This window comes from Hoylesella timonensis 4401737 = DSM 22865 = JCM 15640, from assembly GCF_000455445.1.
GTDB classification, from domain to species: domain Bacteria; phylum Bacteroidota; class Bacteroidia; order Bacteroidales; family Bacteroidaceae; genus Prevotella; species Prevotella timonensis.
The window spans coordinates 12,598-70,268 of sequence record NZ_HG417096.1 but is presented as its reverse complement, the minus strand read 5'-3'; the positions used below and the strand labels follow the sequence as shown (position 1 = coordinate 70,268).

The window sequence follows — 57,671 nt, the reverse complement described above, 5'->3', positions numbered from 1 at the left end:
ACCTCCTTGTTTGAGAAACGAGCTCCTGGCCTGTATCACAACACGGCTGTAGTGATTGAGAAAGACGGAACTATCGCTGGTAAATACCGCAAGATGCACATACCTGACGACCCCGCTTACTATGAAAAGTTTTATTTCACACCTGGAGATTTAGGTTTCCACCCTATTGACACCTCCGTAGGACGCTTAGGTGTATTGGTATGTTGGGATCAATGGTATCCAGAGGCAGCCCGACTCATGGCATTACAAGGAGCGCAACTCCTCATCTATCCCACAGCCATTGGTTACGAAAGTAGCGATGACGAAGATGAGCAACAGCGACAACGTAACGCATGGATGACCGTTCAGCGAGGGCATGCAGTAGCCAATGGACTGCCAGTGATCACTGTAAATCGAGTTGGACACGAAGACGACCCTTCTGGACAAACCAATGGCATTGACTTTTGGGGCAGTTCTTTCGTGGCTGGTCCACAAGGAGAATTGTATTATCAGGCGTGCGATGACGATGAAGAAAGCGTGGTGATAGACATCGATCTCGACCATAGCGAACAAGTACGGCGCTGGTGGCCATTCTTACGAGACCGACGGATTGAGAACTATCAGGACATCTTGAAAAGATATATCGACAAGTAGTACCCAAAATAATGGCTACCACAAGCATCAACAGGTCAAATAGACAACTGTGCAAAACAGGAACTGTCATCATAGCACTCTTGTTGACTCTTTCTACTACCCACATCCATGCACAATCATCATTTGATGAAAGGGAGGGATGTCTCAATGTTGTCAACACAACTGTCACCAAAGGAACAGGCAAGTATGGAGACGACACCTTCAGCATGAACTACCAGCACGAAAGGTTCATCAACGAACAATGGAGTATCGGAGCTGGCATTGGCTACAATTATCACAGCCAATACAGATTGGCGATTGTGCCAGTGTTTGTCAGCAGTACATTCTTTTTCACCAATACACAATGGGCACCCTTCGTCAACGTCCAATTGGGTTCTTTTGGTATCATTAGGAAGGGCAATATAGATACAAACACGAAATATTCTACAACCCTCAAAAATACAGATTTCAATCTATTGATGTCGCCGAGCATCGGCATAAAACTCCACTTGTCATCCCACATCGGACTCATGACTTCTATCACGATTGAGAATATCCTTCTTAAAATCTATAATGACAAACAAAAAACATACACTAACAAGATTATCAGTAGCATAGGCATAAACATCGGCATATTCTTTCAAATCAAGGGATGGTAATGGCTAACTTCAAATATGCAGCCGATAACAGATTTATATTGAATATTGCCGATAACCTGCATTATAACAAAAAGAATTCTTTTACAAGCAATAAAGTCATACAATTTCAAAACAATGCAAAGAGAGTTATTAGGATTAAACTTGCAATAAGAAAAAAAATGCAAGTTCCTAATCGTCAACATTGTCATTTGTACTGGACAATGCAATGACGAGATCAAGAAAAAAGGGGCTACGCCAAGCAGCGCACCCCTTGATACGGTTTAAGTCAAGCTTCCTTTTTATTCCTTTCGTTCATACCAATTATTGAGAGCGCATCTCAGTCTTAATACAGGTATATGAATTAAAAAGAGGAAGAAGTATCTAACAATAGCGATGTGACGAGAATGTTATATTTCCCAACCAATAGCACTCGCACCGAGTACTGCTGCTGAAGAACCGTCTAAGCCACTGATTAAGAATTTTGCCTTATCCTTATAAATCTTCAACACATTTTTATCATAGCTTTCTTTGAGCGGCTTCATGAGCAAATCGCCTGCCTTGGTAAGTCCACCAAAGAAGATGAATGCCTCTGGAGAACTGAATGCGGCAAAATTAGCACAAGCCTCGCCTAACATCTCTCCAGTAGTCTGATAAACATGCTGTGCGAGCTTGTCTCCTTTTTCTGCTGCGATGCTCACATCTAAAGAAGTAATATCTTCCAATATCATCTCGCGCAACAAAGAAGGTTCTTCGGTGGTTTCTAACAATTCACGAGCTGTTCGAGCAACGCCTGTTGCCGAGCAATACGCCTCAAGACAACCGTTACGTCCACAGCCACAAGAACGTCCTTCCTCACGACGTACCACTACGTGTCCTAACTCTCCTGCAAAGCCATCGCTTCCATAAACAAGCTGCCCATTGACAACAATTCCAGAACCTACTCCTGTACCCAAAGTAATCACGATAAAATTCTTCATACCACGAGCCACACCATAGGTCATTTCGCCAATGGCAGCAGCATTGGCATCGTTGGTCAAAGCTACAGGAATGCCTAATTTCTCGGAAAACATCTTCGCCAAAGGTACTACCCCATTATGTCCCCAGCTCAAATTAGGCGCAAACTCAATAGTACCATTATAATAGTTACCATTGGGAGCACCAATACCCATAGCCTTGATAGTATCAATACCGCCCACTTGGTCGATGATGAGCTGCAAAGCCTCTACGGAAGCTGCTACATAATCATTTACATCGTCATAACCTTGTGTCTTAATTGAAGTCGTAGCCTTAATGTCTCCACGACTATCTACTATACCAAAAACGGAGTTTGTTCCGCCTAAGTCCAAACCGATAACATACGGCTTTAATTTAGATAATGATTTCATTTTAGATATTGTTTTAATTTAGAAGTTAACGTATTAATGGATTCTTTCGTCCACAAGCAGAAGCGTCAATAATACTCCTTAAAAGTCTCCAGTTTGATAACATTCAAATAGAAATAATTTACTAAATACACATCAACGCTTCATGAATTGAACAAATCGATTACGCAAAGTTATTAAAAATATAACTTCAACCAAAGTTTTAATCTATAAATTTGTCCATATCGCATAATTTTTGCAATTTTGCATACCGTATGCCGTTTGAATTTCATATTGATATCATTGACCAGATATGGAAAGGAGTAATCATTGGAGTGATTGCATCTGGACTAATGGGACCCGTGGGTGTTCTGTGCATCCAACGAACCCTGAATAAAGGACGATGGTACGGATTTGTTACAGGTGTAGGGGCGGCTTGTTCCGATATTATCTATGCACTTTTAACGGGGCTTGGAATGAGTTTCGTCTTAGACTTGATTACCAATCCGAAGAATATGTTTATCTTACAAATATCAGGAAGTCTGTTATTACTGCTATTTGGGATTTATAGTTTTAGGAATAACCCAACGAACCACATGCACGTTAGTGGCACGAAAAAAGGCACATATACCTACAATGGCATTACGGCATTTTGGCTTACATTTCTGAATCCACTCATCATTTTATTGCTTATCGCCATGTTTGCGCAATTTAACTTCGTGGTGCCTAACCACCCTATTGAGATGTGTAGTGGGTATCTTGGAATCTTTGGTGGTGCCGTATTATGGTGGTATGGGCTGACTTGGCTAATAGATAAAATACGAGGGAGGTTCGATACGAACGGCATCATCATCATCAATAAAATCATTGGAACCATTGTTATCCTGTGTTCATTGGTGATTCTCATCGGTACTGTTTTCAATTTGTATACGGTACATTATTAGCAACACTTGCGATTCAAAACATTCCTGTTAAAGGAGTGTACATCTACGTAAGACAGGGGCGACGAATTGGAATACTAAAAAACTTCATACAACGTGTATATATCTCAACAATTACGCAAAAAGAACATTGCCGAATATCTTTTGTATATGTGGCAAATAGAGGATCTCATAAGAGCCTACGACTGCTCATTGGCTCGAATCCGAAGAGAATATATCTCTCAATTTGACTATTCTGACGAACAGAAAGATGAAATGACTGATTGGTATGGCAATTTGATTAGAATGATGAACGAAGAGGGGAAACGAGAAAAAGGTCATCTCCAAATTAACGAAATCATTCTACAAGATTTGATTGACTTACACAGTCAGCTACTTCAAAGCACGAACTTTCCTTTTTACAACTCAGAATATTATAAGGTACTGCCGTTCATTGTCGAATTACGACAAAAAGGAGCAAAGGACCAGCATGAAATATTAGTGTGCCTAAATGCGCTATACGGTGTCATGCTTCTACGTTTACAACACAAAGAGATAACACCAGAAACAGTCCATGCCATTGAAGAAATAACCACCTTCATCGGGATGCTGTCCGATTATTATATCAAAGACAAGAATCAAGGAATTCAATTTGAGGAGGAGTAATTTATGAATATACTTATCACAGGTTGCAACGGACAATTGGGACGCGAGATGCAACGGCTTGAAAAGCAAATAAAAGAACACCAATGGTGGAATACAGACGTAGAGGAGTTGGATATCACCGACCAAAAAGCCATTGAAGAGTTTGTGACTACTCACGAAATAGACGGAATCGTGAACTGTGCAGCCTATACCGCAGTCGACAAAGCGGAGGAAAATAAACAATTAGCTACTGCACTAAACGCTGAAGCTCCCGCTTATTTGGCAGCAGCCATAGCCAAAAGAAAAGGGTGGATAATACAAATCAGTACAGATTATGTATTTGACGGAACGCAACATACTCCCTATACAGAAACCGATACCCCATGCCCCAACAGTGTGTATGGCGCAACAAAATTAGCAGGCGAAGTAGCTGTTAGGCAGATTTGTCCTAAGCATGTCATCATTCGAACAGCATGGCTCTACTCCGTTCATGGCCATAACTTTGTAAAAACCATGATTAAGTTAGGCAAGGAAAAATCGGAGCTGGGCGTTATCTTCGATCAAATTGGAACACCGACCTATGCAGGAGATTTGGCTCAAGCTATCATGACAATCATCAAGAAGGGCATTGTTCCTGGTACTTACCACTATTCCAACGAAGGTGTCATTAGTTGGTATGATTTCACAAAAGCCATTCATCGGTTGGCAGACATTACCACGTGTCACGTAAAGCCATTACACACAGCAGACTATCCAACAGCTGCCAAACGTCCACATTACAGTGTGTTGGACAAAACGGAAATAAAAACAACTTACGATATTGAAATACCTTATTGGGAAGAGAGTTTAGCAAAGATGATAGAGGAAAGCGAAATCATATAAGGTGGATTCTACAACCTACCACCTCGCAATTCATCCTTTCTCAATTAACAATAAAAACAAACACATCAACGGAATACAACATGAATGAAATACAACGTCGTCGAACCTTTGCCATCATTTCACATCCAGACGCAGGAAAAACGACACTTACTGAAAAGTTCCTGCTTTTTGGAGGTCAAATACAAGTTGCTGGAGCCGTCAAGAGTCATAAAATAAAGAAGACAGCTACCAGTGACTGGATGGACATTGAAAAGCAACGTGGAATATCTGTGTCTACGTCGGTCATGGAGTTCGACTACCAAGGCTATAAGATTAACATTTTGGACACTCCTGGACACCAAGACTTTGCAGAAGACACATATCGCACACTTACGGCTGTAGATTCTGCCATTATTGTGGTCGACTCTGCAAAAGGAGTGGAAGCCCAAACACGCAAGCTGATGGAAGTTTGTAGGATGCGCCAAACGCCAGTGATTATCTTTATTAACAAAATGGACCGTGAAGGTCGTGACCCTTTCGATGTACTTGACGAACTGGAACAAGAATTACAAATTAAAGTGCGCCCTTTGAGTTGGCCTATCGGTCAAGGTGTTCGTTTCAAAGGGGTGTACAACATCTATGAACAACAATTAAATTTGTTCACTCCGAACAAACAACGTGTCACCGAGAAGGTTGAGGTAGACGTTGAGAGTGAAGAGTTAGAGAAAAAGGTTGGAGAAAAAGAAGCTCATCGTTTACGTGAAGACCTTGAACTGGTGAATGGCGTTTATCCAACTTTTAATCAAGAATCCTACCGTGCAGCAGAAGTGGCGCCCGTATTCTTTGGGTCGGCACTAAACAATTTTGGCGTCCAAGAACTGTTGAATTGCTTTGTAGAAATCGCACCAAGTCCTCGCCCCACCTTAGCTGAAGAGAGATTGGTACATCCAGAGGAGCCTAAGTTTACTGGCTTTATCTTTAAGATTACTGCCAACATAGACCCTAACCATCGCTCTTGCATTGCCTTCTGCAAAGTATGCTCTGGAAAGTTTGTTCGCAACCAGCCATATCTTCATGTACGCAATGGGAAAACGGTCAGGTTTAGTTCACCTACTCAATTCATGGCGCAACGTAAGAGTACCATTGAAGAAGCCTATCCCGGTGACATCGTGGGCTTGCCAGATAATAACATCTTCAAAATTGGAGATACACTCACTGAAGGTGAAATGATTCATTTTAAGGGACTACCTTCGTTCTCACCAGAAATGTTCAAATACATTGAAAATGATGATCCTATGAAATCTAAACAACTCAACAAGGGTATTGAACAACTGATGGACGAAGGTGTTGCCCAACTGTTCATCAACCAGTTTAACCAACGAAAGGTTATCGGCACCGTAGGACAACTACAATTTGAAGTCATCCAATACCGATTAGAAAATGAATACAATGCGAAATGCAGATGGGAACCTGTTCATCTGTATAAAGCGTGCTGGATAGAATCGGACAATGAAGAAGAACTTGAAAACTTCAAGAGAAGGAAATACCAATATATGGCAAAAGATCGAGAGGGAAGAGATGTCTTCCTTGCCGACTCCCAATATGTTTTATCAATGGCGCAACAAGATTTCGAACATATTAAATTTCACTTTACCAGTGAATTTTAAGACATTCATATCATCAGCTAATCAAGAGATATAAAGAGCTTCCCCCATGTTCTTTGTAATTTCTGAAATAAATCTATAAAATAAATCGACCGTATTTTAAGTAACAAATACGGTCAATTATTTTATAGACGATAAACTCAAATGTAGTTATTTGGCGTATGCTACACTCCTCGTCTCGCGGATAACAGTAATCTTAACTTGTCCGGGATACGTCATTTCATTTTGAATCTTTGTAGCAATCTCATCCGACAACTTTAAGGTCTCCGCATCATCCATCTTGTCTGCTCCCACAATAACACGAAGCTCTCTACCAGCCTGAATAGCATAAGTTTTGGTTACTCCAGGGTAACTCATCGCAATTGCCTCAAGATCATTCAAACGTTTGATATAAGCCTCTACAATTTCTCGACGAGCACCTGGACGAGCTCCAGATATGGCATCACAAACTTGAACAATGGGTGCCAACAACGTTTGCATCTCTACTTCATCATGATGCGCAGCAATCGCATTGACTATCTCTGGTTTTTCCTTGAACTTCTCGGCAATCTTGCCTCCATAAAGAGCATGTGGCAACTCACTTTCCTCGTCAGGCACTTTTCCTATATCGTGCAAAAGTCCCGCACGTTTAGCCTTCTTAGGATTCAAACCTAATTCAGCTGCCATGACCGCACAAAGGTTTGCTGTCTCACGCGCATGCTGTAATAAATTCTGTCCATAGCTTGAACGATACTTCATTTTTCCAACAATTCGCACCAATTCAGGATGAAGTCCATGGATACCCAAGTCTATTACTGTCCGCTTACCTGTTTCGATAATTTCATTATCAAGTTGTTTCTTCACCTTTGCCACCACTTCTTCAATTCGAGCAGGATGTATACGTCCATCCGCTACCAATTGATGAAGTGCCAAACGACAAATCTCACGTCGTACAGGGTCGAATGCGGAAATGACAATAGCCTCAGGTGTATCATCTACAACAATCTCAACCCCTGTAGCAGCTTCTAAAGCACGAATGTTTCGTCCTTCTCTTCCAATAATACGACCTTTCACTTCATCATTATCGATGTGGAAAACACTGACAGAATTTTCGATAGCTGTTTCAGTGGCAACACGTTGAATTGTCTGGATAACTATTTTCTTTGCTTCCTGATTGGCATTCAGTTTCGCTTCGTCCATTATCTCGTTAATATAACTGGCAGCATCTGTTTTCGCCTCATCCTTTAAGCTTTCCACTAATCTTCGCTTTGCTTCTTCAGCAGTAAGACCAGATAGTTCCTCAAGTTTCTCACGTTCTTGTAACTGAAGTTTATCAAGGTCGGCTTGTTTTATTTCTAACAATTTCTTTTCGTTGTCTATTCGCTGTTGTTGTCTATCAACCTCTTGTTTACGACGAGCCAACTCTTCTTGTCTCTGATTTAAGCCAAGCTCTTTCTGTTTGAGTTTATTCTCACTCTGTTGGATTTTCAGATTACGACTTTGAACTTCTTTTTCAAGTTCAGACTTCTTATTCAAGAACTTTTCTTTAACCTCCAGCAGTTTCTTTTCTTTGAGAACCTCTGCTTCTTTATTTGCAGCCGCTATTATCTCATTGTATTTCTTTTTAACAACGTATTGATAAACTGCATAGCCTATTGCTCCAATGACGGCAATGGCTATTATCATTGTGATAATTGTACCCATATTATATAATATAAATTTAATTTCATTTCTAAACTTTAGCGTGGAAATGAAAAATCAGATTGGTAGCAGATTGATTTCCATACAATCAATGCAGGCTCTACTCCAAAAAGGTAAAAGACAAATAGGCTGTTCTCTCAGTTATTCATCAAGCAGTTCATCGATTCAATCAAGGAATTTGCTTCTTGAATGCCTCTTCAATCTCGGTCGTTAACTGTGCCATCATTTCATGAAAAGGCTTCACGTCATTGCGTCCAGACTCTTTCTCGTATCTTAACGCAATATCGATCAGTGCCATATAGAGTATTTCTTTCTCACTCCTTTTGGTCTTAAAAAGAGAGGAATACGTATTTACAGTCTCCGTGATGAGTTTTGCTGCCTGGCGATAATATTCTTCATCATCCCTCAGAACAGTTACGCTCATGTCTGTATCGTAAACATGTAATCTTATTTGTAGCTTATCTCTATTGTCTCCTGCCATCACTCCGACTATTTTCCACTCAGTAGTGTGATACATTTATTGACATCCCTGATGAGCTTGGATAATTTTTTCTTCGCAACATCCATATCCGCATTAGATACTTGAATCATCCTTGCCATCTTGAGACTATTGTAATTCTGTTTTGCCTGTTCCAGCTGTGCTTCGAGTTCTTTTATCTTCGCATTCTGCTCATCCACCATTTCGTACAAGCCATCATTCTCCTGTTTCATTTCTTGATATTGGAGAATCATTTGCCTGACACGTGTGGTGAAAAGCGATAAAGTCTTCTCATTCGCATTCATAGATTTACAATTTGGTTACAAATTTAACTTAATAAATTGATAATCACAAATTATCCATCATATTTTTTACGCTTTACTTTAGCACAGAGCATTGCAAAAGTGAATTTATAAAAGTCAATGATGCTGAAAAACAAATGTTATTTCTGCTCACTATCAGCAGGTTTTGGCTCTTTCTTTGCCAACATCACCAATTGATACACGAAGTCAGTAACCCACTTTTGCGAGAACCCTAAACGATTATTATACTTCCTAATGGTGACAACCGCTTTCATTGCAGCAGCATCTGTATAATCGTTCTTAGTGAAGATATCGTTGACGGTCTTTTCGGTCATAGTATAAATAGCACTCTTAAAGATTGAAGGAACTCGTAACTTAAACTTCATCAGATTACCTATCAGCATCATCAGCTCCTGTGTAAACCCTTGAAATTGCAAAAGGTAGGTCTGAACATCTTCCATTCTGCGACAGTTACGACGGATACTCTGATCAATCTCCTTACAGAAATTGTCGTTTGTCTTGTAGATATCTTTCAGCATTTTCTTACAATGTACTTTTTCGCCAACACCTAATTTGTTATTCACAGTTGGAACTTTTAATGTTGTCTTGAACGTGCGCAAGTCAGGTAACATTTTCAAGTTGTTAATTCCCAATTGCGCTGCCATTGCAGACTGAAAGTAAACCCTAATCAGTGTCATGTAGTCTTCCATGCCACCAGTTTTCTCTTGTTTGCCCTTTTTGTCAAAGATATTTGATAAAAATTTCATCATGATAATGTAACATAATATTTTTCTTCGCATGAGATTATCTCACGGAATACTCCACAAAGTTACGACAAAACAATAAAAATACAAAACAAAATCAACAATTTCAGGTTTCTCACTTTCCCTATTCAATTATTATTTATATCTTTGTGCCATATATGTGCGCAACGGCACGCAAGATTGGAACCTCATGCCCTGATTGAGTCAAGTCGCACAACTCCCAGTTTATGTAAAGTTGCCGTTGATGAAGTTGTACACTACCTTATCCTTAACGTATAGGTAAATAAAAGAACTAAGTTTTACATTCATGAAAGGAATTATTTTAGCAGGCGGTTCAGGGACACGTTTGTATCCCATCACGAAGGGTATCAGCAAACAATTGATACCTATCTTCGATAAACCCATGATATATTATCCCATATCTGTACTAATGTTGGCAGGTATTCGTGAAATTCTGATTATATCAACTCCGTTTGATTTACCTGGTTTTGAGCGACTGTTAGGAGATGGACAAGACTTAGGAGTGAAGTTTACCTATGCGGAACAACCAAGTCCCGATGGCTTAGCGCAAGCATTTATCATTGGTGAAGAATTTATCGGCAATGAATCCGTTTGTCTGGTCTTGGGAGACAACATCTTTTATGGTTCTGGTTTTTCATCCCTCCTTTACACGGCTGTTGCAGACGCAGAAAAAGAAAACAAAGCAACTGTTTTTGGTTATTATGTCAACGACCCAGAGCGATATGGCGTCGTAGAATTCAATCAGGAAGGAAAATGTCTAAGTATTGAAGAAAAACCAAAAGCCCCAAAAAGCAATTACGCTGTAGTAGGACTTTATTTTTATCCTAATTCAGTGATAGATATTGCCAAGCACATTCAACCAAGCGAACGTGGAGAGTTAGAAATTACTACCGTTAATCAAATCTATCTTGAAAGACAACAACTAAAAGTACAGACATTGCAACGAGGCTTCGCATGGTTGGACACGGGTACTCATGACAGTTTGTCTGAAGCCAGCACATTCATAGAAGTTATTGAGAAACGCCAAGGGTTGAAAGTAGCCTGCTTAGAAGAGATTGCTTTCAAAAAAGGTTGGATAGGAAAAGAACAACTCATTAAAATAGCTCAACCGATGAAGAAGAATTCTTATGGACAATATCTACTTGAGCTAACACAAAATAAGAAATAGTTTGAAGCTATATAATAAGTAAGTATTTGGAATAGTAATGAAATAATCACATTTATTCAAATGGAAGATAACAAAAACCAAGAAGTGAAAAAGATTGATGAACAAGAAGAAAGTTCATTTTTTAATTTTGAAACCATTTATACAACTCTTGTTTTTAACTGGAAATGGTTTGTCTTATCCCTCATCATTTGCTTGGGACTTGCAGCAATATATCTAAGGTACACAACGCCTATCTATCAAGCAAATGCTAAAATGCTGATTAAAGAAGAGGATAATTACAGACGTGGCAGAAATAGCGCATTAAACACCACGACTTTAGGAATGATGACCAACTCGGCAGGTATTGAAAATGAGATGGAAATTTTATCTTCCTTATCACTGGCAGAACAAGCTGTTAGAGATTTGAAGTTGTACACCCTTTACACATCAGAAGGCAGGGTGAAAGATAAGCTGATGTATCAAAACCAACCCATTGATGTAGATATTGACCCTGCTCATCTTGACAAGCTATCCACGGCTATCAATTTGTATATACAACGAGAAGGTAATTCTTTTCATGTCACAGGAAATTACAATGCAACAGATGAGCAATCACAGAAGGCATATACAATTGATAAAACCATCAACAAACTTCCAGCAACCTTAGCTACCAAAGCAGGAATCCTAACATTCAATAGTAGAAATGCAGGTTCGTTAAAAGACGGTGAGAGCTTCAAAGTCCGTATTGTTTCTCCTAAAGCGATGGCTGCTAAATTCAGATCATCCTTTAATGTTGCGCAAAGTAACAAAGGCAATAGCATTGCATTACTCACACTGAGAGATGAAATTCCCTATAGAGCAAAAGATTATCTACGACAGATAGTTATTTGTTATAATCGACAGGCGAACATAGATAAAAACGAAATAGCCCGCAATACAGAAGCCTTCATCAATAGCAGGTTAGAGAAGATTAGTGCAGAGCTCGGAGCTACAGAAGGTGCATTAGAAAGCTATAAGAAACGCAACAGAATGGTCAACCAAGAAATGAATGCTGCTCAGGCGATGGACAATGCCAACGCATATGACCAGAAGTTAGCCGAAGCAAACACACAGGTGGCACTGCTTAACAGCGTTCAGGAAAGTATGGGGCGGCCAGGCGGAAAATACGAAACACTCCCTGCCAATGTAGGTATTTCCGACCCTACTGTTAACGGATTAATTAACAAGTATAATGAAATTGCTCTTCAGAGGAATAAACTTTTAAGGAGTGCTTCAGAGTCCTCACCAACAGTTACACCGCTTACTTCTCAGCTGGATGATTTGAATAACAGTATTCATCGAGCTATGAACCAAGCAAAAAAAGGACTACAAATACAACGAAATAGCGTGGCTTCGCAATATGGTAAATACCAAGGACAAGTATCTCAGAGTCCTGAACAGGAGCGCATGCTCACCCAAATAGGACGCCAGCAGGATGTAAAATCAGGACTTTACCTCATGTTGTTACAAAAGCGAGAAGAGAACTCAATCTCATTGGCAGCCACCGCAGACAAGGGTACCTTGATTGATGAACCTGCAACTGGCGGACAAGTAAGTCCAAAACGTACGATGATATTCCTAATTGCGCTGCTCATAGCATTGGGTATTCCTTCTTTAATTCTGTTCTTGATACAATTCTTCCGCTATAAGATAGAGGGTCATGACGATGTCGCCAAACTAACCAAGCTGCCAATTTTAGCAGATGTGGCAGTAGCCAGCGAATCGGCTAAAACCAAAGCTGACATTGTGGTTCATGAGAACCAAAACAATCAGATGGAAGAAATATTCCGTAGCATGCGAACCAATTTGCAATTTATGATGAAAGAGAATGAAAAAGTCATCATGTTTACTTCTACCACATCGGGTGAAGGAAAAACTTTCAACGCCTCCAACCTTGCAGTTAGCTTCGCACTATTAGGTAAGAAAGTCATCTTGGTAGGTTTGGATATTCGTAAGCCACGTTTGGCAGAATTGTTCGAAATAGACGATCATCATCATGGTGTTACGATGCTATTGACCAAAGAGCAGCCTACTTGGGCAGAGATACAAAGTCAGATTTTACCTTCAGGTATTAACAACAACCTTGAATTACTGTTATCGGGTCCTGTGCCTCCAAATCCTGCAGAACTGATAGCTCGACCCTCCTTGCAGCTCATCATCGACCAACTGAAACAGCACTATGATTACATATTAATTGATACTGCTCCTGTTGGATTGGTGACAGACACACTCCAAATTGGACGTGTCGCTGATGCAACGGTCTACATGTGTCGTGCTGACTATACCCCTAAAGAGAGTTTCACTCTCATTAACACTCTTGCAAAAGAGAAGAAGCTTCCACAGATGTCAATTGTAATCAATGGCATTGATATGTCCAAGAAGAAGTATGGCTATTATTATGGCTATGGAAGGTATGGCAAATACGGAAAATATGGGCATTATAGCAAGCGTAGTTATGGTAATTATGGCAATTATGGAAGCTACGGCAACTATGCCAATAGCCATTACGGAGACAAAAACGACACCTCCATAAAACGATAGCGAGTTAAAAAAATACAGCTTTTTGATTAACTTAAAGATTACTTTCATCAATTTTTGATATCGCTTAAAGATTTGCACTATGACTATTGCAGTAGATTTCGATGGAACTATCGTTGAACATCGCTATCCAGAGATTGGCGAAGAGCTTCCTTTTGCAACGGAAACTCTGAAGATGTTGATAAAAGATCACCACCGATTAATCTTATGGAGTGTACGAGAGGGTAAGCTTCTACAAGAGGCTATTGATTGGTGCAAAGAACGAGGAGTTGAGTTTTGGGCTGTCAATCGTGATTACCCCGAGGAAGATGGTACTAAGAATAACAATCACTTCTCGCGAAAACTGAAAGCAGACCTCTTTATTGACGATAGAAACGTTGGTGGATTACTTGATTGGGGACAAATATATCATATGATTCATGACCATAAAACGATAAAAGACTTGATACGAGAAGCTGTGAACCAACAGGTACATGCAGCAGAACCACCAAAACGCAAAAGGCATTGGTGGAGTCGTTAGTCTTTTCCACAAAGACTTCAAGACATAAAGGCAATGCACGAACATACCTAATTCGTGTATTGTCTTTTTTTATCTCCCGTGGGTAATACTAATGAATGATTTGATAATTCCAGCCCACAAAGGGCATACATCCAAGCCTACAAACGTTTATCAATCACAAGAAGCTTAATGCGGAATAATAGTAAAGCACAGTTAAAGTCGGGAAAAATAAAAATCCCGATGTGGTTTAATGACACATCGGGACACCTATAGATTTGCTTTACAGTGCAATTGGTATCAATATCTAATATTGGTTCACTGCAATTAAGCGTCTTCACCGCTTATTCAGCAGCTTTTTATTCTGCGGTTTTAGTATCGTCAGCTTCTTCAACAGATTCCTTCTGCTCAAGTTCTGCTGTCTCTACAGCGTCAACTGTCTTACCAGTCTCTTTCTCTGTATCAACATTGTCTGACTTTACCTCTGCCTTAGGAGCATTTTCTGCTACTACGGTAACAGGAACTTTCACTTCAACCTCTTTATGGAAGTGGATAGTAGCTTCATATTCTCCCACCTTCTTGATATCACGCATCGTGATAATCTTTCGGTCTACAGCAAAGCCTTTCTTCTCTAATTCTTCAGCAACTGTCGCAGCAGTAACCGAACCATAAGTAACACCTGTTGCAGATACCTTTACAGAAATTTCCAATGCTACATTTTCCAACGCAGCAGCTTTCTTCTCTGCCTCTGCTTTCTTAGCTGCCAACTTATGAGCTTGCTGCTTCATATCTTCTGCAAGAACTTTCTTAGCCGATTCGGAAGCAATGACAGCCTTACCTTTTGGTATCAGGTAGTTACGACCATAACCACGTTTAACATCTACAATATCGTTCTTGTAACCAAGACCGATGATATCTTCTTTTAATATAATCTCCATTCTGTTTCCTCCTCTTAATTATTTCATCAAATCAGTTACATAAGGAAGCAGTGCTATCTGGCGGGCACGTTTTACGGCCTGTGCTACACGTCGCTGGTACTTTAATGAAGTTCCAGTAATACGACGAGGAAGAATTTTACCCTGTTCGTTCAAGAACTTTTTCAAGAACTCAGGATCCTTATAATCAATGTACTTAATGCCACTCTTTTTGAAACGGCAATACTTTTTCTTCTTGGTATCCACTGAAGGTGGAGTCAAATAACGAATTTCTGATTTATTCTCTGCCATAATTAAGCCTCCTTCTTGTTAGCATACTTCTGTTTTCTCTTCTCAGCATACTGTGCAGCATACTTGTCCAATTTAACAGTCATAAAACGGATTACTTTCTCGTCGCGGCGGAAGCCAACTTCGAGTGTGTCTACTAATGTTGGCTCACCTTTGAACTCAAACAAACAGTAGAAGCCTGAGTTCTTTTTCTGAATTTGATAAGCCAGTTTCTTAAGTCCCCAAGCCTCTTCATTCAGAATCTCGGCACCATTATCAGTAAGGAGAGTCTTGAATTTAGCGACCGTTTCCTTCATCTGTTCATCAGACAAAACGGGAGTCAAAATGAAAACGGTTTCGTAATGATTCATATTACTTCATTTATTAATAAATATTATTTTTGCAAAATGCGGTGCAAAGTTACCACTTTTTCGTAAGTCTACCAAATCTTTTTTGTACTTTTGCTGTCATGAAGAGGTTTCTTAAGAAAATAAAAATGGCGCCAAGCTTCGGCTTATATTGTGTTTATGCTGGAGTAGTTGTTTTTCTTCTCTCGTACATCACAGGTTGGTCTCGCTACTACTGGGTTTTATTCTTGGGACTATTTTTTGTGGTGTTGGGTATCGTTGCCTATACTTACTTATCAAGGAAACAGAACAGATATTAATTGTTCACTTCTCTTGTCGCCAATAACACAATGACACGCTATTACCGCTCCATAAGAGTATTCGCCATAGAAAAGCGTCAATTCTTTTTTGTTTGAACAAAAGTTTTTTGCGAGCCTTATAAAACTATAATGATGCAGCTAAGGAAAACAGTCTGTTTTGGCAGGTAAAACAAACTGTTTTGGTGTCCAAAATAGTCTATTTTACTTAGTTCCGTCAATCATACATGGACACAAATTGCAAAGCCAAGAACATCAGAGTCTATAGCTTCGTGCTGGAAGAAGAAGCAAAATAGGCATGAAACTTTATTCCATGCCTATTCATATTTGTAGAAGTTGTTGACATAACAACCTTATACGAGCTTATCAATCCTCTTCGGGAGTAATCAATTTGTACCCTTTACCATGAATGTTGATAATCTCTATTTGGTCATCATCTTTCAAGTGTTTGCGCAGCTTTGTGATATAAACATCCATGGAGCGTGCGTTAAAGTAGTTGTCATCAATCCAAATGGTTTTCAAAGCAAAATCGCGTTGCAATATTTCATTGGCATGAGAGCAAAGTAATGATAACAATTCATTTTCTTTGGTTGTCAACTTCGTTTGTTTATCTCCTATGGTCAACAATTGTTTTTGGGTATCGAAAACAAAGCGACCGATTTGATAAACCGTTTTTTCCTTCGTCTTTTTGCCACGAACACGACGCAAGATGGCTTCAATGCGCAATACTAATTCCTCCATGGAGAAGGGTTTGGTAATATAATCGTCTGCTCCAATCTTGAAACCTTCGAGTATATCTTCTTTCAATACCTTAGCAGTAAGGAAGATGATAGGCATTTCCGCATTGGCTTGTCTTATCTCCTGCGCCAAAGTAAAACCGTCTTTTTTAGGCATCATGACATCCAATACACAAATGTCATATCTATCTTTCAAAAACTCTTTATATCCCTCTTCACCGTCTGGACACAAGGTAGCAATATAACCTTTCGCTTGTAAATACTCTCTAAGAAGCATTCCTAAATTCTCATCGTCCTCACACAATAGGATTTTCAATTTCTCTTCCATAATCTTATTTGTTTTAATGAATAATTATTAATCTTTAATCACTGGGAGCTTAATCGTAAACGTGGTCCCATTTTTATATTCGCTGTCTACAGAGATGTCGCCTCCATGTAGATTGACGATTTTCTTCACATACGCCAATCCCAAGCCGAAGCCTTTTACATCATGTACATTACCTGTATGCACGCGATAGAACTTTTCAAATATTTTCCTTAAATTTTCCTTTTTAATACCCAAGCCTGTATCTCGAATGGACAAATACAAATATTCTTTGTCATTCCATGTCTTCAAGAAGATATTGAGTGGCTGGTTGGGTTTCCCATATTTCACCGCATTGTCCATCAAGTTGAAAATAGCATTTTGGAAATGTACTTCGTCCACATAGATAGTAGAATCAACAGCGCCTATATCGGTATATATCTTTCCTCCCGTATGTTCAACACGCAAAGCAAATGAATGCGAAATGTTCTCTATCAATTCGTTCAAGTCCAATTGTTTTTTCTTGAAAACGGCTTTCTTGCGATCGAACATTGACATTTGCAAAACTTTCTCAACCAAGAACCGAAGACGTTTAGTCTCATCTTGTATCACAGAACCGAGATGGTTCAGCATTGCCTCGCTTTTGGTCAAGCTCTTATCATTCAACATCTGCGCTGCCAACGAGATACTGGCTATCGGTGTCTTCAGTTCATGCGTCATATTATTGATAAAGTCGTTCTTTATTTCGGTGTAACGCTTTTGCCTAAACACAATCACAATTGTAAAAATGAAAGTTATCAACAAAATCACAGTGAACACAATGGCGGGCATGATGAACCGAACAGAGGAAAAGATATAGCTGTTCATATCCGGGAAATGCAATCGCACCACGCCTGTCTTTGAAGCAGGGTCATTACGGAACAACACCTGTGAATAGGTGTACTCTTCGCCATCATCAGAATAATCAGAGCATCGATAAACCTCTCTCCCATCTTGGGTGGTCACCCTGAAATGATAAGGTATGTTGATTCCATTGTTCATTAACTCTGATTTTAAGTCCTGATCGAGCAACTTAAAATTGATTCTTTCTTTCAAAGGCTTTTCAGAGGCTGAGTACAATATCGAATACACTACTTCATCTAAGAGTGCACGCTGATATACATAACGATTTTTCACTATCTCCTGCAAAGATTTTGTAGCTTCCGAAAGGGAGTTCTTATCGCTTTGCAAAATCATCCCCTTAGGCATTTGAGACGGTTTTACCGTAATGGTTTTTAGCTCAAACGCCGAATACATCGTCCCATCTTTTCCCGTTACAGAGAATTGATGCGATTGTTGCAACGTTCCATCGGGCTTTCCCGAACGCGTTCCGATAGAGTCTTGAATGAAAGCTCGGCGCTCTGTTTCATTGACATCTTTCTGTAAATATCGGAAAGTTTCGTTATATTCAAGATTACGCGCTGCTTGGTTCAAAGCTCTGTTGACAGACTCGTCAAACTGTTCTTTCTTCATATCTGCCATTTCCTGAAAATATTTCAGCTGTAAAAATAGCAACACAAGGAAAGAAACTCCCATGATGACTGAGATAATCCAAATCGTCCTCTTTTTCATATAGTACAAAGATAACAATTCTCTTAATTCATTAACAATATCATGTTAAATAAAAAGAGCAGTTTATGGTATATTAACTAAAAATAAAAGTATAGTTGTTTTAATGCAATTAAAGAGATGCTTTTGTCATAAAAAAGATAGTTATTGGGAACAACTTACTACCTATTCAAAAAAAGAGATGCACAAATTAAACATTCGTACATCTCCTTTACATTGTAATTTATTTTTAATCTTCGTCCGAAACTTTCTCTGCTTCGTGTTCAGCAATAAGCTGTGACTGCAAATCATTAGGTACAAGCTCGTAACTTGAGAACTTGGTTGTAAATGAAGCACGACCGCCCGTAATCGAACTTAAAGCTATCGAATAGTTGGAAAGCTCCTTTAGAGGTATCTTAGCAACCAGTTTCTGGTAACCAGCCTCACTATCCATGCCCATAATGAGTGCACGTCGACCTTGCAAATCACTCATCACATCACCCATATAATCGCCAGGAACAAACACTTCCAAATCATAAATAGGCTCCAAAATCTTTGGTCCTGCATTTTTGAACGCATCAGCAAAGGCATGTCGTGCCGCCAAAGTAAAGGATAATTCATTGGAATCAACGGGGTGCATCTTACCGTCATAGACGACAACTCGAACGTCTCGGGCATAACTTCCTGTCAAAGGACCTTGCTCCATGCAGTCCATAACTCCTTTTTGGATGGCTGGAATGAAACGCAGGTCAATGGCACCACCCACAACGGAGTTGATGAATACGAGCTTTCCTCCCCATGGTAGGTCAACTTCTTCTTTGCTCTTGATGTTCATCTTGAACTCCTGACCGTTAAACTTGTAGTGAGTAGGATCTGGCATTCCCTCGGCATAAGGCTCAACAATCAAGTGAACTTCACCGAACTGACCAGCTCCTCCCGACTGTTTCTTATGACGATATTCTGCTCGTGCTTGCTTGGTAATCGTCTCGCGATAAGGAATCTTTGGTTCCATGAAGACAATTGGTAGCTTGTCATTATTCTCAAGACGCCACTTCAAAGTACGCAAATGGAACTCTCCTTGTCCATGGACAATAGTTTGCCGCAACTCCTTAGATTGCTCCACTACCCAAGTGGGGTCTTCTTGACGCATCTTTAACAAGGCTGCCATGACCTTCTCCGTGTCGCCAGCATTGACAGCTTTCACCGCTCTACTGTATTTTGAATTGGGATATTTAATGAAGTCAAATCTCCATTCGCAATCTTTCTCATTGAGTGTGTTTCCTGTTTTCACATCTTTTAGCTTCACCGTACAACCAATATCGCCAGCATTTAGTTGGTCTACAGCTATACGATTGGAACCTGCGCAGGCATACAATTGACCGATTCTCTCTCTCGATCCACGATCTGCATTGATGAGATCATCACCCGACTTCACACTACCGCTCATTACTTTGAAATAAGATACTTCGCCAATGTGTGGTTCAAGACCCGTTTTGAAGAAATACAAAGAAGTGGGACCATCAGAATTTGGATCAATTTCCTCACCACGTGTATTATGGATTTTAGGCATCTCATTCACAAAAGGAACAACATTTCCCAAGAATTCCATCAAGCGACGAACTCCCTTGTCCTGCCCTGCACAAACACAGAATACAGGGAAAATACTTCTCGTCACCAAGCCTTTGCGAATACCTTCACGCAATTCATCTTCCGTTAGGCTTTCTGTATCAAAGAATTTCTCCATCAAACTCTCATCATTTTCGGCTGCTGCCTCGACAAGAGCTTTGTGCAATTCAAGGGCTTTCTCTTTCTCTTCCTCGGGTATTTCCTCAATAATTGGCATACCACCTTCTTCTTTCCAGGAATATTTCTTCATCAACAAAACGTCGATAATCTCGTTGAAATTCGAGCCAGTTTGTACAGGATATTGAATCTGAACACACTTGGAACCATAAATATCCTTCATGGTATTGATGACAACATCAAAGTCACACTTGTCAGAATCAAGCTGATTAATCAAAAAGATAACAGGCTTTTTGAGCTTCTCGGTATATCTAAAGTTATTTTGCGTACCAACCTCTGGACCATACTGGCCGTTAATCAAGATAACAGCCTGATCCGTAACGTTTAAAGCAGTAATAGCTCCACCCACAAAGTCATCGGCTCCAGGACAATCTATGATATTTAATTTCTTGTTATTCCATTCCACATGAAAAACTGTTGGAAATACAGAATACCCATATTCCTGCTCTACGGGGAAGTAATCGCTTACAGTATTTTTTGCTTCTACCGTACCACGGCGCTTAATAATGCCGCTTCCATACAACATACTCTCGGCAAGTGTGGTCTTGCCGCTACCCGCACTGCCAAGCAATGCAATGTTTTTGATTTCGTTTGTCTGATATACTCTCATATCGGTTATAGATTTAAAAGGGTTAGTACTAAATGTTCAAAAATTGTTGACGCCTAAATTACGCATTTTTTTAATAAGTTCCAAAAGTATTATCAGAAAATTAGTATTTTTGCAAATGTATTTGTTTAATCATGGCTGGCTTATATCTTCATATCCCTTTTTGTGCAAGTCGTTGCATCTATTGCGGTTTTTACTCAACCACAAATCTTCATTTAAGGCAAAAATATGTAGATGCCCTCTGTCAAGAGTTACGATTGAGACGGGATTACCTTTCTGATATAGAGACTCACCTTTCCGAAGACACCCATTTGATTCGAACAATATATATAGGTGGAGGTACGCCCTCACAACTCACTCCTGCACAACTTCAACAGATTTCTGAGGTAATTGCCAGCATCTATTTTAATGGCAATCTGTCGACCATGTGTAGCCAATGCGAGGTGACTCTCGAATGTAATCCCGATGATATATCACCATCGTTCGTTGATTTTCTCGAACAATCGCCTGTAAACCGAATTAGTATGGGGGTGCAAACGTTCTCCAATGCACAGTTGAACTTTCTTCATAGAAGGCATCGAGCAGAGGATGTGGCGACGGCTGTCAACCGATTAAGAGAAATAGGTGTGGATAATATCAGCATCGACTTGATGTTTGGGTTTCCCAACCAGACATTGGCAGCTTGGGAAAGGGACATTCTGCAAGCACTGGACTTAGGTGTTGAGCACATTTCCGCTTATAGCTTGATGTACGAAGAAGGCACACCACTCAACCAACTATTAAAAAGCAATAAGATTCATGAAATCGATGACGAACTTTCGCGACAGATGTATCAAGCATTGGTTCATCATCTCAAAGCAGCTGGTTACGAACATTACGAGATTAGCAATTTTGCAAAACCAGGAAAACAAAGTCGCCACAATAGTAGCTACTGGCATGCCATTCCTTATTTGGGCATTGGAGCAGCGGCACATTCATATAACACCGAGTCAAGACAATGGAATGTTTCTGACTTAAAGACCTACATTACAGCCATTCAACAAGGCAAGATTCCAGCAGAAAAGGAATGGTTGGATGCCGATACTCGCTACAATGACCTCGTGACTACTGCCCTGAGAACCTCTCAAGGTATTCGCCTCTCATCCCTTACTCCTCACTATCGGAACTTCTTACTCCAACAGGCAAAAAGGTTTATTGACCGACATCTCATGGAAATTGAGAACGATTATATTCGTTTAACGACAGAAGGAATTTATATCAGTGATGCCATTATGACCGATTTAATCTATGCCTAAATTCTTCGTAGGCTTGCTTTTTGACATCTTCCTCTACTTCTGACAGAGACCGATGCCCAGAAAGTGTGGCCTTGATCCAAACACATAGCAAAAAAGTGACGATGACAACAGCGGCCGATATCAACCAATTCAATATTTCGTTCGCTCCAGCAACCAACTTGAAAGCGAAGATTCCGCAGACCAAAGGCACAGCCCATAACAGCCAATCAAAGCCTGTTCTCATCTTGTAGCTTTCTTCTATCTCTCTATATTCCTTGTTTTTAGACAAGAGTTCACGCCTATGTGACTGCCAATAAAGTTCAAATGCATCATCCTTCACGCATCTCCTCCTCTTTGTCTTTAGGTAAAACCAAATTGAGTACTACACCCACGATGGCACTCAATCCTATACCACTCATCTTCGTAAGTTCACCTTCACCACCTGGTAGATAGAAAAAGACCACCAAACTTGCCAAGATGCCACCGATGATACAGCAAAGAGCCTTCCAACGGCTCGATTTGAGCGAGTTTGCGTACATGAGACAAATCACCATCAAGACGCCTATCAAGATACCACGGAGGGTGAAATCGAGTATGGCACCACCGATTCCCAATGTCAATGTAACAGAAACAATGATGACATTTCTTTGATGATTCATGTCAACCTTATGTTGGATAAGATTTTGTACTCCTACACTCGCAATCGTACCAAAAAGCAATAACATGATTCCCCCCAATACTGCTTGTGGTATGCTCTGCAAAAGAGCACTCAATTTGCCAATCACCGAAAAGACAATGGCAGTGAGGGCTGAGATGCGTATCACTTGTGGATGGGTCACTTTTGTAATCTGCATCGCACCTGTCACCTCCGAATAGGTGGTTACTGGAGGTCCTCCAAAGAAGCAAGCCGCCAAACATGCCAAGCCATCACCTAACATTGTGCGGTGCAAACCTGGCTCTTCAACAAAGTCTTTTCCTGCTACTGCTCCCACAACATACACATCGCCAATATGCTCAATGACAGGCGCAATGGCTACGGGTATCATATAGATAAAAGGTTTCCATGCAAATTCGGGCCAATGAAAGTTTGACAATGAACCAGGAAGTGCAAACCATGCTGCCGATTGTACTTTTGAAAAATCAACTTCACCCAGTAGGGCTGCCACAATGAAACCGACGATGATTCCACACACGATAGGCACTAATTTGAGCAAACCCTTACCCATCATCAAGACAGTAATGGCGGTGACCAGAGCAACAAATGCTAATAACCAGTTTTCTTTCGCCATATTTACTGCCGAACCCGACAGCGACAGACCTATCAAAATAATCACAGGACCTATCACTACGGGTGGGAAAAGGCGATTCAACAACTTCCTTCCTTGCCATTTCACTAAGGCACTCATCAGAAAATAGACCAACGACACACCTGCAATGCCTGCCAATGTCCCTGGCATACCCCACATCTTGGAAGCTTCGATAATAGGAGCGATGAAAGCAAAACTTGAACCTAAGAAAATAGGCACTTTTCCTTTCGTTACCAAATGAAAGATAAAAGTACCTATACCTGCTGTAAACAAAGCCGTAGCAGGGTCAAGTCCTACCAATAAAGGAACCAAGACCGTTGCACCAAATGCCACGAAAAGGAATTGCACTCCCACAACACCTTTTCTAAAAGGAGTTAATTGTATGTTATTCATTCTGAGATACAAAAATACAAATAATTCCTTGATAATGCATAAATTTGATTTATTTATTGCCATTGTTTGAAAAAATGAATATCTTTGAACCGTTTTAACAAATTGTGTCACCATGTACACCTTATTATATATATATTAGTACGGTGTGGCTTATCAATAACAATATACTCTATGAAACTAAGAAACATTTTTCTCATCATTCTCACTTTTTGTATGGGATTACCACTTGATGCACAAAACAACATTAAGCTCGTTGTCGGTTCTTATGCCAATGGAACAGGCAAAGGTATTTATTCGTTTGACTTCAACCAATCTACGGGCAAAGCTACCCCTTTGGATACGTTAGAAGTCAGCAATCCTTCCTTCCTCACTCTCTCTTCAGATGGCGCAATGATCTATGCGGTGAGCGAAAATTCAGAGGACGCTGCGTCAGTCCATGCCATTACCTTTGACCAAGCAACAGGGCGTATGAAGTTACGCCAGAGTATGCCAACAAATGGTGCAGATCCTTGTTATGTGGAAACCAATGGCAATCTTCTCCTCACCGCCAACTATTCGGGTGGGTCTATGAGTGTGTTTCCCTTAAACATTGACGGGTCATTGGAACCCATGTCTCAACAATTCAAGGGGCATGCCAATGGACCTGATGCACAACGCCAAAATATGCCACATATCCATTGTACCCGATTTCTACCCGATGGCAATGGCGTCTTAGCTACTGATTTTAGCGCAGACCAGTTGTTAAGATTTGAGCTTACAGACATGAAAGCATTAGGAGATCAGAAGGTGACAGCACAACTCACCAAAGGCTCTGGACCTCGTCATATTGCTTTTAGCACTGACAGCAGATTTGTTTATGTCATGAGTGAACTGTCTGGAGTCGTTACCGTTTATCTGTATAACTTCGGAAAGATGAAGAAAATTCAAGAGATATTGTCTGACGAAGTAGGTGCGCGAGGAGGTGCAGACATTCATGTTTCGCCCGATGGACGTTTTCTTTACACCAGCAATCGACTGAAAAATGATGGCATCACTATATTTAAGATTGCCAACCGCACAGGGCTGTTGACCAAGGTGGGCTATCAGCACACAGGCATACATCCACGCCATTTCAATATCACCCCCAACGGTCGATTCTTGTTGTGTGCATGTCGAGACAGCAATGTCATACAAGTATTTCGCATCAACAGTGCCACAGGATTGCTCACAGATACGCATCAAGACATTTCGGTGGACAAGGCTTCGTGCGTACAGTTCTACCCTATCGTGATGCAACCCGACCTCAATGGCGATGGTGTATTTAGAGTGATAGAAGTTACCAAATAAGACATCTGCCCTTTTTCGTGTGACAGATGAGTAAGTGTACAGCGAAAAAAACACCAATACAACAGCGTTTATTAAATTGGTAGTATGCGCTATGGATTGATAATAAATGCTGAATTTTCTTTACAAAGTGTCTCTCATAACTCGCGTGAAAACAACCAACATCAAAGTTGGTCGCAAATACGCGAATTATGAGCGATGTTTGCAACTGTTTGATATTGAACACATTATACTTAGCACACTGCTTTTCTTTCCCATTTTTACCACTTTTTGGCGATTGAAGCATTGAGATAAGCGTGGAATTTGCATGCTTTAATGCCGTTGAAGCATGTGAATAACACCTCTAATGTATGTTTCCAAGAGCGTTAAATCTATGTTTCAACTTAAAAAGGCATTTATTTTGATAAAATCAGCCCATTTTTGTACACTGTTTGCCTATTGATTTTTTCTATTTTGAAGATTTTAGATAGCCGTTTTTTGGTAAAATTATAAGACAAAAGCTGTGAATATCTTTACTATGGATGATAATGCTGTAAATGATGTAGCACTTTCATTAAAGGGATATTTTTTCTACAACCAATGCAACGAATCAGGTAAGGCATGAACACAAACCATGCAATTCGCTTCAGCCGTAAGATTGGCTGTTGAAACCAAAGAAATAAGTCTTGTTTTTCACAATTAACCCTCTTTTTTCAATGAAAGAACCGAGTTGCAGTGCGAAGATTCTTCAGTGAGCTGCAAAATCTCCTGATATTTGTGATGAGTAGTTCGTCATTTTTTTATTATATTTGCCGCGTTTAGAAATATGTTTCATTATCCTATCTGTTGAGTCATGCAAGTGTTTTTACGATCTTCTCTCCTTTCATTATATTTACTGGTTTGTGTTCTTAGTGCTTCGGCTCAATCGTTAAAGCCTCAAGGCACTTTTGAAAAGCAACAGAATGTGATTACAGGCGGTTATTCTTTTTGGCTTTATAAGCCTGCGGACTATATAGACGACGATCATGATTTTCCTTTGATTATTTTTCTGCATGGTGCCAGTTTATGTGGTCGTAATTTGAACAAGGTTCGTAGATATGGAGTGTTGGATGCGATTGATCATGGAAAAATAATTCCTACATTGGTAGTGGCACCTCAAAATCCTGGTGGAGCATGGAGTCCCAATAAGTTGAATGACCTTTTAGAATGGATGAAGAGTCACTATCGGGTGGATAGTACCCGAGTTTATGTTTTGGGCATGAGCTTAGGAGGATATGGAACCATGGATTTTGTAGGAACCTATCCCGACAAAATCGCTGCCGCAATGGCGTTTTGTGGTGGTTGCTCGCTGAAGAATCAGGACGGATTAGGACGTGTGCCACTATGGATTATGCATGGAACAGCGGATAGGGCGGTGAGTATTAATGAATCAAAAAAGGTGGTTGACTACTTGCAACAAAAGGGCATGGACCACCTTTTGCGGTACGACTGGATGCAAGGAGGAGGACATGGAGCACCTGCACGGTTGTTTTATCTTCAGAAAACTTATGATTGGCTCTTTTATCATTCCCTGAAAGATTCACCACGTGAGGTAGATCGCTCATTTGATATCACCCCCGAAGATATCAAGACCACTTATCAAGAATTAAGAGCTTTGCCTCACATGTATGATAAAGATTAAAGTAGTACAAGATTTTGCGTTTCTTGTGTTTGATGTTTTTGGGGATTAGGGTCTGTTATTCTTGGCACAACTCATCAATTCTCAGAGGTGTGGTGTCGCTTCTAAAAAGCCTTGACTCATCATCGTTCCGAGGAAACATTATTCACCGATTCGTGAAAGCCATAAAAAAAAGAGCACTCGAAGTGCTCTCATTTTTATTTCTTACTCAAGGATTTAAGCCAGCGTAATGGCTTTTTAATGATTGAAGTGAATCCTGATTCAGTCTTTTGTTGTTTCTTTGGTGCTTCAAATTTTCTTGTACCTTGATACGTTACCTCTTGCTTTTGTCGTTTGTTTTGCTTTTTGTTGGTACGCTGTTTCTTAGCCTGGCGTTCGTTATTGGGCTGGGTAGCTTTCTTATTGCGTCCCTCTACCTTTGGCTGTTTGTTGTCTTGTTGCGAGCGTGGCTTATTATTCCTATTTTCATTCCTGTTTTGCGTGCGTCGTTTGTTTTGGTTTTTTGGCTGCTGCTCAGTACTCTTTTCGTCCGTGCGTTCATTCTCTGATTTCTGTTTTGTAGCCTGATTGTTGCGCTGTGCCTGTACATTCTTTCTGCGACCTTTACGACTTGTTTGTTTTTCACGCTGTTCAGAATCCTTCGACACATTATTGTTCTTTGATGCATCTACCGTCTGTGAAGTCTCATTTTGTTGGTCGTTTTGACGGCGAGGCTTATGTTTATGTGCGGTCTGATTTCTATCTTTGCGTCTGATAGATTTAGCCTTTGTTCCACGCCGCTGTGGTCTTTTTCCCGAACTATAGTCGGGTGCTTCGCCAATACCTTCTGGAAGTTGAATCTTTTCCACCTCTTTTCCTAAGAACTTTTCAATCTGTTCAAAGAAATAAGTGTCGTCTTGTGCAACCAAGGTAATGGCTTGTCCGTCTCTATCGGCACGTGCGGTACGTCCTATGCGGTGAACATAGTCTTCTGCATCGTTGGGTACATCATAATTGATAACCATAGATATATCATCAATGTCAATCCCCCTTGCCACAATGTCAGTTGCTACGAGTACATCAAGTTGCCCACTCTTAAAGTTAAGCATCACTTCATCACGTTGTGCTTGTTCCAAATCAGAATGCATCTCACTGCAATTTACATTCATGCGATGTAGGGCTGCCGCTACCTGTTTCACTTTTAGTTTGGAACCACAGAAGACAATAACACGTTTCAAATCACCTTTCTTAAAGATGTCTTCAATGATTTTCAGCTTCTGCGCTTCGTAACAAATGTATGCACACTGCTTAATTTTCTCTGCAGGTTTGCTGACTGCCAACTTAATCTCAATTGGATTTTTCAATAAGGTTCTTGCCAAATCGTTAATCTTGTCAGGCATTGTTGCAGAAAACATAATGGTTTGGCAAGTTTTGGGTAATCCTTTTGCAATGCTCATGATGTCATCGGCAAAGCCCATGTCGAGCATACGGTCGGCTTCATCCAACACGAAAAAGCTGATTTTGCTCATATCTATGTTACCCATGTTGATATGACTAATCAGCCGTCCGGGTGTAGCAATCACCACATCCGCTCCCAATCGTAGGCTTTTAACTTCTTGGTCATATCGGTTTCCGTCATTTCCACCGTACACAGCCACGCTACTCACGCCTTGAAGATAATAACCAAAGCCTTGCATGGCTTGGTCTATTTGCTGCGCCAGCTCACGGGTGGGCGACATAATGAGACAGTTAATGGCATTGTCTGGATAGTTATTACTGTCTATTTTACTCAATATGGGTAATAAATAGGCGGCTGTCTTTCCCGTTCCTGTCTGTGCTACGCCTAAGACGTCTCTTCCTTTTAAGATTTCTGGAATACACTTTTCTTGCACTGGTGTGCAGGTGTCAAAGCGCATATCGTACAAAGCGTCTAATACATTATTATTTAATGGTAATTCTTCAAATTTCATATTTTCAATTTACTATTCATCTTTCGTATCTCTCAATCTATTGAGTGCTGACGAAATATGGATTATTTTTCTATTTTTCTTTTATTTTCTTCGCATGCCAAAAAAGTAATGACGGCAATCATTGGTGGCATTAATTCGGCGCCTTTCTATAACAGAAGTAAGCCACAATACTAAAGATAATGTTGGGTACCCAAGCTGCCAACATTGGCGGAGCATCTGCATTTATGGCAAAGGTAGCCGAGATGGTTTGTAGCAGGATATACAAGAAGCTCAATGCAAGTCCCAGTCCCAAATACAATCCCATGCCTCCTTTTCGCTTGCGAGCTGACAATGACAAACCAATAATCGTCAGAATGAAAGAGGCAAAGGAGGAGGCAATACGCTTATGATATTCTACTTGGTATTGCACCACATTGCCTGAGCCACGATTTAGCTGTTTGCTAATGTACTCGCGAAGTTCTGGACTGGTAAACGTCTCTTGCTGCCCTTTAGAATATACCAAATCCATAGGCTCCATCATGATAACAGTGTCGCGTTCTGCTCCGCTGGTAATATGCTCTCGTAGTCCCTTCAGTTCTCTTATCTTCCAACCTGTCACGGTCCAATGATACTTAGCATCGGCAATCGTGTCGTATTGAATTTCCATGGCGGTGAGATGACTTACCAACTTTTTGTCCTTAAATTTATCTAACGAGAAGCCGTATCCCCGTTTCGTTTTATTGTCATAATGCTGAATATAAGCTATCGTTCCTTTGTCAACTTGCAGTTGTACATTATCCGCAGCCGACCGTTTTTTGTTATTCTTGTATAGATTATCAAAATTTTGTCGCACTACTGTACCATGTGGAATGACATACGCACTGAGGAAAAAGGACACTGTTGAGATAAGTATGCATGATATCATGTAGGGTCGCATCAGACGCTTAAAGGAGATACCTGTTGCCAGCATGGCTATAATCTCCGAATTGCCAGCCAATTTGGAAGTGAAAAAGATAACGGCAATAAATACAAATAGTGGGCTAAACAGGTTTGAGAAGTATGGAATAAAGTTGGCATAATAGTCAAAGATAATTGCTCTCACGGGGGCTTTGTATTCGGTGAACTTGGACAAGTTCTCATTAAAGTCAAAGACTATCGCAATAGCGATAATCAAAGCGATAGAGAAAATGTAAGTACCAATGAACTTCTTTATGATATACCAGTCTATCCGCTTGATATATTTCTTTGGATTCAGAATCTTTAAGAAACGGAGTTCGTGAGCAAGCCATTGAAACAATGACCCTATGGGAGCAGTAAGTCGATGCATTTTTCTACCGACTTTTAATAATCTGCGGTGTTTTCTTCTTGATTTGAAACTTTTCATCCGTTTATATTCTTCGTCCCAATTGTTCGATGATACTTCGTTTCCAACTGACAAAGTCGCCCTGCTCGATGTGCTGACGTGCATCGGTTACCAGTCTGAGGTAAAAAGCCAAATTGTGTATCGAGGCTATTTGTAGTGCCAAATACTCTTTAGCTTTAAACAAATGGTGCAGGTATGCTTTCGTACATACCATGTCAATGTCGCATCCTGAAGAATCAATGGGAGTGAAATCATTTTCCCATTTCTTGTTCTTCATGTTCATTGTACCCTCATAAGTAAAGAGCATTGCGTTACGACCATTGCGCGTTGGCATCACACAGTCGAACATATCCACACCTCGTTCGATACCCTCTAAAATGTTTTGTGGTGTTCCCACGCCCATAAGATAGCGTGGCTTGTCTTTGGGAAGAATGTCGTTCACCACTTCAATCATTTCGTACATCACCTCTGTGGGTTCGCCTACGGCTAATCCACCAATGGCATTTCCGTCTGCACCTTTATCTGCAATATATTTTGCTGACTCTTGACGAAGGTCTTTATAGGCAGCCCCTTGCACGATAGGAAATAGGCATTGGTCATATCCATATAAGGGTTCGGTCTCCTTAAAGTGTTTGATACAACGATCCAGCCAGCGATGCGTCATACCCAAACTTTGCTTTGCATACTGGTAGTCGCAATCCCCGGGAGGACATTCATCGAGAGCCATCATGATGTCTGCGCCAATAATACGCTCGGTATCCATGACATTCTCGGGGGTGAAAAAATGTTTTGAGCCATCAATATGTGACCTAAACTCGCATCCCTCTTCGGTTAATTTGCGAATACCCGTGAGAGAAAATACTTGAAACCCACCAGAGTCTGTCAAAATAGGACGATCCCAACCATTGAATTGATGTAGTCCACCAGCCGCTTTTAGAATCTCTAAACCTGGTCGAAGGTACAGATGATACGTATTTCCCAAGATAATCTGCGCCTTGACTTGTTGCTTTAGTTCACTGAAATGCACAGCTTTCACCGTTCCCACCGTACCCACAGGCATGAAAATCGGTGTCTTGATTTGTCCGTGAGCCGTAGTAATCAGTCCTGTGCGAGCAGACGAATTAGGGTCTGTATGTTGGAGTTCAAATGTCATGTTGATACGCTTTATGCAAGTACCTCTTCTATTTGCTTGCTCGGTCGTTTCGACTCGTCTTCGACTGTCAAATCTATAGGATGGTCAACCCGTTCGTCTGTCAGTGCAAAGTCCCACACTTGTTGCACGTTTTCCACATAATGAAAATCAACACCTTTCAAGTATTTTTCGGGAATTTCGTCAATATCCTTTTTGTTTTCCTTGCACATCACAATGTCTGTGATGCCAGCTCGCTTTGCTGCGAGTATCTTTTCTTTGATTCCTCCTACAGGGAGAACCTTGCCACGGAGGGTAATTTCGCCTGTCATGGCTGTATTCTTGCGCACCTTGCGTTGAGTGAGAGCCGAAGCAATAGACGTAGCAATCGTGATTCCTGCCGATGGACCGTCTTTTGGAGTTGCGCCTTCAGGCACATGGATATGAATGTTCCACTGATCAAAAACACGGTAGTCAATGCCTAAGGCGTCTACATGAGCTTTGACGTATTCGAGAGCTATCACTGCTGATTCTTTCATCACGTCGCCTAAATTACCAGTAAGCGTTAGCTTGCCAGACTTTCCCTTGCTCATAGAGGTTTCTATAAAGAGAATCTCACCACCCACACTGGTCCACGCCAATCCGGTTACTACTCCCGCATAGTCGTTGCCTTGGTAGATGTCACGGTAGAAAGGAGGCTTGCCCAAAAGTCCCTCTATCTTTTCGGCTGTGATGTCCGTGTAGTCTAAATTCCCCTCCATCGCTTTGTTGTAAGCCATTTTACGAAGTGCTTTGTTAATTTGCTTCTCTAACTGGCGCACACCACTTTCGCGAGTATATTGCTCAATTATTTTTTCTAAGGAAGCTTTATTGAACTTCACTTTTGGGCTATGTGTGTCTAATCCCGTATTTTTCAATTCACGAGGAATGAGGTGTCGCTTGGCTATTTCTATCTTTTCTTCTGTGATATAACCACTGACTTGAATAATCTCCATACGGTCGAGCAAGGGGCGTGGAATGGTATTCAGGTCGTTGGCTGTGGCAATAAACATCACGTGGGATAAATCATAGTCCACATCCAAATAGTTGTCGTGGAAAGCATTGTTCTGTTCTGGATCCAATACCTCAAGGAGTGCCGATGATGGGTCACCGTTAATGGTGTTTTGCGTCACTTTATCAATCTCGTCAAGGATAAAGACAGGATTGGAAGAGCCTGCTTTCTGTAAGCTCTTGATGATTCGTCCAGGCATGGCACCAATATAGGTTCGGCGGTGTCCGCGTATCTCTGATTCGTCGTGTACACCTCCTAATGAAATGCGCACATATTTGCGTTTCATGGCAGAAGCAATGCTCTTGCCCAAGCTTGTCTTACCCACACCGGGAGGTCCGTATAGACAAAGGATGGGTGATTTTAGATTGCCACGCAACTGTAATACCGCCATATATTCTAAAATGCGCTCTTTCACTTTCTCCATGCCATAGTGATCACGGTCTAAGGTGCGAGCAGCACGGCGCAAATCAAGGTTGTCTTTGGTAAACTCTCCCCAAGGTAAGCTAACCAAAGTCTGAAGATAAGAAAGCTGTACGCTATATTCTGGACTTTGTGGATTGAGCAAGTCGAGCTTATCAAGCTCTTTTTCAAACGTCGCCTCAATATCCTCATTCCAATGTTTCTTCTTGGCTTTTTCTTCTAATTCACGTCGTTCTGGAGAGCCGTCTGCATTGCCTAACTCCTCTCGGATATTCTTAATTTGCTGTTGTAGGAAGTATTCGCGTTGTTGTTCGTCAAGGTCTTCACGTGTTTTGGTGCGAATGTCTTTCTGCAACTCAAGCAGTTGCATTTCTTTGTTCAAAACTTTCAGCGACACCAAGATACGCTCAATCATAGAGTTGACCATCAGCATCTTCATCTTGTCTTCAATAGAGAAGGGCATGTTGGTGCAGATGTAATTAATAGTCAGCACGTCATTTTGCAGATTACTTAATGCAAATTGCGCTTCATCTGCAATGTCGTCATTCTCTTTGATATATTCAATGGTTTGTTTTCGCAAATCTTCTGCGGCTGCATGATACTCTGAGTCGCCTTCCTTAGGCAGTATTTCTGGCTCCAAATGGGTAAGTCCCTGAAGGTAAGGTGCCTTCTTAGTTATCTTGTCGAGTTTGCAACGACCCAACGATTGAACAATGGCTGTCACATTTTGCCCATGTCCGGGTATTTCCAACACGCGTACCAAGCGAGCATATACGCCATAATCATATAAGTCTTCTTGTTGTGGCTCCTCTGTCTCTGAGTTTTTTTGACAGAAGATAGCAAATGTAGTATTGGGACTTTTCTTTACTGTTTCTATTAGCTTCAAGCTATTGTCGCGTCCAATGAGTATGGGGCAAAGCACCCCAGGAAACATCACCATGTTGCGTGTTGCCAATACGGGTACTTCTCCTTCAACATTCACGTTGAATAAGTTAGAGATGTCACCTTCGTAATCAGCAATCATTTGGATAGATGCGTTATTTTTCTTGCTCATATATTCTCTTTTCGTTATCAGTTTGCAAAGTTACTACTTTTTCTTGAGATAAGGACTTTGCACTTCTACTATTTATAATATGTGTGGTTGAGTACCAGTTAAATAATGGTGCAAAATGTGTGCCACGTTTAGTTGCCGATAGCTCTTTTTTGCTTTAATCCTTATCTTTCTGGTTAAAAACATCCGCCGTTTTTGTCCTATCATTTTACCAAAAAACGACCATCTAAAATCTTCAAAATAGAAAAAATCAATAGGCAAACTGTATACAAAAATGGGCTGATTTTAACAAAATAAACGTCTTTTCATGCCGGAACATTGACTTTACGGTCTTAGAAACATGTATTAGAGGCATTATCTACATACTATAGCAGCATTAAAGCATGCAAATTGCGAGCTTATCTCAATGCTTCAATCGCCAAAAAATGATGAAAATAGGGATGAAACGAAATGGATTGAGCGTAACATCTTAAACAACAAGAGGTTATGAAACTTTCTCATAATTCGCATATTTGCGACCAACTTTGTCGTTGGATGTTTTCACGCGAGTTATGAGAGGCACTTTGTAAAGAAAATTCAGCATTTATAAGTCTTCCTTGCAGCATGTCACTATTTTTATAATTGCTGTTGGTTTGGTGCTTTGCTTTGCAAAAATATGAATCAAAATACAAAGAACTGTGTTTTTCCGAGAGGCAGAATGGTTTATTTTTATTCGCTCTCTGATGTACGAGTATGTAGAAGTGTCAAAGCATCATGCTGAAGATCGTTTTTCTCATGATATTTCTTTAACGTTTCAAAAAAATATTCTATTTTTGTTATAGTAAAACTTAATTGACGTTTGAAAGTATTGAGCAAGATGAAAAAGTTTTTCAAAGAATTAGAAGAGGACTATGGGTATGACAAATCTCTCATTACCTTAGTTATTGTGAATGTGTTTTTCATGTTTCGTGGATTATATCAATATTCAGAGCCATGGATTTTTTTATGCCTCGTATATTACTGGCCTACCGTTCGAAAAATGGCAAAACGAGAGCAATTGAGAGATTTGACAGATGTGTATTTAGGGATTACTTATTTCTTCTTCTCTATTAGGTTTATTGGTAATATTATCATACCAATGTATTTCCATTAACCGAGTGAAATAGTCTCATTAATGGAGTGTGAACCCAAGGTGTATGCCTTGGCATGCTTGGAGCCATGAATTAAGAAGCGTAAGTGTACTCTGTTAAAATCAAAGATTTTATACTTGTCGCTACTGGCGGTTTCCAACTGTCGGATGCGCCGTTAGTAGTAAAATAAGAATTGGTGATTTTTTGCTACTTTTAAGCACCCGATGGAACGTTTTTCCCAAAAATATGACTAAGTTTGCAGCATGAGTAACGATTGGTTTCAACTGAAAGAATTTAAGGTGCGACAAGACAGATGTGCCATGAAAGTGGGTACTGACGGTGTGTTGTTGGGTGCGTGGGCGCAAGGCGGACAGCGCATTTTGGATGTCGGAACAGGCACTGGACTCATTGCTTTGATGATGGCACAACGCTATCCACAGGCTCGTATCGTCGCCATAGATATTGATTGCGAGGCGTGTAAGCAGGCTGAGGAAAACGTAGCTACATCACCTTTTGCTGATAGAATAGCAGTAGAAAATGTGCCCTTGCAACAGTTGAACGCCACAGAGGAGTTTGATGCCATTGTGACTAATCCACCTTATTTTATAGATAGCTTGCGCAATCCGGATGAACAAAAGGCATTGGCGAGGCACGCCTGTAGCTTGCCGTATAAGGATTTGTGCAAGGGTGTTCAGTTGTTGCTTTCGAGTAGGGGAATTTTTAGTGTGGTGTTGCCCACGGATAATATGGAAAAGTTTGTGGCAGAGGCAGCATTTGCAGGACTTTACCTGTACAAACAATATAAAATTAAAACCCATTTGCGAAAAGAACCCAAACGCTGTCTCATGGCTTTTACAAAATTTCGTCCCGACTGTTTGGAAATAAAAGAGTGTACATTGTTGGACGAACGAGGGCAAAGGAGTGAGTGGTACAAGGCGTTAACCCATGCGTTTTATTTGCATTGATGCGCAAATTTAAGAACGACTTGTAGGGTTGAACGGTAAAAGTAGTGATTGTTTTCTGCGCTGTTCATGCCTTCATGCGCTCCTCACTCCAACGAGATTATATGTTCAGTTTCTTTTGTAGCACTCGACTCAACGCCTGAATATGGCGCGTCTGCTTTGAAATATCCTCTCGAACGACGTTAATTTCGTTAAATAGTTCTGCTGCCGCACTTTGGAACGCATTGGGTTGGCGCTGTCGTCTATCGGCATCAGGGTTGATAATGATTTTGATACCTTTCTCTTGTAACTCAATATCAATATCTTTGCCCGTCATCACAGGATCACCGTCGTAATGGATAACCCCAGGTTTGCTTCGTTTAATATGTAACTTTTTTGTTCTAAAAGTCTTAATCTTAGAATTCTTATCCAAGGTTTTGTTAAACATGTCAATGCTGATTTGCGAAGCCTCGATAAGGTCGAATGGTTCCATAATGATAACATCCATATAACCGTCGCTCATGGACGCTTGTGGGGCAATCACCGCATTGTTGCCATATTGTGACGCATTGGCGCAGGAAATGAGAAAAGCTTTGTATTTGTTAACGCCATGGTCGTCAATAATTTCGTATGTTTCGGGTTGATATTTCAATCCTTCCTCTAACACTTTCTGTACATAAGTTATCGGACCGCGTTTGCCACATTCGGCAAATTTCTGACTTACAAACGCATCGAACCCCATGCCACAGGTGCAGAAAAACGGCATGTCGTTGATAATACCATAATCAAATTGGTGGATAACACATTTGTTAATCACCTGAATGGCTTTTTTAAGGTTCATCGGCAGGAGCATATGGCGTGCTAAACCATTGCCAGACCCACAGGGTAAGATTCCCAAGGCGGTATGAGAGTGTACAATGGCACGCGCCACTTCGTTGACAGTGCCATCACCTCCTACAGCAACAACAATATCTACGCCCTTTTCTTTGGCTTCGGTAGCCAATTCAGAGGCATGTCCCGGGTGGTTAGTTTCTAAAATCTCATACTCAAACTGCGTCTTATCTAACGTATTATCAATTAGTTTGGGTATGCCACCTTTATTCGTTGTTCCCGAAATGGGATTCATGATGAACCATATTTTCTTCATCTTCAGTCCATTCAATACTTATAGAAATCGTACAATCGTTGAATAAAATCACCGACAATGGTTGCAAATGTACTACTTTCCGTTCAATAAACGATATGCTGAAGGATAAAAAACATAAAAACAAACATATATGGTTGTAAAAAGGACAAAATCAGTTAATTATTTATATCTTTGCATTCTGATTATTAAAATAAGGAAAAAGAATTGAAGAAAATGGGACAATTACAAGAACGTTACCAACACTATCGTGAACCGCAAAAATATATTGAGGCTGGAGTGTATCCCTATTTTAGAGAGATAACCAGCAAACAAGGAACCGAAGTAGAAATGGGCGGACATCGAGTTTTGATGTTTGGTTCGAATGCCTATACTGGTTTAACAGGCGACGACCGCGTCATTGCGGCTGCTAAGGCTGCGTTGGAGAAATACGGATCGGGCTGTGCAGGTAGTCGATTCCTCAATGGAACATTAGATTTGCATGTGCAATTAGAAAAAGAGTTGGCTACGTTTGTGGGTAAGGAAGATGCGCTTTGCTTCCCTACTGGTTTTTCTGTCAACCAAGGAGTATTGGCTGTGGTAGTGGGAAGAAACGACTATATGATTTGTGATGACCGAGACCATGCCAGTATTGTAGATGGACGTCGTCTGTCTTTCGCTACACCATTGCGCTACAAGCATAACGATATGCAAGATTTGGAACGCATCCTCCAGAAACTTCCACACGAGGCGGTGAAGTTGATCGTGGTAGATGGAGTGTTCTCTATGGAGGGAGATTTGGCTAATTTGCCCGAAATCATTCGCTTAAAGAAAAAGTATAACTGTTCTGTCATGGTGGATGAGGCGCATGGTGTGGGCGTGTTTGGCAAACAAGGTAGAGGCGTTTGCGACCATTTTGGATTGACCGATGATGTCGATTTAATCATGGGAACATTCTCAAAAAGTCTTGCTTCTATTGGTGGTTTTATCGCAGGAGACAAAGATACAATTAACTTTTTGCGGCATACCTGCCGAACTTACATCTTTAGTGCTTCTGACACACCTGCCGCAACAGCTGCCGCTCAAAAGGCATTGCATATCTTGCAAGCCGAACCTGAGCGTATAGAGAAGCTATGGGAGGTAACTCGCTATGCGTTACGTCGATTTAAGGAAGAGGGTTTTGAGATAGGTGATACAGAAAGTCCTATCATTCCATTATATGTACACGATATCGACAAAACGTTTATGGTGACAAAGTTGGCTTTCGATCATGGTGTGTTCATCAACCCAGTGATTCCTCCTGCTTGTGCTCCACAAGATACTTTAGTGCGCTTTGCGCTCATGGCGACACACACCATTGAACAGGTTGAACGTGGTGTGCAAATTCTTAAAAAAGTTTTCCAACAACAGGGCATTTTAGCGTAGCTATCGCTAAGTCTCATCGTTCGTGCGTTGTAATTCAAATAGTGATTGAATGACGCACAACACAGTTGATATCAGAAAGTCCTCATCTGCATCAAGAATGATTGGATGAGGACTTTTTGTTTTTGTCCATGCCTTGTATGTATGGTTTCTCAAGGTCGTTGGTTAATAAGGTAGTGCATTATGATGCCAGTGATATTGGTGCAAAAAATTGAAAAATAAACATCAAAATGTTTTGGTAATCAGAAATAATCTATTACCTTTGCACTCGCAATTCAGAAATGAAAGGCAAGCGGGGTGTAGCGCAGCCCGGTAGCGCTCCTGTTTTGGGAACAGGCGGTCGCAGGTTCGAATCCTGTCGCCCCGACAATGAGAGTCCATTGTATGATACATACAGTGGGCTTTTTGTTTTTGGACGTGACATCTCACAGTCTCGCCAACCCATACTCCGACAATCTTTGTGATGACGTGATGAAGCGGTCAGTAGCTTTTTGCGCTTCCTGTAGCAATTGTGTATCAAGATAACAGCTCATGTTCACACCTTTTTCAAATCCTAAAAGTGGTGTGCCATGAGCTGTTAGTTGTATGTGCCAAATGTTGTGTTTTTATCTTTTGGCTGCTGCCCAAGAGGTGGCTTACTTCTTCACTCGCGTAGCCATGATAAAGTAGCTAATCAAGAGCAAGTAGGCAGCAAGTGATAGTAGTTGCGATAATGGGTTCGCCAACCAGTCGGGATTGATAGGATTGTATCCTGTAAATCGGAGCAATGCACTGACCACTCCCATCAATGCTCCACCTGCAATGAAGCCACTGGCAAGCAGGGTTCCTTTCTCGCCTCGTGCCTTATTTGTTTGTTTGTCTTTGCTGCGAGAGATGACAAACCAGTGAATGATACCACCAATGAGTAGAGGTATGTTGAGTTCCAATGGTATAAACATGCCCAAAGCAAAAGGTAATGCGGGAATCTTTACGAGAGTTAGCACAACAGCAATCAATGCACCTATGCCATAAAGCAACCATGGTGCACCAGCACCGTTCATCATGGGCTCTATTACAGCAGCCATAGCGTTGGCTTGTGGAGCAACTAAATGACCTTGTTGTTCAGGGTCAAAGCCGTAAGTTTGGTTTAACAGCATCATTACTCCGCCCACGGTGGCAGCACTTACCAATGTTCCAAGGAATTTCCATGTTTCTTGTTTGGCAGGCGTCGTACCCAACCAATATCCAATCTTTAAGTCGGTAACAAAGGCGCCAGCCATGGATAGTGCAGTACATACAACGCCTCCCATGATGAGGGCTGCCAACATACCTTCAGGACCATTAAGTCCTACTGCAACCATGACAACACTGGCAAGGATTAAAGTCATCAAAGTCATGCCCGACACGGGGTTACTTCCAACAATAGCTATGGCGTTTGCAGCTACCGTAGTGAACAAAAAGGCAATACCAGCAACCAAGAGAATGGCAACGAGTGCATGGGTAAAGTTGTTCATCACACCGAAGAGGAAGAACAAGAAGGTAATGACAATGGTAGCGATAGACCCGATGGCGATGACTTTGAACGAGATGTCACGTCTGGTACGTATTTCTTCTTTCTTACTATTGTCCTTGCCTTTCATCTCTTGAGCAGCCAATCCAACGGCACTTTTAATGATTCCCCAACTCTTGATAATGCCAATAATACCAGCCATGGCAATGCCACCGATACCGATACTCTTGCCATAAGTGGCAAATATGGTTTCTGGTGACATCTCTCCTACAGGCATCGAAACAACCGTTCCACCAATGTTGAGGATGGTATCGCCAAAGAATAAGGAGAGTCCTGGCACGATAAGCCACCATATGGCAAATGATCCAAGACAGATAATAAAGGTATATTTGAGTCCAATGATGTAGCCTAATCCCATGACAGCGGCACCAGTATTGACCTTGAATACAAGCTTTGCCTGGTCTGCCACTTGTTCTCCCCAGCCCATGACACGTGAGGTGAAGTTTTCATTCCACCATCCAAACGTAGCAACAATGAAGTCGTACACGCCACCAACCAATCCTGCAACGAGCAAAGGTTTAGCTTGTGCGCCTCCTTTCGCACCACTGACGAGCACTTGTGTTGTAGCCGTAGCTTCAGGAAAGGGATACTTTCCATGCATATCACTAACAAAATACTTACGGAAAGGGATGAGGAATAAGATGCCAATGATGCCACCCAATGCCGAACTCATAAATATTTTGAGGAACGAAGCACTCATCTCAGGATATTTTGCCTGTAAGATGTAAATGGCTGGCAGTGTAAAGATAGCTCCCGCTACCACCGCTCCAGAGCAAGCACCGATACTCTGTATGATGACATTCTCACCCAGTGCTTTGTTTCGTTTGGTTGCGGTAGACACGCCCACAGCAATGATTGCAATAGGAATGGCCGCTTCAAAAACTTGCCCTACCTTTAACCCAAGATACGCAGCTGCTGCTGAAAACAGCATTGCCATTACGATACCCCATGTCACTGACCAAGCATTTACTTCGGGATATACTTGTTTTGGGTTCATCACAGGTTGATACTCTTCTCCTTCTTTCAGTTCTCTGAAAGCGTTGTCAGGTAATTCTACCGACTCTTTTAGTTTGTTTTCCATAAGAAATAGTTGTGTTTGTGATTGCAAAGATACGTTAAATCAATGAAGATTCAAAACGATAATGCAGCTTTTCTGTTCATTTTTATTCATGCAATGGTTCATTTTATTTATCTTTGTGACAAGAAAGGCTGTAGTTGAATGACGTCAATACGAATTTTACCAACTTTGTCTTTTACAGTGAAGTCCATTCAATAAGTTTTTTACTATTTTGAAATACGATGAAGCGAGCTTTTGTTTTTCTCCTCATTCTCTGTATGACGCTTTGTGTAAATGCTATTCCTGCAAAGCGAAAGGGATATACGACGATTCGTTTAACGGATGGACGTGAGGTTTTGGCGACGCTTGTTGGCGACGAATATCTTCACTATATGCAGGCAGAAGACGGACAGCAATACATTTATAATTCTGTTTTGGGTGGCTTTGAAGCATTAGATTTAGCGAATCTAAAGCGTACCGCTGCTGTCACTCGAAGTCAAATCAATCAGGTTAGACGTCATAGAAGATTGGTTACTGCTAAGATATTACAGGAAAACAAACTACAAATAAAAAAGGCGTTGCTGCTTTTAGTGCAATTTCCAGACAAGCAATTTCTTCCTGAACATACGCCTTTTCTTTATGAAAACATTTGTAATACGCCCAATTTTCAGCATGAACTTGGTTTTAAGGGCAGTGTAAAAGATTATTTCAAGGCTCAAAGTAATGGACTTTTTGATTTGACTTTTGACGTAAAGGGACCTATCAACCTGTCCCATTCTTATGCCTATTACGGTGCAAATAATAAAGCTGGAGAGGATATTCGTCCTGAGGAAATGGTGAAAGAAGCATGCAGAGCCGTTGATGCGCAAGTTGATTTTGCTGATTATGATTGGAATCATGACAGCGAGGTTGATGCTCTTTACATCTTATATGCTGGTCAGGGCGAAAATACAACGTACAAAACAGACCCTCAAACCATTTGGCCACACCAATCCGAACTTTCCTCAACCAACGATGTCCTAACTTTGGACGGTGTTACTATTCGTCCTTATGCTTGTAGCGCCGAGTTGATAGGTGCTCACCAAATAGATGGTATCGGTACTATCTGTCATGAGTTCTCTCATTTATTGGGTCTTCCCGACATGTACGACACTATAAATCAAGAAAATTATGGCATGTGTACTTGGGATATTATGGACCAAGGAGCATACAACGGTAATACATTTGTACCCGCAGGTTATACAAGTTATGAGCGAATGTTTTGTGGTTGGATGACACCCCACAAGCTCACAAAGGACACGCTGGTACAGAATGTCAAGCCACTGAGCGAAGGAGGAGAGAGTTATATCTTATATAATGATGGGCACCTCAATGAATATTATCTGTTGGAAAACAGGGCAAAAACCAAATGGGATGCGTATTTGGATGGTGAGGGACTACTTGTTCTTCATGTTGACTATGACGCTCAGGCATGGAGCAATAACGAAGTAAACACAGATAACAGCCACCAACGATGTACTATCTTTCATGCCGACGGCTCTGATCGATATCTTACCAGCTTGGGAATGTTTCATACAGCAGAGGTGGCAGGCGACCCTTATCCTTACAAAAGTAACAACTGTCTCACTTCAACTTCGCAACCAGCTGCCAATCTCTTTCATGCCAATGCGCAAGGTAGCATGCTGATGGATAAAAACCTCACGAACATTCAGCGCCATACCAATGGGACAGTTTCCTTTCAGTTGAGTGTTGGAATCCATACTACGGATGATACTGCCACTCCATTGCCAGATGGTGTTCTATTTCACGAGACCTTTAATCAATGTCATGGCACAGGAGGGAACTCAGGAGGTTTTCGTGGACGAGTAGCCACTCAAAGTTCTCAGTATTTACCAGATGTACAAGGGTGGACAGTACCCTCTGGTGCGGCTTATGGTGGCGATAGATGTGCAAGATTTGGTTTAGCAAAAAACGGAGTAGGAATTGTTTTTTCTCCCTCTTTTATGGCTATTGGAACCGATACTTTGATTTTCGTAGCAGCTCCTTTTGGTAATGACGGAAATTCTGTGGATGTGTATATCAACGAAAAGTTGCTTGATAGTTTCCCACTTCAAACGGATGCATGGACTACCATCTCCGCTCCTTTTGAGGGAAAGGGTGCAACGGTGATTAAGTTTGTCCCCGATCGTAGGCTTTTTCTTGATGATGTAAAAGTAGTGGGTCCACGCTCCACAACGAGTAGCATTCAATCTTTTTCTACAATTTATCCGTCCCCATGCACCCATCGTATTTATAATCTGCATGGACAATATGTGGGAGATGATTTGTCAACATTGCCACAAGGAATATACGTCATCAATGGAAGAAAAATACTCAAGTGAACTTTCAGCAGGTCTGCCCATAGAGATAAAACGCAAAAAAGAGCGGTTTGTAGTCCGCTCTTTTTTACATATAGTTTTACCATGACCCCTCTATACCGAGGAGTTTAGGTGCTTGTTCTTCGTAGTCGCTTATGCATTGCTAAACGTTAGTCCATCAGGTGTTCCATCAATCTTAATAGGACGATTGTTCATTACCTTACCAGCTAATAGCTTTTTAGACAAGTCGTTGAGTACATATCGTTGGATGGCACGTTTTACAGGACGCGCTCCAAACTCTGGATTGTAGCCTTTGTCACAGAGATAATCAATAGCTCCTTGTGTCCATTCAAGACTAAAGCCTTGAGTTTGCAACATATGTTTTACGGCATTCATTTGTAACTCTACCACGTCCGCAATCTCATGCTTGGTCAATGGCAAGAACATAATAGTTTCGTCAATTCTGTTCAAGAACTCTGGACGAATTGTCTTTTTAAGCATATTCATCACCTCGAGCTTTGTATGCTCAAGTTTCTCTTCTCGATTGAGGGGTGTTATGTCCTGCATTTGTTGTTGGATATACTGGCTCCCCAAGTTAGAAGTCATGATGATAATGGTGTTCTTGAAGTTCACTGTACGTCCTTTGTTATCCGTTAGTCTACCATCGTCCAATACTTGTAATAAGATATTAAAGACGTCTGGATGCGCTTTCTCTATCTCGTCAAATAGCACAACGCTATAGGGTTTGCGTCTCACGGCTTCTGTGAGCTGGCCACCTTCGTCATAGCCTACATATCCAGGAGGCGCACCGATAAGTCTTGACACACTAAACTTTTCTTGATATTCACTCATATCAATACGTGTCATCATGCTCTCGTCGTTGAATAGATATTCTGCCAACGCCTTTGCCAACTCGGTCTTACCCACACCTGTTGTACCTAAGAAGATGAACGATGCTATCGGACGTTTAGGATCTTGCAATCCAGCCCTGCTCCTTCTTACCGCATCACTAACAGCTACAATGGCTTCATCTTGTCCTATCACCCGTCGATGCAACTCATTCTCTAAGTGCAACAGCTTGTCTTTCTCGCTTTGCAGCATCCTTGTAACGGGTATTCCAGTCCATCGGCTTACTACTTCGGCAATATCATCGGCTGTCACCTCTTCTCTCACCATGCCTTCACCACCTTGAGTTGCCTTGAGTTGTTTCTTGATATTCTCAATATCGGCTTGCAAACTTTGTAGTTTTCCATACCTAATCTCGGCTACTCGTTCGTAGTTTCCCTCGCGTTCGGCACGATCGGCTTCAAACTTCAAGTGTTCTATCTCTTGTTTGTCTTGCTGAATCTTGTTGACCAAGTTCTTTTCGCTTTCCCATTTTGCACGGAACGATTGTTCTTGTTCTTTAAGTTCGGCAATCTCCTTGTCCAGCTGTTTAATCTTCACCTCGTCGTTTTCGCGTTTGATAGCTTCACGTTCAATCTCCAACTGCTTCAACTTACGAGTCATCTCATCCAGCTCTTCGGGCAATGAGTCGCGCTCCATGCGCAGCTTAGCTGCCGCTTCGTCCATCAAATCAATAGCTTTGTCGGGCAAGAAACGGTCGCTGATGTATCGTTCAGACAACTGAACTGCCGCAATACAAGCATCGTCTTGAATTCTTACTTTGTGGTGATTCTCATAACGTTCTTTCAGGCCACGTAAGATAGAGATAGAGCTTAACTCATCAGGCTCTTCTACCAATACAGTTTGGAAACGACGTTCCAAAGCCTTGTCTTTTTCGAAATACTTCTGATATTCGTTCAGTGTCGTGGCTCCTATGGCACGTAGCTCACCTCGAGCTAAGGCTGGCTTTAAGATGTTAGCTGCATCCATTGCACCTTCTCCACCCCCTGCTCCTACCAAGGTATGAATCTCGTCTATGAAAAGAATGATGTCACCATTGGCATGGGTAACTTCTTTAATGACGCTCTTCAGTCGTTCTTCAAACTCACCTTTGTACTTGGCACCTGCAACCAATGCACCCATGTCCAAAGAGTACAGTTGTTTGTTCTTTAAGTTCTCGGGTACATCGCCTCGAACAATGCGGGCAGCCAAACCTTCTACTATGGCTGTCTTACCAGTACCTGGCTCTCCTATCAATATAGGGTTGTTCTTGGTACGCCGACTTAGAATCTGTAACACTCGTCTAATCTCTTCATCACGACCTATTACTGGATCCAACTTTCCTGCCCGTGCGTCGTTCACCAAGTTTTTGGCATACTTCTCCAAGGCTTGGTAGTTCTCGTCTCCACTTTGCGTTTGAATCTTTTCACCCTTTCTGAGTTCCTCGATGGCTTTACGCATCTCTTTTTCTGTACATCCTGCATCTTTCAAAATCCTGCTGGCTGTTGTAGTTACCGTGAGCAATGCTAACAATAATGGTTCTAACCCAACAAACTGGTCACCCATACTTTGTGAGAGGTCTACTGTTGTTTGTAGCACTTTATCGGTATCATTGCTAAAGTAAGGTTGTCCGCCACTCACTTTGGGTAAGTGGGCTATTTCACTTTGCACAAGCTGCTGTATCTGTGAGGGATTGACACCTAACTTCTGAAAAATAAAGTTGGTTACCTCTTTCCCCTTGGTTAGCAACCCTTGCAACAAGTGTACAGGCTCTATGCTTTGCTGTCCTGCTTGTTCTGCAATGCGCAAAGCCTCTTGAACTGTCTCTTGTGCTTTAATTGTAAATTTGTCAAATGTCATATCTTGTGTTCCTTTCTTTTTGCCATTTCGTTTTTCCTTAGATTGGATTCAAAAGTCATGCCTTTTAATTATAAACGACATAATGACAGTTCTATATGACTATTTGTCTTCTTTGCTCCGCTATTAGAAAGAAACTTCAATATTTAGCTTTCCACCTAACCCGCGTTCTACCACATCAAAAAGTGTTTTTAATGTTATATTTTCACCATTACTTTCCACCTTAGATATAAAGGAGCGTTTCTTATTAATCCGATTGGCTAATTGCTCTTGCGTCATATTAAGGTGCTCACGAGCTTCCCTTATTTTCAATCCTATACGCAAAGATTCTAATTCGCGCTCTAACTCATCACGCTTAGGCGTGCCAACAGCACCATAATATTGATCCTTTATATTGTCAAGTGATTTTAGATTATTCATCATTTCGTTACCTCCTTTTTATCGTTATAATAGTCGTTCATTATTTTTACAGCACGTTTTATTTCGTACTTTGGCGTCTTTTGTGTTTTCTTTTGAAAGCCACTTAGCAAGACTACAAGTTGGTTTCCATCAAAAATACAAAAGATGCGAAAGATGTTATTGCCCAGCTGTATGCGTATTTCAAACAAGCCATTCGTACCCTCGATATATTTAAGATAGTTTTGTGGAATACGCTCTATTTGCTCCACAATATCAAGAACCTTAATGATTTTCTTCTGAACTTTCTCATTTTGGTCCTTAAAAAATTCATCAAAGTATGTTTTATATGCAACAACTTGTCTGTATTTCATATCACAAAGGTAACTTATAAATTACATATATGCAAATTTTAAGGACATTTTCAAGTTAATGGTTGCTTTCCGTCCTCACAATTCTTTCATTGAAGGATAGAATTTTGCACCGAAAAACGCCCCTCAAAAACTGCATTTGTAAGATTGATATTATGCAGAATGAAAAGATAATAAATGCTGAATTATCTTTACAAAGTGCCTCTCATAACTCGCGTATAAACAACCAACGACAAAGTTGGTCGCAAATACGCAAGTTATGAGCGAAGTTTGTAATCGGTTGTCATTGAAAACGTTATACTTTTGTCTTGTCTTTTTCTTCTCTTTTTTACCTTTTTTTGGCGGCTGAAGCATTGAGTTAAGCTAACAATTTGCATGCTTTAAGGCTGCTGAAGCATGTGAACAACACCTCTATTGTATGTTTCCAAGACCGTAAAGTCATCGTTTTAGCTTGAAAAGACCGCTTTTTTGTTAAAATCAGCCCATTTTTGTATACCGTTTGCCTATTGATTTTTTCTATTTTGAAGATTTTAGATGGTCGATTTTTGGTAAAATAATAGGACAAAATACAACCGTTGATTTTATCCAAACAAATAATGATTAAGAGAAGCAGCTTTTGCGTTAAAAGGATTTTGTTGCAACAACTAATTCGTCATTCACCACCTTCCTTCAACCAAAGAGCCGTGTCGCTCGCAAAATAAAAAAGTATTTTCTTTATCCCACAGACTTATAAATCACAAATTTTATGTACATTTGCATATAGTAGAGAGTAGTCTTCTTTTGAGATAGAAAAGAAGAATTGGTGGATTCACCAGCTCGATGTACATCTATAAAATATCAGGTTATGAATAGATTGATTACCTTATGGGTTATGGTATTGGTACTAATATCCTCTCCTATGAAAGCAGATAATTTCGCTGTTCTTTGGAAAAAGTACGAGCAGGCAGAACAGAAAGACCTTCCCAAAACTTCACTCCATGTGCTGGAGCAGATTATCAAGAAGGCAGAAACGGAACAAAAATACGGTCACCTCTTGAAGGCATCGTTTTTACACGGATTGATGGCTACACAAATTTCGCCCGATTCGGCAACTGTTGAGTTGACTAAACTCAAGGAGCGACTACGCCAAGCAGAGCGCAATGACCGTGTTTTGGCGGCTGTGTATCAGTCGGCGTTGGGAAGGCTATACGCAGAGAATCTAACCTTGGGCGACAACAGTGTCACGTTGAGTGAGCAATACTTCAAACAGTCGTTGGCAGAGCCTGCGTTGTTGGCTTCCTATAAGTCGGCAACATACGAACCTTTTACGGTTTCGGGTGTAGACAGTAAGATTTTTAATCATGACTTATTGCATGTATTGGGCTTTGAAGCACAACGCTATGACCTCCTTCATCAGTATTATCTATCGCATGACAATCGACCAGCCGCCTGTATAACGGCGTTGTATGACTTGAGAGAAAAATATCGTTCGGACGTTTTGCAAGCTAAAAAGTCGAAATATATTCAGAAATTAGACTCGTTAATTGCTGTGTATAAAGACCTGACAGAGGCTGGCGAAGTGGCAATTGAACGTTATCAATGTATAGAAGAGGCAGAGGATATCAGCGCAGAACAAAAGATACAATATATCAATTATGCGTTGATGAAATGGGGTGCTTGGCCAAGAATCAACATTCTTCGCAATGCTAAGACACGACTTACCTTGCCCACTTTCCATGTGTCACTCGGCGATGCGGTGGCAATTCCTCATCAGGAACGACAGGTAGTTGTCTTGCAACTTTGCAATATCCAACAATTGAACATGGCGGTGTGGCGAGTGAATGTAAATGGAGACACCCGGTTAGACCCCAATGACGCCCGTGATTATGCACGTTTGCGACCGCATATCGATGCCAAGACGCCAGTCTACACAACCAGTAAGCAATATGTTGGGATGCCCGATTATCAGATGGTGCGTGACACCATGACTATCAAAGGGCTGCCTGTTGGCGTTTATTTGGTTGAATTGACGACCGATAATAAGACGATAAAGCCACAACGAGCATTGCTCCGTGTCAGTGATGTGTACCTCTTGTCTCAGTCTTTGCCTCATCATCAATTGCGAATGGTTGCGGTGAGTGCTACTACTGGGCAGCCATTGCCAGGTGCCAAGATACAACTGAGAAAAGATGTGCAAAGCGGAAGAGCGTATAAGCAGCAGGTCTACACTTGCAATCAGGAAGGCGAAGTGACAGTGACAATAAAAGAGAACAGAATGTACTATGCTTATCCTTATACCCAAAGCGACAAGGCATGTGCGACGACTTACCTCAATGGTTATGGATTTTTCCCTAAAGAGAAGAAATCAGACGCTCTATATGTACACCTATTTACTGATCGTAGCATCTATAGACCAGGTCAAACGGTGCACGCTTCGGCTGTTGCTTATCGTTTAATCAATGGAAAGGAGACAACCGTTGCAACGCATCAAACGCTCACTTTGACCCTGAGAGATGCTAATTATAAAGAGGTGGGCGTGCAAAAAGTGACGACCGATGAGTACGGTACGGCTGTGGCAGACTTTGTGTTATCTTCAACGGGACTCACTGGCACGTATTCTTTGCGCTCTAATCAGGGAAGAGATGCCTATGCATCGTTGTCGGTAGAGGAATATAAGCGTCCCACTTTTTATGTTGAATTTGATACTATTTCAACAAAATATCAAGAGGGCGATACAATGAGGTTGGCAGGACATGTGAAAAGTTTTGCTGGTGTTCCTGTTGTAGGAGCGCAAGTGAAATACACAATTACACGCTCGCCAATGCTTTGGAGATATTTCGAAATGAGGGACAGAACACAAAACGTTACGATAGACATTGATACCTTGGCAACCGACAACAGTGGCAAATTTGTCATCAATGTCCCCATGATGATGCCCGAAAAGAGCAACCAAGCAACTCAACATTATTCGTTCTTGACCAAAGTAGATGTAACCGATGGAGCAGGAGAAACTCATCATGCCGAAAACGCCTTGATGTTGAGCGACAAGCCTACGACGTTTTTGTGTGATTTGACAAAGCTAAGTCGCACGGATAGCATCAAACCGATGACTTTTAGCTATCTTAACAGCATGGGAGTAGCCATTGATGGAGACGTTCGTTACACGATTGACGGTAAATCGTATCATGTAAAAGCTAATCAACCTACGCTCCATGGATTGGAAAAGCTATCCTCTGGTGAACATCATTTAATAGCTGTTTGCGGACAGGATACATTGAGCCATACCTTCTATACATTCTCGTTGGACGATAAGAAGCCAGCCTTTAAGACTTCTGACTTCTTCTATATCACAGATACAACATTCCCTAATGATGGTAAACCTGTGCAACTGATGTTGGGATCTTCGGATACCAATGTGCATGTGGTTTATTCTTTCATTGCTGGCGATCGTGTGATTGAGAGTGGAAGTTTGGCTATGAGCAACCAAATTATCAAGAAAAAGTTGAAGTACCAGTCACAATATGCCGACGGACTACTATTGAATTACGCTTGGGTGAAGAATGGAAAATGCTACACGCATAGACAACTCATTGCGAAGCCTCAACCAGATAAACGGCTGATGTTGACGTGGAAGACCTTCCGCAACCGACTCACACCGGGACAAAAAGAAACATGGACCTTACAAATAAAGACTCCTAATGGCAAGCCTGCCAAAGCACAACTCATGGCAGTACTGTTCGATAAGACACTTCAAGAAATCAAGGAACACGCATGGAGATACTACATTCCGTATCAACCAGCATGGGCTACTACCTTTTGGGAAAAGCCTAACATTGGAAGTGCAATGCTTTATGGCGATGCACCGTTTACACCATTGCGCGAAAGGCCTATCAACTTTACTTATTTTGACGATGTGTTTGCTGGTTTTGGACAGAGTGATGAAGTTGTTACAATTGGCTATGGAGGCGGTGTCAGGACTCGGGCACTTAGTAAACTAAATGCCATGTCCAAGGCAGAAGCGTTCAGCGATGAGATAATGAGTGTGGATGAGGCTCATGATGACAAGTCATTACAACAAAAACAGAAAGAGGCAATGCCAGCATCGCAAGTAGCTTCTTCGACAAAGTCGAATGCTCAGCCCACTATTCGTGAGAACTTTAATGAAACGGCTTTCTTCTTTCCTGCCTTGATTGCAGATGACAAGGGACAAGTAAGTTTGAAGTTTACGTTGCCAGAGAGTGTGACAACTTGGCAATTCATGGGGTTAGCCCACGATGAGGAGATGCGCCATGGTTTGTTAATGGACGAAACAGTTGCGCAAAAGACCGTCATGATTCAGCCTAATATGCCTCGTTTCGTACGCAAGGGTGACCAGCTTACCCTTTCGGCACGTGTGATGAGTACTTCTCATAGCATTGAAACAGGAACTGCACGTATTGAACTTGTTGACCCAACCACCGAGAAAGTGGTGTTTACCCAACAAAAGTCGTATGAGTTGCAGCCCGAGGCAACTGATGTAGTTACCTTCGCAATCGATATGGTTCAACTGTTGAAAGCGCATCCGAAGTTGTCTCTACTCGTTGTACGCTTTACGGCTAAGGGTAAGAACTACAGTGACGGAGAGCAACATTATTTGCCTATTCTGACCGATGAAGAATGGGTTACTACCACCGTACCTTTTACCTTGCATGACAAAGGGGTGAAGACCATTGATTTGCAAAAACTCTTTCCTGCGCACGATGACCGCAACTTACTGACCGTAGAATATACCCAACAGCCAGCATGGTTAATGGTTCAGGCACTTCCCAACATGGGAAATATAGACGATGACAATGCCATGAGTTTAGTGGCAGCTTACTATGCCAACAGCATTGGGCAACATTTGTTTAACGAAGTGCCACAACTACAATCTGTTGTTAAATTATGGAAGCAGGAAAAGGATAAGGAAACGTCGTTGACCAGTGCTTTAGAAAAGAACAAAGAACTCAAGACGGTACTCCTGAACGAAACTCCTTGGGTGATGAATGCACAGAATGAGACCTACCAACAACAGCAACTGGTTGAGTTCTTCGATAGCAATATGATGTCTTATCGTTTAACTTCATTGCTTCAAAAACTATCCAAATTGCAAAATACGGATGGCTCTTTCAGTTGGTGGAAAGGCATGTCGGGCAGTCGTTACATGACAGTTGCTGTTGTAATGACGCTCGCTCGGTTGAATACACTCATCGGTCATCAGACCTCAACACAGTCCATGATAGCATCATCGTTACGCTTTTTGGATAGAAAATTGAGCGAAGAGGTCGCTGAATTGAAAGCAAGACAGGCGAAAGGAGAGAAAGATTTATTCCCTTCAGAGTTTGCTTGTAACTGTCTCTACACATATGCGTTGTTGGATAAACGTAGCAATGGAAATATAAACTATATGGTGAACTTGCTCTCCCAGCAGCCCACAGTCTTGTCTATCTATGGTAAAGCCAGAACGGCAGTGATACTTTCGCTTTACGGAAAACAAGCAAAAGCCAATGAATATTTGCAGAGTATACAGGAATATTCGGTGTACACTGAGGAGATGGGACGACATTTTGATGCGCCACGTGCCAACTATTCTTGGTTCAGCTATCGCATTCCTACGCAAGTAGCCGCTATCGAAGCGATGAAACTCTTAAAGCCTAACGACCCCAGCATTGAGGAGATGCAACGCTGGTTACTACAGTCCAAGCGTACGCAAGCATGGGATACGCCGATAAACAGTGTCAATGCTGTTTATGCTTTCTTGCATGGACAGACACAAAAACTAACAACTGGCTCGCAATCCGATCGCTTTCAACTCAATGGGCTACCGCTTGAAATGCCCAATGCCACAGCAGGATTGGGCTATGTGAAGACAGCTAAGACAGGAAAAGATATGCGACAACTAACGATAGACAAAACATCAGTTGGTACATCTTGGGGAGCTGTCTATGCTCAGTTTATGCAAAAGTCGACTGAAGTGGTTGACCAATCCTCTGGACTCAAGGTGACACGCACGCTGTTGCGTGATGGTAAACCCGTACAGACGTTCAAAGTTGGCGATAGAGTGACTGTGAGACTGGTTGTGGAAGCCAATCGTGATTACGATTTTGTACAACTACAAGATAAGCGTGCTGCCTGCCTTGAACCTCTACATCAAAGAAGTGGGTATGCTTGGGGGTATTACTATGCGCCCAAAGATAATATGACCTCGTATTATTTTGATCAGCTTAGCAAAGGGAAGCATGTGATAGAAACAGAATATTTTATAGATAGAGTCGGCACATACCAAACAGGAATTTGTACCATTCAATGTGCGTACAGTCCTGATTTTAATGGAAGAGCTGCAGGTCAGACATTGAAAATAAGCGAAAAATGAATAGAATAATTATTGCATTGACATTTCTTGCGCTGCCTGTCTTTGCTCATGGACAGCAGATAAGGGCAGTTAATGAAGTCATAGATTGTGGACAAATCATCTTTAAGCATCCAGTTACTGCTGAATATGAGATTAAGAATACTGGGCATCAGGATTTGTTGATTAACAAAGTGATGACCGATTGTGGATGTACTACTGTGGACTTTCCACGCAAGCCGATAGCTCCGCAGACGTCAGCCACTATTAAAGTGGTGTATGATAGCAAGTTGTTGGGAACTTTCCAAAAGCAAATAGCACTCCTTAGCAATGCCTCCACCCAACCCTACCTCTTGAGATTGAGGGGCAAGGTTGTGGAAGAAATTGTTGATTTTGCAGGAGATTATCCTTTTCATCTCGGTGAACTCCAAACCGATGTTAATAACATTGAGTTTGATGATGTGAACCGTGGTGACCGTCCTCAAATCAAAATTCATATTAAAAACACCACAAACGAGATGGCAGAACCTGTACTGATGCACCTTCCTTCTTATCTACAGGCAGAAATGTCACCGTCGCGATTGGCTCCAGGACATGCTGGTGTCGCCACCGTTACACTCGATTCGAGGAAGATACGTGATTATGGACTTACACAGACAGGCATTTATTTGGGCTTTGTTCCTGGTGATAAAGTGGCTCCTACCAAAGAGCTGACGGTCTCTGCTGTACTCTTGCCCGACTTCAAGGACGCTGGCGAACAGGCTCGAATAGCTATGCCAAAAATGCAACTTTCGGCAACAACCCTTCATTTGGGGAACTTTGGTAATAAGAGAAAGCAGTCTGGAAGAATCTTGATTCAAAATATGGGGCGAGCAACCTTAGAGATTGAGCGACTTCAGATGTTCACTGGCGGTATAAAAGTTGCTATGAATAAATCACGAATAGAGCCGGGTAAGGTGGCTAAACTCAAGGTAACAGTAGTAGAAGAGGAGTTGAAAAAGGTGCGTAGCAAACCTCGTATCCTTATGATTACGAATGACCCCGACCAGCCAAAGGTGATTATTGACATTGAAGTGGAGAAGTAGTGTGATGATTCAGATAGAGATAGACAATGGGAGTGGCTTCTGCTTTGGGGTGACAACAGCAATACAGAAAGCACAGGAAGAATTGGAAAAAGGCGAAACCTTATATTGTCTGGGCGATATAGTGCACAATGGCATGGAGGTGAAACGGCTGCATGAGCAGGGCTTAGAGACCATTACGCATCAAGAGTTGCAAAATCTTCACAATGCAAAAGTGTTGTTGCGCGCCCACGGAGAGCCGCCAGAGACGTACGCATTGGCGAAGAAAAACAACATAGAGATTATTGATGCGACCTGTCCTGTGGTGTTAGCGTTGCAGCGTCGCATCAAGAAACAGTTTGATACGCATCAGGATGCACAGATTGTTATCTTTGGGAAAAATGGGCATGCGGAAGTGTTGGGACTCGTAGGTCAAACGCAGAACAAGGCTATCATCATTGAAAATTTTGAAGATGTCAAGCAGTTGGACTTTTCACGGGATATTTATCTGTATTCGCAAACAACAAAAAGTCTCGATGAGTTTCATAGAATAATTAGTTATATCCAAAATCATATAGCGGCTACTGCTTCTTTCCGAAGCTTTGACACCATTTGCCGACAGGTAGCCAATCGAATGCCCAACATTGCAAACTTTGCATCAAAGCACGATTTAATTCTGTTTGTGAGTGGACGCAAGAGCTCCAATGGACGAGTGTTGTACATGGAGTGTAAGCGTGTAAATCCCAATAGTTATCAAATAGAGGATGTAGATGAGATAGATTTCAACTGGCTTCAGGGTGTGCAGACCATTGGGATATGTGGTGCCACCAGTACGCCAAAGTGGCTCATGGAGAAATGTCGAGACCACATCCTTGCTCATTTACAGGATTGCTAATCAGAGATTGCGCTCTTCATTCGTATCAAATCCTTTACCACTTCGCCTCCTAAAATCAGTCCTGCCGTTGCAGGTACAAAGGCATTACTGGCTGGTATCGTTCGTTTTTGGTTGGTGGTAGGTGCTTTTACCGTTTCTTCGAGAGGTGAGGTAGATGTTGCTGTCGACTCTACTTCAAAGGGCTTGCGAGGTGGCTCCTCGCTGTAAACCACTTTAAGGTGTGTAATTCCCATTTTTCGGAGTTTCTTTCTTAGTACCTTTGCCAATGGGTCCATTGCCGTTTTGCTGATGTCTGCCACCTTGAACTGGATGGGGTCTATCTTATTGGCAGCTCCCATACTGGCTATGATGGGAAGCTGTAGTTGATGACACTGCTTCGCCAATTCTATCTTAGCCGCCATGGTGTCAATGCAATCTACGACATAATCACAGGCGGACAGGTCTACTTGTTCTGCCGTCTCTGGCAGATAAAACAGGCTATGGGTATGCACTTTGCAGCTGGGATTGATGTCTAAAATGCGTTGACGAGCCACCTCTACCTTCTTCTTTCCTAAGGTGGAGTGCAATGCCACCAACTGTCTGTTGAGATTTGAGATGCTTACTTCATCGTTGTCTACTAATGTCAGTTCGCCCACACCGCTCCTTGCCAGTACTTCAACAACATAACTACCCACTCCTCCTACGCCAAAGACAGCAACGTGCGAGTGCTTCAGCGTTTCTATGGCAGAGCTTCCAAACAGCATTTCCGTACGGGTAAATTCATTTTCCATCACGTGTTTTTTTGCAATCAGTGCGCAAAGTTAATGAAAATATCGCACTTTTTGGCTAACTTTGCATCAATAGCACCGTGTATAGTTGCTATAATATGAGTAGAAACTCCTTACCTTTCCTACTTGAATCATGAGGATGAGCCATACAAGTAACAAGTTTGTCTTTGCAATGTTGGGTGTTGCCATGCTCCTATTGGTAATGTTCAACCTTTTGCTGGGGTCGGTTTACATTCCAGCATCAGACGTGTTTTCCATATTGTGTGGACAGGATGTGAGTAATGACAGTTGGACTTACATCATTTTAGAATCTCGTTTACCACAAACAGTTGCTGCTTTATTTTGTGGTGCAGCACTCGCTGTGAGTGGCTTGCTGCTACAAACTGCGTTTCAAAATCCTTTAGCTGGACCTTCAATCTTTGGTATCAACAGCGGGGCGGGATTAGGAGTAGCACTGGTGATGTTAGCCATGGGGGGAAGCATGTCTACGGCTTTGTTCAGTGTGGGCGGTGCTATGGCAATTTTGCTGGCTGCCTTTGTGGGTGCAATGGTGGTTACAAGCATTATTTTAGTCTTTTCACAATGGGTTAAAAACAATGTCATGTTGCTCATCATTGGTATCATGATAGGTTATTTATCCTCGTCTGTCATTGCCTTGCTTAACTTCTTTGCCACGCAAGAGGGCGTTAAATCGTATATGATATGGGGCATGGGCAATTTTAGCAATGTCTCTCTGCCCCAACTACCTATTTTTACCATTGCTATCATTGTAGGTTTGATAGGCGCCATGCTACTGATGAAGCCGCTGAATGCCTTGTTGTTGGGCGAACGGTATGCACAAAATTTGGGCGTCAATGTGCGTGCCGTACGCAATTGGCTATTGGTGGTAACGGGAGTATTGACGGCAGTTACTACGGCTTATTGCGGTCCTGTGGCATTTGTTGGACTTGCTGTGCCACACATGGCTCGCTTACTGGTTGGCACGGAGAACCACCGCACCCTGCTTCCCCTCACCATGCTCATGGGGGCAGTGATTGCTTTGTTGTGCCAATGTATATGCACCTTGCCGGGTTCTCAGGGCGTCTTGCCCCTCAATGCAGTTACACCATTGATAGGAGCACCTGTTGTTATCTACATTGTTTGGAAGCATTGAGTTCGCAAGAAGGAGAATGAAAGTGAGTTGAGAACTTGGTGCAACAGTGAGAAGTCATGGGGTTCAAAATCTAAAAAATAGTATCAAAATACTTGACAAACACCCTCGTATAATTTGAATATCTGAAAAAGTTTTGCCTTCGGTCGAAAATACGCGAGTTTTGAGCGAGTTTTGTAAGTGATTGTTAATCACTGTATTGCGAAAATAAGCGTGCGACAAGTCGCATTTTTACCTCCATTCATGCCTTAAAAACAAGCAAAAAACCGTGTTGAAACAATGCTTTAGCACTGCAATAGTGGCTCAATAGAGGTGTTATTTGCATGTAGTTGTTGCCTTAACTCAATGCTTCAATGCAAAAACGATATACATTTCAACCCGAAAAGTGCCATAGATCCCGTCTTTTCTTCTTATTTTTT

The 57,671-nt window shown here is 41.4% G+C and carries 43 protein-coding genes and 1 tRNA gene (1 of these 44 running past the window's edge); 22 read left to right on the top strand and 22 right to left on the bottom strand.

What is annotated here, in order from left to right; translation table 11 throughout:
• Together BN35_RS07860 and BN35_RS07855 are read left to right on the top strand one after the other, a co-directional pair.
• Positions 1–633, top strand: partial view of a carbon-nitrogen hydrolase gene (locus BN35_RS07860; protein ID WP_025071614.1) — the 3' portion only. Its footprint begins 255 nt before the window's first position; only the last 633 of its 888 coding nucleotides appear in the window; its start codon lies off the left edge, out of view; its stop codon occupies positions 631–633.
• Positions 634–644: 11 nt separating this feature from the next.
• A complete protein-coding gene (locus BN35_RS07855; RefSeq protein ID WP_025071613.1) occupies positions 645–1,271 on the top strand; it encodes a hypothetical protein in 627 nt (208 codons plus the stop codon).
• A gap of 386 nt (positions 1,272–1,657) precedes the next feature.
• Here the strand turns inward: BN35_RS07855 and BN35_RS07845 are convergent, their stop codons facing one another.
• Complete coding sequence (locus BN35_RS07845) at positions 1,658–2,635, bottom strand: ROK family protein (RefSeq protein ID WP_028900787.1); 978 nt, start codon at positions 2,633–2,635, stop codon at positions 1,658–1,660.
• A 251-nt stretch (positions 2,636–2,886) separates the two neighbouring features.
• Between BN35_RS07845 and BN35_RS07840 the strand changes: the two genes are divergently transcribed.
• The 4 genes from BN35_RS07840 to BN35_RS07825 all read left to right on the top strand — a co-directional run bounded on the left by BN35_RS07840 (position 2,887) and on the right by BN35_RS07825 (position 6,704).
• Entirely contained in the window at positions 2,887–3,555 is a 669-nt protein-coding gene (locus BN35_RS07840; RefSeq protein WP_025071611.1) for a LysE family translocator, read from the top strand.
• Between the two features lie 93 nt (positions 3,556–3,648).
• Positions 3,649–4,197, top strand: a complete 549-nt coding sequence (locus BN35_RS07835) for a DUF4924 family protein (protein WP_008123298.1) — start codon at positions 3,649–3,651, stop codon at positions 4,195–4,197.
• Between the two features lie 3 nt (positions 4,198–4,200).
• Positions 4,201–5,058: a dTDP-4-dehydrorhamnose reductase gene (rfbD, locus tag BN35_RS07830; RefSeq protein WP_025071610.1), complete on the top strand. Its 858-nt coding sequence runs from the start codon at positions 4,201–4,203 to the stop codon at positions 5,056–5,058.
• Positions 5,059–5,138: 80 nt separating this feature from the next.
• Positions 5,139–6,704, top strand: coding sequence for a peptide chain release factor 3 (locus BN35_RS07825; RefSeq protein ID WP_025071609.1), 1,566 nt, complete (start codon positions 5,139–5,141; stop codon positions 6,702–6,704).
• Positions 6,705–6,851: 147 nt separating this feature from the next.
• Here the strand turns inward: BN35_RS07825 and rny are convergent, their stop codons facing one another.
• From rny to BN35_RS07805, 4 genes are all read right to left on the bottom strand, one after another.
• A complete protein-coding gene (gene rny, locus BN35_RS07820; protein WP_025071608.1) occupies positions 6,852–8,384 on the bottom strand; it encodes a ribonuclease Y in 1,533 nt (510 codons plus the stop codon).
• A 166-nt stretch (positions 8,385–8,550) separates the two neighbouring features.
• On the bottom strand, positions 8,551–8,862 hold the full coding sequence (locus BN35_RS07815; protein WP_025071607.1) for a cell division protein ZapA: 312 nt from the start codon (positions 8,860–8,862) through the stop codon (positions 8,551–8,553).
• Positions 8,863–8,870: 8 nt separating this feature from the next.
• On the bottom strand, positions 8,871–9,164 hold the full coding sequence (locus BN35_RS07810; RefSeq protein WP_025071606.1) for a hypothetical protein: 294 nt from the start codon (positions 9,162–9,164) through the stop codon (positions 8,871–8,873).
• A gap of 137 nt (positions 9,165–9,301) precedes the next feature.
• Positions 9,302–9,928 (bottom strand): hypothetical protein, encoded by a 627-nt coding sequence (locus tag BN35_RS07805; RefSeq protein WP_025071605.1) that lies wholly within the window; start codon positions 9,926–9,928, stop codon positions 9,302–9,304.
• 304 nt (positions 9,929–10,232) lie between these two features.
• Here BN35_RS07805 and rfbA point away from each other — a divergent pair, with 304 nt between their 5' ends.
• The 3 genes from rfbA (at position 10,233) to BN35_RS07790 (ending at position 14,190) form a co-directional block, all read left to right on the top strand.
• Positions 10,233–11,114 (top strand): glucose-1-phosphate thymidylyltransferase RfbA, encoded by an 882-nt coding sequence (gene rfbA / locus BN35_RS07800; protein WP_028900788.1) that lies wholly within the window; start codon positions 10,233–10,235, stop codon positions 11,112–11,114.
• 60 nt (positions 11,115–11,174) lie between these two features.
• Positions 11,175–13,673, top strand: a complete 2,499-nt coding sequence (locus tag BN35_RS07795; RefSeq protein WP_025071604.1) for a GumC family protein — start codon at positions 11,175–11,177, stop codon at positions 13,671–13,673.
• A gap of 79 nt (positions 13,674–13,752) precedes the next feature.
• Positions 13,753–14,190, top strand: a complete 438-nt coding sequence (locus BN35_RS07790) for a BT0820 family HAD-type phosphatase (RefSeq protein WP_025071603.1) — start codon at positions 13,753–13,755, stop codon at positions 14,188–14,190.
• A gap of 335 nt (positions 14,191–14,525) precedes the next feature.
• Here BN35_RS07790 and rplI read toward each other — a convergent pair whose 3' ends face one another.
• The 6 genes from rplI to BN35_RS07760 all read right to left on the bottom strand — a co-directional run bounded on the left by rplI (position 14,526) and on the right by BN35_RS07760 (position 21,073).
• Positions 14,526–15,104: a 50S ribosomal protein L9 gene (gene rplI / locus BN35_RS07785; RefSeq protein WP_025071602.1), complete on the bottom strand. Its 579-nt coding sequence runs from the start codon at positions 15,102–15,104 to the stop codon at positions 14,526–14,528.
• An 18-nt stretch (positions 15,105–15,122) separates the two neighbouring features.
• Complete coding sequence (rpsR, locus tag BN35_RS07780; protein ID WP_008123278.1) at positions 15,123–15,392, bottom strand: 30S ribosomal protein S18; 270 nt, start codon at positions 15,390–15,392, stop codon at positions 15,123–15,125.
• A gap of 2 nt (positions 15,393–15,394) precedes the next feature.
• Positions 15,395–15,739 (bottom strand): 30S ribosomal protein S6, encoded by a 345-nt coding sequence (gene rpsF, locus BN35_RS07775; protein ID WP_025071601.1) that lies wholly within the window; start codon positions 15,737–15,739, stop codon positions 15,395–15,397.
• A gap of 659 nt (positions 15,740–16,398) precedes the next feature.
• Positions 16,399–17,097, bottom strand: a complete 699-nt coding sequence (gene rprY / locus BN35_RS07770; protein ID WP_008123271.1) for a response regulator transcription factor RprY — start codon at positions 17,095–17,097, stop codon at positions 16,399–16,401.
• 27 nt (positions 17,098–17,124) lie between these two features.
• The gene (locus BN35_RS07765; RefSeq protein WP_028900789.1) at positions 17,125–18,684 is read right to left on the bottom strand and encodes a sensor histidine kinase; all 1,560 of its coding nucleotides are present in this window, start codon (positions 18,682–18,684) and stop codon (positions 17,125–17,127) included.
• A 226-nt stretch (positions 18,685–18,910) separates the two neighbouring features.
• The gene (locus BN35_RS07760) at positions 18,911–21,073 is read right to left on the bottom strand and encodes an elongation factor G (RefSeq protein WP_025072315.1); all 2,163 of its coding nucleotides are present in this window, start codon (positions 21,071–21,073) and stop codon (positions 18,911–18,913) included.
• A 131-nt stretch (positions 21,074–21,204) separates the two neighbouring features.
• Between BN35_RS07760 and hemW the strand changes: the two genes are divergently transcribed.
• Both hemW and BN35_RS14140 read left to right on the top strand, forming a co-directional pair.
• Positions 21,205–22,365: a radical SAM family heme chaperone HemW gene (gene hemW / locus BN35_RS07755; RefSeq protein WP_025072314.1), complete on the top strand. Its 1,161-nt coding sequence runs from the start codon at positions 21,205–21,207 to the stop codon at positions 22,363–22,365.
• A 101-nt stretch (positions 22,366–22,466) separates the two neighbouring features.
• The gene (locus tag BN35_RS14140) at positions 22,467–22,595 is read left to right on the top strand and encodes a hypothetical protein (protein WP_257009502.1); all 129 of its coding nucleotides are present in this window, start codon (positions 22,467–22,469) and stop codon (positions 22,593–22,595) included.
• Positions 22,596–22,673: 78 nt separating this feature from the next.
• Here BN35_RS14140 and BN35_RS07745 read toward each other — a convergent pair whose 3' ends face one another.
• Positions 22,674–24,044 carry a uracil-xanthine permease family protein gene (locus tag BN35_RS07745; protein ID WP_028900790.1) on the bottom strand — a complete coding sequence of 457 codons (1,371 nt, stop codon included), beginning with the start codon at positions 24,042–24,044 and terminating at the stop codon, positions 22,674–22,676.
• A gap of 171 nt (positions 24,045–24,215) precedes the next feature.
• Between BN35_RS07745 and BN35_RS07740 the strand changes: the two genes are divergently transcribed.
• Both BN35_RS07740 and BN35_RS07730 read left to right on the top strand, forming a co-directional pair.
• A complete protein-coding gene (locus BN35_RS07740; RefSeq protein WP_025072312.1) occupies positions 24,216–25,370 on the top strand; it encodes a lactonase family protein in 1,155 nt (384 codons plus the stop codon).
• A gap of 829 nt (positions 25,371–26,199) precedes the next feature.
• A complete protein-coding gene (locus tag BN35_RS07730; protein ID WP_028900792.1) occupies positions 26,200–27,027 on the top strand; it encodes a carboxylesterase family protein in 828 nt (275 codons plus the stop codon).
• 194 nt (positions 27,028–27,221) lie between these two features.
• On the opposite strand, the gene BN35_RS07725 is transcribed toward BN35_RS07730, so the two are convergent.
• The 4 genes from BN35_RS07725 to lon form a co-directional block, all read right to left on the bottom strand.
• Positions 27,222–28,973 carry a DEAD/DEAH box helicase gene (locus BN35_RS07725; protein ID WP_025072310.1) on the bottom strand — a complete coding sequence of 584 codons (1,752 nt, stop codon included), beginning with the start codon at positions 28,971–28,973 and terminating at the stop codon, positions 27,222–27,224.
• A 130-nt stretch (positions 28,974–29,103) separates the two neighbouring features.
• Positions 29,104–30,279 (bottom strand): LptF/LptG family permease, encoded by a 1,176-nt coding sequence (locus tag BN35_RS07720; protein WP_234396700.1) that lies wholly within the window; start codon positions 30,277–30,279, stop codon positions 29,104–29,106.
• A 61-nt stretch (positions 30,280–30,340) separates the two neighbouring features.
• Complete coding sequence (tgt, locus tag BN35_RS07715) at positions 30,341–31,468, bottom strand: tRNA guanosine(34) transglycosylase Tgt (protein WP_025072308.1); 1,128 nt, start codon at positions 31,466–31,468, stop codon at positions 30,341–30,343.
• Between the two features lie 11 nt (positions 31,469–31,479).
• Positions 31,480–33,969: an endopeptidase La gene (gene lon / locus BN35_RS07710; protein WP_028900793.1), complete on the bottom strand. Its 2,490-nt coding sequence runs from the start codon at positions 33,967–33,969 to the stop codon at positions 31,480–31,482.
• 853 nt (positions 33,970–34,822) lie between these two features.
• Between lon and BN35_RS07705 the strand changes: the two genes are divergently transcribed.
• Both BN35_RS07705 and BN35_RS07700 read left to right on the top strand, forming a co-directional pair.
• Positions 34,823–35,098 carry a hypothetical protein gene (locus BN35_RS07705; RefSeq protein ID WP_028900794.1) on the top strand — a complete coding sequence of 92 codons (276 nt, stop codon included), beginning with the start codon at positions 34,823–34,825 and terminating at the stop codon, positions 35,096–35,098.
• A gap of 240 nt (positions 35,099–35,338) precedes the next feature.
• Entirely contained in the window at positions 35,339–36,040 is a 702-nt protein-coding gene (locus BN35_RS07700) for a tRNA1(Val) (adenine(37)-N6)-methyltransferase (RefSeq protein WP_025072306.1), read from the top strand.
• Positions 36,041–36,137: 97 nt separating this feature from the next.
• Here the strand turns inward: BN35_RS07700 and BN35_RS07695 are convergent, their stop codons facing one another.
• Positions 36,138–37,163, bottom strand: coding sequence for a diacylglycerol/lipid kinase family protein (locus tag BN35_RS07695; protein WP_081411408.1), 1,026 nt, complete (start codon positions 37,161–37,163; stop codon positions 36,138–36,140).
• A 213-nt stretch (positions 37,164–37,376) separates the two neighbouring features.
• Between BN35_RS07695 and spt the strand changes: the two genes are divergently transcribed.
• Together spt and BN35_RS07685 are read left to right on the top strand one after the other, a co-directional pair.
• Positions 37,377–38,564 (top strand): serine palmitoyltransferase, encoded by a 1,188-nt coding sequence (spt, locus tag BN35_RS07690; protein WP_028900796.1) that lies wholly within the window; start codon positions 37,377–37,379, stop codon positions 38,562–38,564.
• A 290-nt stretch (positions 38,565–38,854) separates the two neighbouring features.
• A tRNA-Pro gene (locus tag BN35_RS07685) sits at positions 38,855–38,928 on the top strand.
• A gap of 268 nt (positions 38,929–39,196) precedes the next feature.
• On the opposite strand, the gene BN35_RS07680 is transcribed toward BN35_RS07685, so the two are convergent.
• The gene (locus BN35_RS07680) at positions 39,197–41,191 is read right to left on the bottom strand and encodes an OPT family oligopeptide transporter (RefSeq protein ID WP_025072305.1); all 1,995 of its coding nucleotides are present in this window, start codon (positions 41,189–41,191) and stop codon (positions 39,197–39,199) included.
• 218 nt (positions 41,192–41,409) lie between these two features.
• Between BN35_RS07680 and BN35_RS07675 the strand changes: the two genes are divergently transcribed.
• Entirely contained in the window at positions 41,410–43,548 is a 2,139-nt protein-coding gene (locus tag BN35_RS07675; protein ID WP_025072304.1) for a M6 family metalloprotease domain-containing protein, read from the top strand.
• A 129-nt stretch (positions 43,549–43,677) separates the two neighbouring features.
• On the opposite strand, the gene clpB is transcribed toward BN35_RS07675, so the two are convergent.
• The 3 genes from clpB to BN35_RS07660 all read right to left on the bottom strand — a co-directional run bounded on the left by clpB (position 43,678) and on the right by BN35_RS07660 (position 47,036).
• Positions 43,678–46,269 carry an ATP-dependent chaperone ClpB gene (gene clpB, locus BN35_RS07670; RefSeq protein WP_025072303.1) on the bottom strand — a complete coding sequence of 864 codons (2,592 nt, stop codon included), beginning with the start codon at positions 46,267–46,269 and terminating at the stop codon, positions 43,678–43,680.
• A 123-nt stretch (positions 46,270–46,392) separates the two neighbouring features.
• Positions 46,393–46,686, bottom strand: coding sequence for a helix-turn-helix domain-containing protein (locus BN35_RS07665; protein WP_025072302.1), 294 nt, complete (start codon positions 46,684–46,686; stop codon positions 46,393–46,395).
• Entirely contained in the window at positions 46,686–47,036 is a 351-nt protein-coding gene (locus BN35_RS07660; protein WP_028900797.1) for a type II toxin-antitoxin system RelE/ParE family toxin, read from the bottom strand. The genes BN35_RS07665 and BN35_RS07660 overlap by 1 nt, the downstream gene beginning before the upstream one ends.
• Before the next feature lie 841 nt (positions 47,037–47,877).
• Here BN35_RS07660 and BN35_RS07655 point away from each other — a divergent pair.
• From BN35_RS07655 to BN35_RS07645, 3 genes are read left to right on the top strand one after another with little or no spacing between them, the layout of a single operon-like run.
• Positions 47,878–53,403 carry an alpha-2-macroglobulin family protein gene (locus tag BN35_RS07655; protein WP_044071365.1) on the top strand — a complete coding sequence of 1,842 codons (5,526 nt, stop codon included), beginning with the start codon at positions 47,878–47,880 and terminating at the stop codon, positions 53,401–53,403.
• Positions 53,400–54,464 (top strand): DUF1573 domain-containing protein, encoded by a 1,065-nt coding sequence (locus tag BN35_RS07650; RefSeq protein WP_025072301.1) that lies wholly within the window; start codon positions 53,400–53,402, stop codon positions 54,462–54,464. Before BN35_RS07655 ends, BN35_RS07650 begins: the two co-directional genes overlap by 4 nt.
• Before the next feature lie 4 nt (positions 54,465–54,468).
• Positions 54,469–55,335, top strand: coding sequence for a 4-hydroxy-3-methylbut-2-enyl diphosphate reductase (locus tag BN35_RS07645; protein WP_025072300.1), 867 nt, complete (start codon positions 54,469–54,471; stop codon positions 55,333–55,335).
• On the opposite strand, the gene BN35_RS07640 is transcribed toward BN35_RS07645, so the two are convergent.
• A complete protein-coding gene (locus BN35_RS07640) occupies positions 55,332–56,105 on the bottom strand; it encodes a tRNA threonylcarbamoyladenosine dehydratase (protein ID WP_025072299.1) in 774 nt (257 codons plus the stop codon). The two genes, BN35_RS07645 and BN35_RS07640, sit on opposite strands and share 4 nt — an antisense overlap.
• Before the next feature lie 130 nt (positions 56,106–56,235).
• On the opposite strand from BN35_RS07640, the gene BN35_RS07635 reads away from it, so the two are divergent.
• Positions 56,236–57,255 (top strand): iron ABC transporter permease, encoded by a 1,020-nt coding sequence (locus BN35_RS07635; RefSeq protein WP_028900799.1) that lies wholly within the window; start codon positions 56,236–56,238, stop codon positions 57,253–57,255.
• The last annotated feature ends 416 nt before the right edge of the window (positions 57,256–57,671 follow it).

Coding starts and splice junctions, on each gene's coding strand:
- rny (WP_025071608.1), bottom strand. CDS start 8,384: ATGGGTACAATTATCACAATGATAATAGCCATTGCCGTCATTGGAGCA.
- BN35_RS07760 (WP_025072315.1), bottom strand. CDS start 21,073: ATGAGAGTATATCAGACAAACGAAATCAAAAACATTGCATTGCTTGGC.
- rfbD (WP_025071610.1), top strand. CDS start 4,201: ATGAATATACTTATCACAGGTTGCAACGGACAATTGGGACGCGAGATG.
- BN35_RS07805 (WP_025071605.1), bottom strand. CDS start 9,928: ATGAAATTTTTATCAAATATCTTTGACAAAAAGGGCAAACAAGAGAAA.
- BN35_RS07700 (WP_025072306.1), top strand. CDS start 35,339: ATGAGTAACGATTGGTTTCAACTGAAAGAATTTAAGGTGCGACAAGAC.
- rfbA (WP_028900788.1), top strand. CDS start 10,233: ATGAAAGGAATTATTTTAGCAGGCGGTTCAGGGACACGTTTGTATCCC.
- BN35_RS07695 (WP_081411408.1), bottom strand. CDS start 37,163: ATGAAGAAAATATGGTTCATCATGAATCCCATTTCGGGAACAACGAAT.
- hemW (WP_025072314.1), top strand. CDS start 21,205: ATGGCTGGCTTATATCTTCATATCCCTTTTTGTGCAAGTCGTTGCATC.
- rprY (WP_008123271.1), bottom strand. CDS start 17,097: ATGGAAGAGAAATTGAAAATCCTATTGTGTGAGGACGATGAGAATTTA.
- BN35_RS07845 (WP_028900787.1), bottom strand. CDS start 2,635: ATGAAATCATTATCTAAATTAAAGCCGTATGTTATCGGTTTGGACTTA.
- spt (WP_028900796.1), top strand. CDS start 37,377: ATGGGACAATTACAAGAACGTTACCAACACTATCGTGAACCGCAAAAA.
- BN35_RS14140 (WP_257009502.1), top strand. CDS start 22,467: ATGACAACAGCGGCCGATATCAACCAATTCAATATTTCGTTCGCTCCA.
- BN35_RS07650 (WP_025072301.1), top strand. CDS start 53,400: ATGAATAGAATAATTATTGCATTGACATTTCTTGCGCTGCCTGTCTTT.
- BN35_RS07645 (WP_025072300.1), top strand. CDS start 54,469: ATGATTCAGATAGAGATAGACAATGGGAGTGGCTTCTGCTTTGGGGTG.
- BN35_RS07825 (WP_025071609.1), top strand. CDS start 5,139: ATGAATGAAATACAACGTCGTCGAACCTTTGCCATCATTTCACATCCA.
- BN35_RS07725 (WP_025072310.1), bottom strand. CDS start 28,973: ATGAAATTTGAAGAATTACCATTAAATAATAATGTATTAGACGCTTTG.
- BN35_RS07675 (WP_025072304.1), top strand. CDS start 41,410: ATGAAGCGAGCTTTTGTTTTTCTCCTCATTCTCTGTATGACGCTTTGT.
- BN35_RS07665 (WP_025072302.1), bottom strand. CDS start 46,686: ATGAATAATCTAAAATCACTTGACAATATAAAGGATCAATATTATGGT.
- BN35_RS07730 (WP_028900792.1), top strand. CDS start 26,200: ATGCAAGTGTTTTTACGATCTTCTCTCCTTTCATTATATTTACTGGTT.
- BN35_RS07855 (WP_025071613.1), top strand. CDS start 645: ATGGCTACCACAAGCATCAACAGGTCAAATAGACAACTGTGCAAAACA.
- tgt (WP_025072308.1), bottom strand. CDS start 31,468: ATGACATTTGAACTCCAACATACAGACCCTAATTCGTCTGCTCGCACA.
- BN35_RS07740 (WP_025072312.1), top strand. CDS start 24,216: ATGAAACTAAGAAACATTTTTCTCATCATTCTCACTTTTTGTATGGGA.
- BN35_RS07720 (WP_234396700.1), bottom strand. CDS start 30,279: ATGCATCGACTTACTGCTCCCATAGGGTCATTGTTTCAATGGCTTGCT.
- rpsF (WP_025071601.1), bottom strand. CDS start 15,739: ATGAATCATTACGAAACCGTTTTCATTTTGACTCCCGTTTTGTCTGAT.
- BN35_RS07795 (WP_025071604.1), top strand. CDS start 11,175: ATGGAAGATAACAAAAACCAAGAAGTGAAAAAGATTGATGAACAAGAA.
- BN35_RS07815 (WP_025071607.1), bottom strand. CDS start 8,862: ATGGCAGGAGACAATAGAGATAAGCTACAAATAAGATTACATGTTTAC.
- BN35_RS07655 (WP_044071365.1), top strand. CDS start 47,878: ATGAATAGATTGATTACCTTATGGGTTATGGTATTGGTACTAATATCC.
- lon (WP_028900793.1), bottom strand. CDS start 33,969: ATGAGCAAGAAAAATAACGCATCTATCCAAATGATTGCTGATTACGAA.
- rplI (WP_025071602.1), bottom strand. CDS start 15,104: ATGGAGATTATATTAAAAGAAGATATCATCGGTCTTGGTTACAAGAAC.
- BN35_RS07640 (WP_025072299.1), bottom strand. CDS start 56,105: ATGGAAAATGAATTTACCCGTACGGAAATGCTGTTTGGAAGCTCTGCC.
- BN35_RS07810 (WP_025071606.1), bottom strand. CDS start 9,164: ATGAATGCGAATGAGAAGACTTTATCGCTTTTCACCACACGTGTCAGG.
- BN35_RS07790 (WP_025071603.1), top strand. CDS start 13,753: ATGACTATTGCAGTAGATTTCGATGGAACTATCGTTGAACATCGCTAT.
- BN35_RS07680 (WP_025072305.1), bottom strand. CDS start 41,191: ATGGAAAACAAACTAAAAGAGTCGGTAGAATTACCTGACAACGCTTTC.
- BN35_RS07840 (WP_025071611.1), top strand. CDS start 2,887: ATGCCGTTTGAATTTCATATTGATATCATTGACCAGATATGGAAAGGA.
- BN35_RS07660 (WP_028900797.1), bottom strand. CDS start 47,036: ATGAAATACAGACAAGTTGTTGCATATAAAACATACTTTGATGAATTT.
- rpsR (WP_008123278.1), bottom strand. CDS start 15,392: ATGGCAGAGAATAAATCAGAAATTCGTTATTTGACTCCACCTTCAGTG.
- clpB (WP_025072303.1), bottom strand. CDS start 46,269: ATGACATTTGACAAATTTACAATTAAAGCACAAGAGACAGTTCAAGAG.
- BN35_RS07705 (WP_028900794.1), top strand. CDS start 34,823: ATGAAAAAGTTTTTCAAAGAATTAGAAGAGGACTATGGGTATGACAAA.
- BN35_RS07635 (WP_028900799.1), top strand. CDS start 56,236: ATGAGGATGAGCCATACAAGTAACAAGTTTGTCTTTGCAATGTTGGGT.
- BN35_RS07765 (WP_028900789.1), bottom strand. CDS start 18,684: ATGAAAAAGAGGACGATTTGGATTATCTCAGTCATCATGGGAGTTTCT.
- BN35_RS07745 (WP_028900790.1), bottom strand. CDS start 24,044: ATGAATAACATACAATTAACTCCTTTTAGAAAAGGTGTTGTGGGAGTG.